We start from the raw sequence: 55,345 nt of genomic DNA on the forward strand, positions 1-55,345 counted from the left end.
ACGTCTACTTCGAGCCGATGAACGAGCCGCACGGCTACTCATCGGCGGACTGGCGCAACGTCGCGGCGAACTGGCTCGGCTATCACACCTCGGCGGTGCCCGGCCGGGTGCTCATCGGCGGCACCGGCTTCAGCCAGGACCTGCGGGACATCTGCAACGACAGCCGCTTCAACTCGACGCTGCTGTCCTTCCACCACTACGCCTTCTTCTACAGCGCGATGACCTACGACGAATTCCGAAGCCACATTCAGGCGCGTCTGGGCAACTGCGCCTCCCGCGCGGTCGCGACCGAGTTCGGCGCGCCGATGGCCACCGGCCTCAACTACGGCGACCCGAACAGCACCGACAACTTCGTGCGCTACCTCCGCGCCATGGCCCAGGTCATGCGGGACAACCGGATGGGCGGCACCTACTGGCCCGCCCTCGGCGGCAAGATAACCGCAGGCCTCGGCTACGACCACTACTCGATGTACGCTCTGGGCGGCAGCGGCACCACCCTCAACCTGTCCATCCGCAACGGCTACGGTGCCAACCGGGTCCGGTATGCCTGGGGCGACACCGTCGGCGACTCCACCCCTCCGCCGACGTACAGGATCAACGCGCGCCACAGCGGCAAGGCCATGGACGTCCAGCAACCGAACACCGACAACGGTGCGCGCGTCGGCCAGTACACGTACGGCGGCAACGCGTGGCAGCAGTGGCGGTTCGAGGACGTCGGCGGCGGCTACTGGCGCATCTTCAGCCGCCACAGCGGAAAGTGCCTCGACGTGACGAGCGCCTCAACCGCCGACGGCGCAGAACTCATCCAGTACACCTGCGGCGCCGGCACCAACCAGCAGTTCCAGATGGTCGCCAACGGCGACTACTTCCAGCTCCGGGCACGACACAGCAGTAAATGCGTGGACGTACCATCCGCATCGACCGCGGACGGCGTGATCCTCAAGCAGTATCCGTGCAACGCCGGCACCAACCAGCAGTGGTCGCGCACGGCCGTCTAACGGTCGTCTCGACGTGACCGCGGATCCGCGGTATGAACTTGCTCCGTTTTGACGGACACCTTTGGTGTGGTGGTCAGGCCGTGTACGCGGCCTCGTGGACGGCGGGACTACGGTGGCCGAGGGGGACCTGCCGGGCACGCCATAGCGGGCGGAGTGCTGTACGCATCGCCTTCACCACCCCAGGACAGTCCTATCCATGAACACCTGTCCACTCGTCTTTTCGGCCGTCGACGAGCATCGGGCGGCGGCAGGGCGGCGTGGCCGGTGCGGGAAACGATCATTGCCTCTTCGGGAAGTGATCTTCTCGACCCTTCTCGCTCCCCTGGCCAGCCCTACTCGTGAACACCCCACCAGGTCAGAGGCCACTTCCGAGAGATCGGGAGTGGCCTTCTGCGTTCTTGGGTGACTACCTCACGGAGTGGCTGCGGCCTCCCAGCCGTCGTACTCACCGTGGTGGCGAGCGGCCAGGTCGTTGAACAGGTTGCCCGTCTCCCGCACGAAGTCGGGTGAGATCACCGCGTTCGCCTCACAGGTCACCGGCCAGCTGTCCGGATATTCCGGGGAAGGCTTCCCGACCTCGGGGCGCAGGCCGTGGCCGGCGGCGTTGGCCTCCTTGGCGATGCTCTGAGCGGCATCGAGGGTCGTGGCGTACAGGTGAAAGATCACATGACGAGGCTGCTCAAGATCAGCTCCTGCCTTGATGAGCTGATGCATGACCATCAGGTCCTTGTACTTGACCCCAAGCTCTGGTGACCGCTCTTCCAGATCGACGTGCTCATGCTTCTTTCTCCGAAACGGCCACATGCGACATCCTTCGTAATCTTGTTCGGATCGGCGATCATAGTCAGTCCGGGAAAAGCTGGTCCATTGTTTCGGCGCCTTCCAGGAGCATCGGGCGGACCGCTCCTCCGGGAGAGGCCAAGCGCCTTGGCATCTCGCCAGGGTCCATCGTGCTGACGATTCAGCGGGCATATCTCGCCGACGGGCGGCCGGTCGAGGTCGCCGACATCGTGGCCCCGGCGGAGACCTCGCAACTCGGCGGAGTCAGCGAAAAGTCAGCGGACGTCTTCGGAGCCGGTGAGCCACCGCGCTGTGATGAGGAGGGCGGCCGGCTCCCGAGTCAGGGGCCAAAGTTGTCGAGGATGACGACGGGCGCGTCCTCCACATCCAGCCACTCGCTCTCCAGGCCCATGCCGGTGACCGCTTCAACGAAGGCGAAGGCCGCACTGTACTTACCGCGGTAGTCCTCTGGGCCGAGGCCGTCGAGCATGGCGCGGAAGCCGGCCAGGATGCTCGGATCACCTTCCTTGAAGACGTGCTCGGTGAAGATGAAGTCGCGCATCCGCGCTCTGATCTCGCCGTCGGCCGCGTAGAGGATCGTGTATCCGCCATTGAAGTGCCAGGTCACCATCCACACGCGTGACCGCTTAGCGAGTTCGGTGAGGGTGTGGTCGTACGGGGCAATGCCGTAGGTGAATTCCAGGAAGCCCGAGGCTCCTTCGCCCTTGAAGACGAAGAGCACGGGCAGATCCTCGTCAATGGCCTCCTCTGTGGGATATGCCATGGTGCGCTGCTCAGGATCACGGTCTCTGTTCAGCCGCCTGAGGAGATCGTTCACCGTGACCTCTTTGTCGAGGGGTTGCACGACGATCCAGCAGAGGCCGCTCTCCAGCCACTGCTGCCACTCGAAGAGACTACGGTAATGATCGATCACATGATCATTGTGATGGAGGCTGAACCGCACGGCAGGCCCGATGATGGAATCGGGCCTTCTGCATCTCCGGTTAACTCCACCAGTCTTGTTCGGGCAGCTTGAGCCACATGTCGGCCTGGCCGTTGATCGATCGGGCGTCAGCCGGCCGGAGGCCCGCTCCGGCGAAGCAGTAGGCCTCGGCCTGGTGGTGGTAGAGGTAGGTGGCGAGGATCTCCTCTGCGGATTCTTCGGAGTAGACGCCGCCCCCGCCGGGGTGCGTGTCCCATTCCTCGATGGCGCCGTCGCGGGCGACGGCCCCCTGGTTGCCGCTCTTGGGATTGGCGAACAACCCGTAGCAGACGGTGCCCACCGACAGGCGTTCCATGACGCCGGGGTTGGACGCGGCGTATCCACACGGCTGAAAGACGACGCATCCGCCGGGCACGTCGGTGACACCGATGACGGACAAACTGGCGTCGACATCCGCCCAGGGATTCTCCATGACCTCCTCAACGTCGGCGTCATCAACCGGTACGGCCTCCAGGTGCCGTACCGCCTCGGCAGCGGTGATGCCAGCCACGCAGGCGAGGCTGTGGCCGTCGTCGTCGAAGCGCCCCAACGCGGCGATCAGGCGTCTGGCCTCTGCCACGGCGGTGGCCTCGGTGGCGGACAGGCCGGCCTCCCCATCGGGAAGAGTGAACAGATCGGGGGTGGGAGTGGCCAGGCTGAGCCGTCCGGGAGACCAGCCGTTCATCATCGGCTGCCACGGGTTCGCTCCGGCGGCGATCAGTGCGCGGGCGTTGTCGGGGCGGTTGTTGAAGAGGGCTTCCCAGAGCGCGGTACGACCTTCGTGCTCCGCGTCGACGTCATCGACACGCTGGGCCAGTTCCGTGACCACCTCGGGTGAACCGCGCTCGGCCGCCGCATGAAGTGGCCGTCCGTGGAAGGACACTCCTGAGTTCGGGTCGGCTCCCGCGTCGAGCCGGGCACGGATCAGGCTGAGGTTCGTCCAGCCGTCCCAGCCGACGCCGGACCATCCGGATCCATCGTTGACGACCATGGCCGCTCCTTAAGGGGATGTACGGGATGTATGACCGCCGATCATGGCGTACGAGGCCGACAGATTCAGGTCGCGGCCGCAGCCGGTCCAGGAAAGGGCCACATCCTCTGGCGGTCGTGGTCATGTCGGCTGGCGAGAGGCTGGGCGGAGTCAGCGAAAAGTCAGCGGACCCGCTGACACGGGAGCGCAGCCGGGATCAACGGACGTCACCGCCGTGGCACCTGACGGCACTGGATAGCATCCGTTGATCGGAAGCGATGCGCCCCACCGAGGTTCGCATCGAAGGGGGCAGGGGTTCGAATCCCCTCATCTCCACCAGGAGCCGTTCTTGAGTTGGCTCAGGAGCGGTTGACGAGATCCCGTCCGATCGCTTGATCGGGCGGGATTTCATCGTTTCCGAGGCTCTGTGGCTGCTGGGCGGGCTGATTTCGGCTTGTGCGGTGGCCCTGGCGGAGGGCGCTGGTGGCGGTGGACCGCTGTGAGCGCGTGCGGGACCGGCCGGTGGGCGTGCGAAACCCAACGGTCGTCGTGGTGTCGTGCGGTTGGTGGCGGGGTGGATCACTCGCGGGGTGGTGGTCTGCTGTCTGCCCTGGGAGGGGCGGGGTCGTGCTCGGCGGTGCCGTGCTTGAAACGGCTGGATTGAAGTTGGCGGGATCCCGTCTGATCATCGAGATCAGGCGGGATCGTGTCGTTTCAGGTTTCCGGATCGGGTTCGCCCTGGTTGGGACCTGTGGAGCTGGTGCTTGGAGAGGCCTGGGCGGTGACCTGCTCCGGCCCATGAGTGGCGTGCGGTCGACGGGCCCCGCTGGAGTTTCGCGGTTCTCAGCGGGCGCGTCGGGCTCGCCGGGGGGCTGGTGGGTGTGGCGCCACCGGTCGAGGAAGTGGTCGTCGGCGACGGTGACGAGCAGAGTGATCAGGATGGTCTGGGCGACGCGGCCGTGGGTGAGCCGGTTCTTCGGATCACCAAGGGCGAGGTCGTGGCCTTCGAAACGGGTATCCGCCTGGCGAACCGCTCGCCTTGAAGGCGTGAGTCCACCCGACGGTTCCAGGAAACGATCGGTCTTCCTGCGGGAAGCGATCTTCGAGTGCGCCCATTACGCCAGGTCATCCACTCTCGTGAACACTCCTGCAGGCCCTGGATGAGTGCTCATTCGCCTGGCGCGTGTTGCCGGAGGAAGTCTCGCGCCGCGGCTTGTGCCTGACTCGCTTTCGGGCTGAGCCAGAAGCCCAGGTGATCCTCGTGTTCCATCCAGTACCGTTTCGCGCCGGGTATCCTCTCGGCCGCGAACTTCCCGTGGTCGAACGGCACATCGCCGTCCTGTGCGCCGTGGATCAGCAGTGTCGGAGCCGAGATCCGCTCCAGAGGAAGCTCTCCGCGTCTGGCCTGCACCGCGTCGTTGTCCGTGCCCGCCCAGCGCTTCTGGTAGGGGAACGTCGTATCGAACATCGCTTTGAAGAGCTCTCGCACGTGCGGCGTGTTCATGATGTGCGAGACGCGCTCCGCCCGCTGCCTGTCGGTGTAGGTGCTGGTCTCGCTCAACGTCCCCGCGACGACGGTCTCGAACGAGACCTCCGCCGTCAGCCGGGCCAGCTTCTGGCCCACCGTGTCCAGGAACGCTCTCCGTAGTGGCGAGCCCGTCCCGGCAGGCCGCGGTTTGCTCACTCCGCCGATGGAGACCAGTGCCCAGATCCGATCCGGATGGCGCGCGGCGAAGGTGTAGCCCACCGGGCTTCCCGCCGAGACCGCGAGGACTCCGACCCGGTCGATGCCGAGTTCGTCCAGCAGCGCCGCGAGCAGGTCCGCCTGCTCCTCGTGGGTCCGGCCGCGCTCCAGCGGCGTTCCGAGGTAGCCGGGCCGTGAGGGGCTGAGAACGCGGAACCCGTCCTTCTGCGACCAACCGGCGAACAGCCGTCCCTGGTCGGCTCCACCGAGCCCGGCGTGAACAGACAGCAGCACAGGACCTTCGGTGCCGTACAGGTCGTACTCGATCGGGCCGAGCCGTGTCATGGCGGTCCGCAGATCGATCCGGACGTCACGGAGGATCGCCCGGCGTGGATCGGTGTCGATGCCGCCGTCCCAGAGGACGAGCCCGGCGACTCCCAGGGCCGGCACTCCGATCAGAACGGCGAGCATCACTCTGACGATCCTGACGACTCTTCGTTTCCCCATGGCTTCACATCCTTCGGGTATCCGGGCGGGGTTGACGGCGGTGTCCCGCGGAGAGCCGAGACGCCATCTTGTAGGTGCTTCGCAAGCGTGCGCCCGCCCGTCGAGATGTCGCTGCTGCGGTGATCCCAGGTAGGCGCCTGGGATGTACGTGCGTCCGGCAATCGGTGCCGGCACCGAAGTCACGCCGCTGTTTTTCGCAGCGGTGCCGTGATTTCCTCGCCGAGGGTGTCCGGGGCACCGACACGGTGGCCCGGCATCGGCTCCTTCGCCGTCGGTAACGGTCCTGTGTGGTCGATCGACCGACGGCGGTCGAGGGGCGCCGGTGCCGCGGTACCCGATGCCGGGGTGTGGTGGCGGCCCGAGACGGAGCTGCCCGCCGTATCTCCGGATCAGGTGAGTCGCCGAGCTCTTTCAACGGGTCTCGGGCCGGGCGAGGACGGCGATGCCGATCACCAGTGCGAAAGCCGACAGGGCGGTCAGAGTACGGATGGTGTGGAAGAGCTCCCACTTCTGCAGGATCTCTGGGTGACCGGCCGGGGCGGAGGTGGCGGCCCATCGCCTGATGTGGGCGTGCAGCGGGACGTTGCCGAAGACCGTCACCAGCAGCGAAGCCACCGTCAGGGCGCCGGCCCCGAGCGCCAGGCGCCGTGGCAGGCCGCGGCAGACGACGGCCAGGCCGAACGAGGTGAGGATCGCCAGCGCCATCGCACTCTGCATGATCGGCTCGTTGACCTCCATCATCGCGGTGTGGAAGGTCAGGCGCACGTCCAGCGGGACGGCCCCGAAGGTGGGGACCACGTTGGCCGCGCCGTACCCGAAGGCTCCGGCGAGCAGCCCGGTGGCCAGCAGCGCGGCCCCGTGGACGTACCTGGCTGGGGTTCTCATGGCCGTAATTGTCGCTCGCCCGCCGATTTCGGTCGTCCCACCGCGGGAGACTTCCACCCGTACGGCATCAGGAGGAGAAACCGTCCCTCTACGGCACCGGGAGCAGGCTCGCGCCATGGCGCCACGCGGATGAGGAAGGTTCCATCTGGCCCATGAAGTGCGGGGGGTTCGATCCGAGCGGGCGCGCCGAGGTGTCCGGCACCGTCGCCGGAATGGTCCTGGCGGTCGTGCTCAGTGCCGGAGCCGCGACGGTACCCGGCGTCGGGCCGCTGAGCTACGTGGTGGTCGTGATCGGCTGCCTCGCCGGACACGGCGGGGGCGGTCTCCCGTGCTGGTCGAAGGGGTCGGCGAACCCCGCGGCGATCGACCGATTCCGATACCGGATCTCAGCGGTCTCGGTGAAGTCAGCTCCGCGTACGGGTTCCGGAAAACGATCATCTCCGTTCCGGGAAGCGATCTTCAAGCGCCCGCTCCGTTCCAGGCCGGACCTACTCGTGAACATCCCGCCAGGTCAGAGGCCGTTTCCGAGCAATCGGGAACGGCCTTCCGCATTGCCGGGTGACCAACTGAGCGACCAGCCCCGCTACTGGGAGTCGCGTCCTGAGATCGCCATCACGACGGCGGTCAGGATGCAGGCCAGCCCGACAGCGGAATTAGCGATCAAGAAGGGGATGGTGTCGTTGTCGGCGCCGCTGACGACCGCTCCGCATCCGCCGAGAACGAGAATCGCCCACCCGAGGGTCAGCGGAAACATATAAGGGCGAGGCTGAGGTTCCACTGATCATCCTTCGTGAGGCGGACCAAGCTGGACGATAATCGCATGCCGTGATCAGACCAGGAAGATCCGATCCATGGCTTCGGCTCCTTCCAGGAGCATCGGGCGAAACTGCTTGCGGTAGACGGTCTCGGTGACCGAGGTGTTGCGGTGACCGACCAGGCGAGAGATGTTCTCCAACGGGATACCGGAGTCGGACAGCAGCGAGACGAAGCTGTGCCGCTGCTCGCGGGGCGTCCACTCCCTCTCGTTCAGGCCAGCCTTCTTGAGCACCGCCCGGAACGAGCGCCGGACGTTGTGCGCGTCGAGTTCCGTACCGACCTTGGACGCGAACACGAGGTTGTTGTCCTGCCCCCCATCACCTGTCGCTCTCTTCGCCACGTCCTGCCGTTCGCGATGGAGCTTGAGCGCGTCCGCGCAACGTCGTGGCATGGCCGGCGTGCGCCGGGACTTGCGGGTCTTGGCGCCGCCGCCCTCTCGGACCGGGCGCCAGGACCTGGCCGCCGAGCATGGCGTAGCCGAGGGCGTCATCCGTGGGGCGATCCGCCGGCTCGTCCAGGAAGGGCATGTCATCTCCCGCCCCGGTGCGGGCACCTTCGTGAGGGAGCGCCAACCGGTACGGAGGATTCCCCGCTCCTGGTACCGAGAGTGGAAGGCCGGCTCACCGTTCGCCGCGAGCATGCTTGAGCAGGCGAGGGCCGGAAGCCGGGAGTACGAGTCCGCCACGGTGCGCGCGTCGCCGGAAGTGCGTGCCCGGCTCGCTCTCGACGAGCCTGAAGATGACCGCGATGACGTCATGCACACCCGGTACGTCTTCCAGGCCGACGGTCAGGTCTGGATGCTTTCGGATTCCTACGAGCCGCTGCGGTTGACCAGAGGCACGATCGTGGCGATGCCGGAGGATGGGCCGCCGGCCGGCCATGGAGTGGCGCATCGGATGGCCGAGATCGGGATGATCGTCGATGACTGGGTTGAAAATGTCGGTGCACGCGCCGCTCTTCCGGGAGAGGCCAAGCGCCTCGGCATCTCGCCAGGATCCATCGTGCTGACGATCCAGCGGACCTGTCTCACCGATGGACGGCCGGTCGAGGCCGCCGACATCGTGGTCCCGGCGGAGACCTCGCGACTTGGGTACTCCGGCCCGGTAGGCGAACGCACCAGCGGATGACCTGTCACGAGAGATGCCCCATCACCTTGCCCTGGCGCGGGAGCTTCGTGGCCCACTGGGAGAGCCGGCCGACGGAAAGTTGGGCGGCGGTCCCGAGTGGGACCGGGGCCTTGTGAGCGCCGCCCTCTTCCTGCGCCATGAACGCAGTGACTAATCTGACGGCAATCAATGATCGACATGATGCCGCGGCGGACGCCGGGATACGAGGTAGATATGGCGGTGGGCCGCACCTTCCAGGGTGGACCCAGGCTTTTAGCGGTCGCTATGGGCGTGCTGTTGACCGTTGGTTCACCGAACCTGTCGGTGAGAGGCGCGACATCCGAGATCGATCTCTCAACGAGTCGACTGTCCGGTAGTGCGGTGAAGCCCTCGCTCCTGGCTGACATCCCTCCCTTCGGCACCCTGATCGGTGATCCCCTCAAAGGGCACACGAGCACCGTAACGGCGGTGGCTGTAGGCAAGCGTAGTAATGGCACCCCAGTCGTTGTCTCCGGCGGTTACGACAAAACCGTGCGTATCTGGAACCTGGATACCGGGAAGCCAATTGGAAAGCCTTTGAAAGGGCATTCCAAATTAATTTGGAGTGTGGCGACAGGAAAGCGCAGTGATGGTACGCCGGTCATCGTCTCTGGTGGAGATGACCATACCGTACGGGTCTGGAACCTGGATACCGGGAAACCTATCGGTAAACCTATCGTATCCAAACGCAACATCATGTGGGCGGTGGCGACGGGGAAGCTTGGCGACGGCACCCCTGTCATCGCCGCTACCGCAGGGGGAATATCATCAGTTGTCGGTCTGTGGAATTTGAATACGGGCAAACCCATAAAGAGATCCTTCGCCGAAAGTTTAACCACTACCACAGAGTTGGCGACAGGAAAGCGCAGCAATGGTACGCCTGTCGTCGTCACGGGCAATACCAGCGGTGAGGCGCGCATCTGGAGCCTGAACACGGGGAAGCCTCTCAGTAAACCTCTCACCCGATGCCGAGCCGAATGTTTTGTTCAAGGTCTGGCGATCGGCAAGCGCAGTGACGGTACTCCAGTTGTCGTTTTCGCCGACTCTCCGGGCTGGCCTTTCGAAGAAGGTGATCTCGATGGCAGAATCCAGGTCTGGAACCTGAACACGGGAAAACCTATCGGTGATTCGATCAAGGCTCAATCCAGCGGTTTTGCGGACATGGCGGTGGGACAGCGCGGCGACGGTTCCTCCGTCATCGTCTACGGTGATGACTACGGCAACGTCTCGGTGTGGGATCTGGACACCGGAGACGCGGTCGGAGAACCGTTCAACGGCCATTCCGGCGGTGCCCTCGGTGTAGCGATCGGCAAGCGTAGCGATGGGACTCCCGTCATCGTCTCCGGAGGTAGGGACAAGGCGATACGGGTGTGGAGTCTGGGTTCTTAAGAAATTCCGCGAGGGTAGGCAGGCTCGATCTGGCGTCGATCTACCAGCCGATGGCGGCGATCGTCCGGGAGCGGATCAAGAGCAGCGGGCCACAGCCCCGCGACCGGATACCGTCCGAGTCGGAGACGATCCGGGACCATGGTGTCGCTCGTGACATCGCCCGCCAGGCAGTGGCCATCCTGTGAGACGAGAAATAGGTGATCAGGCTGCCACAGCGCGGAAGCTTCGTGGTCGGCAAGAAGAACCGGCCCGCAGAGGACTGAGCGAGAACCCGGGGGATTGCCAGCCGAAGGGTACCCCGGCGCTGACCGCCCGGCTGATCATCGCCTGCAGCAGTTGCGGCTTGGTGGCGAACTTCACCTCGTGGGGGATCTTCGCTGCGGCGCGCCGCTGGGCATCGGCGATCCAGGAGGTGCGGGGAAGGTAGAGCTCCCGGTCCAGCAGAGCATGTCCGCGGGGTATGGCCTAGCCGAGGAACACCCCGATCTGACAGTTGGTGATCTTCCCGGCGGTGCCGGTGTATTGCCGCTGCACCCCGGCTGAGTATGTTCTCTTCTTCTCGAAACCGGTGTCGTCACCGACCAGGATCCCGCCGGGGCGATCCCGCCCAGTCCAAGCAACTCCACATCACCAGCTCCCGAGCTGTCCGGCTGGGGATGAAAAAGGCTCATCGATCACTGGAATCCCGAGTTCACGCTGGCCAAGGTACGTCACACCGCATCGCGCCCGGCCCCATCGTCCCGTGACGACCGGGTTCTGTTCCTGTCGGTGGCGGTTGACAGCATGACGACATGACTATGCAGCCCCTCGATATCTCTTGGCTCCGCGGCGAATACGCCGGGGAGTGCTACAGCTTCATCTACATCCGTGCCGCGCCTGAGCAGGTGGTCACCCGCCTCGGCGGTCGATGGGAGGACTTCACGCCGGGTCCCTTCCCCGACGACCCGGATTACTACTCACGCTCTGAGAAGCCTCTCGGCGTCACCTCCATCGGCGATTGGACGTTCGTTTTCGACTCTGACTGGCTCGGCACCCGCGAAGACGTGATCACTGAACTCTCCGAGGGCACCCGCCTCGTCTCCCAGACCGCACTCGCCATCGAGGACACGGACTACTTCTACTGGTGTGAGGACGGCGAGATCCGATTCGCCTGGGGCGGCGATGACGGATATCTGACGGAGATCCCGGACGAACTCGTGGACACGATGGCGGAGATCGACAGGCTCTACCCATCGGGTCCCCGGCTCTACCGAGGGCCGGCTTTCCTGCTCGTCGAGCACCTGACCGGGATCAGGGCGACGGAGCAACTACTGAAGGGCTCTACGTTGATGTGGGGCGCCGTCCCAGAACCGGCCAAATCGTAACGTTGGCCGACAGCGAGCCTTTTCCTCCTGAAGTCGCAGCTCAGAGACAACTTCGGGGGCCGCCGTGGCACCAAGCATCTGGCTGCCGCCGAGGTCGCGAAAGGACTGAACATCACGTTCGAAGAGATCGAAGGGATTCTGGCGAGGGCAGGACTGCCTCCGGTGCGATGATGCCCTGCTCTCCGAGACGCCCCGGTCTGGCAGCAAGCCCATCCGCCCTTGCCCGGTCTGCTGCGAGACGAAGCCATGCCGCGTCTCGCCGGAGTCGTGGGCCGTCCAATCGGTGATCCCGCTCAGATGAAGCCGCATCCCCGATCAGTGCTCCGAGCCTGTGAGATGGTCGACGTCCCACCAGGGAAGGCCGTGTTGATCGGAGATTCCGACTTCGACATGCAGGCCGCGGTTAACGCCGGAACTCGCAGCATCGCCTACGCCAACGAGCGTGGCAAAGAGGTGAGTCTCGCCGAGGCCGGGGCCGATGCGGCGGTTCGGAGCATGCACGAGCTCGCCGTTGTCTTTGCAGCGGTGGCGTAGGGAGTAGCTATGGATGTCGCGGATCTTCAGCACGCTCTGGACGAGGTGTTCGACCATGCGTTGATCTATCACGCGTACACCGACTACATGCGCGACTACGAGATGATCATTTATGTGTCGGCCGACCCGCGGTCGGGGATCGCACCTGTCCATCTCCGTTATCTCTTTCGGTACTGCGTGGAGGCGCACGCGCGCACGGCGATCCTTCCTGAGCAGTGGAGGGAGTCTCTCGACGATCGTCTTCTGGCTGATCCGAGGACGCATGATCTGGAGGGGTATCTGTGGGGTAATAGATGCCAGTGGCTCTACCCGGGCGCGGAGATCATCCCTGATTCCGCACGCGCGAAGGAGTGGGCCGAAGCCCTCGGCATCGACTTCCACGAGGTCCGGTTCGGGACCAATGACGGCCACAACACCACGCTGGTGTTCTCCGATCTACAGGTGACCGAGCTCTCGGCCGGTTATACGCCTTTCGTGGTGGAGGACGACACGAGCGCCACCTAGCACGCGAAGCTCAAGCCGGTAGGCGACGTGGCAGGGACGACCGATAGTGAGCGCTTACAGCGCCTGTTCAGTCCCAGGAGATGACCGACGTGTCAAGCATGTCCCGGGACGGCACAGTGGGTCGCACCTTGGTGCGGCCCGTGCGAGCCGGTGGTGTGACCCCGGACGGACGCGCGGACGGATGCGGATTGTCCGACCGTGGGCGGATGCCGCATGATCCGGTGAGGCGATACCGTCCCATCATGGAATGGGCTGGCCGGCGGCGCGGTGGAAGGGACGTCATCGACGCGGCGGTGGCGGTCGCCGTGGCGCTGCTCATCAGATACGCCATCGTCGATCCGCCGGGGCCGTCGTCACCGTGGTCCGCCTGGTCGGCCTGGCCGGTGGCGGCGGTCCTGAGCTTTCCGATCGCCGTCCGGCGGCGCCGGCCGCGGGCCATGCTCGCTGTCGCGTGCGCCGCGGGCACGGGGGTGACCGTGGCCGGCGCCGTCGCGGCGGGCGCGATCTGGCTGACTTTCGTGCCGACCGTGCTCGTCCTGTACCTGGTGGCCGCCACCGCCTCGATCGCCTGGTCGGTGGCGGGCCTGGCGGTCTGCCTGTCCGCCGCGGTGACCGCCATCCTGATCTTCTACGCGCAGGTGTTCCCCGGTCTGGCGCTCGCGGCGGCGCCCAGCGAGATGCCGGCGGCCTGGCCGATCGAGATCGGTACGATCGGTGTGCTCCTGACCGTCGCGTGGGCCGTCGGAACGGTCGTGCGCTGGAAGCGGGAGACGACCGCCCGCCTCGTCCGCCACCTCGCCGACGCCGCGGTGATCGACGAGCGCAGGCGCATCGCCCGGGAACTGCACGACGTCATCGGCCACAGCATGAGCCTGATCGCCGTCAAGGCCACCGTCGCCAACCATGTCGCCGACGCCCGCCCGCAGGAGGTCCGCGCCGCGCTGGCCGTCATCGAGCAGACCAGCCGCAGCACGCTCGCCGAGATCCACCGGGTGCTCGACCTGCTGCGCTCCGACGGCGATCCCCAGCAGGACCCTGTGCCCGCGCCCGGCATGGCGGACCTGCCCGAGCTGGCCGCCCACGCCCGCTCGGCCGGAGTCGAGGTGGAGCTGAGCGTCCGTGAGGAGGCCGCCTTGCCCGCCGCGGTCGCGGTGTCGGTGTACCGGATCGTGCAGCAGGCTCTGACCAACGTCGTCACCCACGCGGGGCCGACCCGCTGCGTGGCCACCGTGGACGTCGACGGGCGGGAGGCCGTGATCGAGGTCGTCGACGACGGCCCCCGCCACGGCCGGCCGCCGCGCGCGGGCCACGGCGGACACGGCCTGATCGGCATGCGGGAACGGACCAAGATGTACGGGGGCACGTTCGATGCGGGGCCCCGGCCCGAAGGAGGCTTTCGCGTGTCGGCTCGACTGCCCTACGACCCGGACGGCACCGCGGCATGAGCATCGACGACATGAACACCGACGACACGAGCACCGACGACACGAGCATCGGCGCCGCACCGCACGACTCGTCCCCGCCCGTCCGGGTCCTGCTCGCCGAGGACCAGGTCCTGATCCGCGACAGCTTCAAGGTTCTCATCGACGCCACACCGGGGCTGGCCGCCGTGGGCGAGGCGGGCACCGGCGCCGAAGCCGTGCGCCTGGCCCGCCGGCACCGGCCCGACGTCGTCCTGATGGACGTGCGCATGCCGGACATGGACGGCATCGAGGCGACCCGGCGTATCTGCGCCGACCCCGCCTGTGCCGGCGTGCGCGTACTGATCCTCACCACGTTCGACCTGGACGAATACGTGCACGCGTCGCTGCGGGCGGGTGCGAGCGGCTTCCTGCTCAAGAGCGCCACGGCGGCCGAGCTGCTGGCCGCCATCCGGGTCGTCGCCTCCGGTGAGGCGCTGCTCGCGCCCACCGTCACCCGCCGGCTCATCACCGAGTTCCTGCGGGGCCCTCATCCCGTCCAGGTCGTGCGGGGCCTCGATGACGTCACCCCGCGCGAGCGCGAGGTGCTCACCCTCATCGGCAGGGGAATGTCCAACGCCGAGATCGCCGAGCACCTGCACCTCACCATTGGCACGGTCAAGACCCACATCGGCCGCCTCCTGGCCAAACTGCAGGCCCGGGACCGGGCCCAGCTCGTCATCGCCGCCTACGAAGGCGGGCTCATCACCAACCCGGACGGCCGCCGGTGACCGGTCCGCCCTTCTCCGGACGAGGGCACGCCTTCGCACGTTCATCGGCTCTGTCGCTGATCTCGGGATGGCCGGCTCCGGGTCCGGAGCGGGATCCGCTTTCGGAGCGGATCAACGCCGGCTCGCCCGCAGCCCTGCCGCTTGATCGACTTCACTCGCGTGTTCTGTCCTTCGGCCTGGCCGGAGTTCCAGGGAAGTGACATGCCGGCTCACCGGCCTATCACCGGTCCGGATCGTCACCCTCTCGGGCCGAAGGCCGACATGAGGACATGCACGCCGATGAGGACGGCGATCCAGATCATGGCGCGCCTGGTCGGCGGGGGGCCGCCGCGCAGCAGCGAGATGCCCAGGGGGATGAAGGCGAGGCAGAGGCCGCCCACGGCGATGAAGGACTGCGGTTCGGTGCCTTTGAGCGTCCCGAGCGCGAGCGCCGACATCAGGCCGAGCGCGATCGAACGGCCCAGCCCCAGGGCGCCGGAGCGGTAGGCGCCAATGGCCAGCACGACCCAGCCGAAGAAGGCCGGCCCGGACATGGACCTGAACGGATGCCAGACCGTGTCCCGCCATGCCAGGTAGTAGCCGTCGATGCCGCTGAGCATGGTCTGCAGGCCGAGGCTGTCGGTCAGGTGAAAGGCCAGGTGATCGGTGCCGAACTGGAAGGTCCGGGTGAACAGGCCGACGATCACCAGGCAGCCGCCCCAGATTCCCCACAGCGGGTTGGTGGTGGCGATCCTCTGTGCCAGCGTCATGACCGCCGGCCACAGCAGCACGAACCCGCTGGCGAAACAGGCGTAGGCGGCGGTGATGAGGGCGGGATGCTGGGTGTAGGCGGTGAGCTGATAAGGGACGAAGTAGTAGAACGGGGAGCGCAGGAGGGTCCCGGCCATGATCAGGGTGGGGCCGCCGATCAGCGAGATGGCGCTCACCCATCGGCCGGGAAACGCGGGTTGGCGGTCCAGGTTGGCGGCGGCGTTGGCGGCCCGCCGGTCCGCGCCGGTCCGCCGCCATCGCGTGGTGCGCCCGCGAAGATCAATGCTCATGGATTGCTGCCCGCCTCGTCCGTGTCGGTGCGCCCGGACCGGTACGCCGGGGCACACCAGAATGGTGAGGGGCGACGCGGGGGGCGCGCGTCCGGCTCGGGTCGCATCTTGGCGGGCAGGCACGAGCAGGTGGTACGACCTCGGACGGACGCGCATGTCTGACCGTGGGCAGATGCCGAGTGATCCGTTGAGGCGATAACTTCGCGTCACGGAGTGGCGGCGGATCGGTGGAAACCATCTCCGGCCGGGCCGCCGCTCGCCGTGCGGGTGATGTCCTCGGCGGCGACGCCGAACGTCTCATCGGATGACGGAGTGCCGCACTTGAAGTAGTGGAGGGCGTTGGACCGCAGGCCGTCGGGCTGGTTGATCTCGATCTGGATCGCGTGGTCACGCGAGTCCGGCACCCATTCCCACGTGACGGTCTCCAGCACGGCCCGGTGGACGTCGCCGCGTTTGGCGGGCACGGCGAGCGTCTTCCACTCCTGGGCGCCGACGAGGCGGTACTCGATCGTCTGCGCGCTCGCGGGCAGCCCCTCGAAGTAGCCGTGGACGTCGAAGGTGACCGGGCACTTCGACGCGGTGGTGCGCTCGAAGGCGATGTCCAGCTTGCTCACCAGGTTCGTCGCGGCGGACGAGGCGGCCTGTGGCCGAGGCGGGGGACACGTGCGGGTCGCGGCTCACCGCGTCAGCCGGTGCGGTCGAGCCGGACGCCGTCGTCGTACGCCTCGCGGGCGTCGAGCAACTCGTCCCAGTGCTCCTGCGTCCAAGCGCAGGCGATCGCCATCGGTCCGAGCACGCTGTGGCCGAGTGGAGTCAGCTCGTACTCGACACGCGGGGTGGCGCCGGCGTGGACGGTGCGCTTGACCAGCCCGTCCCGTTCGAGGGAACGCAGTGACCGGGTGAGGACCTTGGGAGCGACGCGGCTCAGCGGCACACGCAGTTCGGAGAACCGGCGCGGCCCGTGTTCGAGGCAGCGGATGATGAGCGCCGCCCACTTGTCGCCGAACCGGATCGGATTGAGCGAGGACGGGCACAGCTCGTCGAACATGTCGGCGGGCAGGGGGTCCCTCATGGCCTCACGATAGCCGGTATCCCAGAGGTAACCGCAGTCCTCGATAGCGTCCGTGAAGCGGCCGGGCGGATGGGATCCGGCCCCGGTGAGAGGTGGTTCGCCATGAACATCGTGGTCTTCGACGCGGGTGGCGGCGCCGGTGGGCGGGTCGTCGCCGAGGCGCGCCGGCGTGGGCACCGGGTCACCGCTGTGGTGCGTGACCCCGCGGGCCACAGTGATCCGGCCGACGCGCGGATGGTGGCGGGCGACTTCGACCATGCCGGCACGCGCACCGGCCGGTACCGGATCGCCGATCATGCGGACCCGGCCGGCAGGATCACGTACGCGGACTTCGCGATGGCGCTGCTCGACGAGATCGGGGCCCCTCGCCGCCACCGCGCCGCCGTCAGCATCCGGGAGGCATGATGTCCGAGATCCACGACAGCCCGAATCCCTGGATCGCCGAGCACATCCGTCGTTTCCGGGAGACCGGCGGCCGACCCCGGCCGGGCGTGAACGATCTGCTGCTGACGACCCGAGGCCGGAAAACCGGCGAACTGCGCCGCACCGCGCTGGTCTACGGACTCGACGGCGACCGCTACGTCCTGGTGGCCTCCAACCGTGGCGCGGACCGTCATCCAGCCTGGTATCTCAACCTGATCGCCGATCCGTGTGTCACCGTGCAGGTCGGTACGGAGACCTTCGCCGCGCGAGCGCGTCCCGCCGCGGCTGCGGAGCGTCCGCCCCTATGGCACCTGATGGTGTCGGCGAGGCCGGAGTACGCGGCCTACCAGGAGCAGACCACCCGTGAGATCCCCGTGGTTCTCCTGGAACGCCTGTAACGACCGCGGGGGTACTCCATGGTGCGCTGCCCGGGATCGCGATCCCCGTTCGGTCGCCGCGGGAGGTCGTCCATCGTGGTCTCTTCGTTGAGGGGGCGCGGCACGGTCCAGGGGAGGCCGTGCTCCAGCCACCGATGCCGTTCGAAGAAACTTCGGCAGCGGTCGATCGCATGATCATTGTGGCGAAGGTCAAGCCGCGTGATGAAGGCCCGGTTTCAGATCACGGAGCCGGGCCCTCCGTTACGCCGCCGGTCAGGTTCACCGGTCCTGGTCGGGCAGCCTGAGCCACATGTCGGGCGGTCCGACGATCGCCCGGGCGTCGAGCAGCCGCAAGCCCGCGCCGGCGCAGCAGTGGGCCACGGGCTGGTGGCGGTAGAGGTAGGCGGCGAGGACCTTCTCGGCCGGTTCGTCGCCGTACACGCCACCGCCGGGGTGGGTGTCTCCCTCCTCGAGGACGCCGTCGCGAACGACGCTTCCGTGGACACCGCCCTTGGGGTTGTTGTACATCCCGTAGCAGACGGTGCCCGCCGACAGGCGCTCGGTGATGCCGGAACCATACGGGGCGTATCCCCACGGCTGGCTGACGACGCATCCGCCGGGCACATCCGTGACGCCGACGACGGTCAAACCGTCGACCAGGCGCGCCGGGAGGTTCTCGATGATCGATGCGACGTCGTCGTCATCGGCCGGTACGGCCTCCAGTCGCCGTACCGCCTCGGCGGCGCCGATGCCGGCCACGCAGGCCAGGCCCAGCGCGTAGTAGTCGATGTCTCCAAGGACGGTGATCAACCGCCTGGCCTCCGTCACGGCCGCGATCTCACCGGCGGACAGGCCGGGCTGCCCGGACGGGACGGTGAACAGATCAGGGGTGGGACCGGCCAGGCTGAGCCGTCCGGGCGACCAGCCGTTCATCATCGGCCGCCACGGGTCCGCCCCGGCGGCGACCAGGACGCGGGCGTTGTCCGGGCGGTTGCCGAAGACGGCCGTCCAGAGCGCCGTACGGCCGGGATACTCCGTGTCATCGTCGCCGATGGCGTCGACATCGCCGACGAGCCGGGCCAGCTCCGCGACCTCCTCCGGCGAGCCGGTCTCGGCCGCGTCGTGCAACATCGCCTCGTCGGCGTATTCGTCCGAGGCCGGATCCGCGCCCGTATCGGACCGGGTGCGGATGGGGGTGGAGTCCGTCCGGCCGTCCCGGCCGGTGTCGGACGATCCGGATCCGTCGGCGGCCATGGCACTCCTTGAGAGGACTTACGGGATGCCGATCATGGCGTACAAGGCCGACAGTTTCGGCCGATGTCCGGGAGAGCGTGACAAGCGGTTGGGGCCGGAACCGTGCCAAGCCGGGAGCGAGCAGCATGACGCGTTGGCCCCCGCCCCCATGCTCGGCGCCGGCCGGCGCGTCGGCCGGTTCCCCGTCAGATCAGGAGCAGGGTCTTACCCAGGGCACCGCGCGACTCGATCAGGGCGTGCGCGTCCGCGGCGCGTTCCAGCGGGAAGGTCTGCCCGATGATCGGCCGGATCCGGCCCGCCACCGCTTCCGACATCACCCGCTCGGCCCATCGCCCCATCCGTGGCCCGAAGCCGAAGAGCTGCTCGATCCCGATCACCTCGATCTCGCGCCGTCGTGCCCGCGCGGGGTCGATCACCGTGACCTGGCCGCTGGAGGCACCGTGGACGGAGAAGCGGCCGCCGTCCGCCGTCACCTCGAACGCGGCCCGGCCGATCTCCCCGCCGACCCCGTCGAACACCACGTCGGGGCCCGTGCCGCCGGTCGCCTCGCGTACCTGGTCCGTCCAGTCCGGATCGGAGTAGTCGACCGCGACCTCCGCGCCCAGATCGCGAGCCAGCTCCAGCTTCCGCGCGCCGCGTGCGGCTCCGATGACCCGGGCGCCGGCCGCCCGCGCCAGTTGCACCAGCAGGCTGCCGACACCGCCGCCCGCCGCCTCGACCAGCACCCACTCCCCAGGACGAATCCGGGCCCCCTCGACCAGGCCCAACGCGGTGCTGCCGTCGGTGTGCAGGGCGACGGCCTCGGGCAGCCCCAGCCCTTCCGGCACCGGGACCAGGTCCTCCACGGCGGCCACCGCACGCTCGGCGAAGCCGCCGCCCTCCCCGGTGCCGGCGATGACACGCCGTCCGGACCAGCCCGGATCCACGTCCTCCCCGAGCGAACCCACCCGGCCCGCCACCGTACCGCCCGGCACGTACGGCAGCTCGGGCCTGCTGTGCCACCTGTCGACGCCACGCCGGATCTGCGTCTCGACGAACGTGATGCCCGCGACGGATACGTCGACCACCACCTGGCCGGGTCCGGCGACCGGCTCCGGTGCCTCGCCCGGAACCAGCACCTCGGGATCTCCGAAACTCGTGACCTTCACTACTCGCACGTCAGTCGCTCTCTCGCACTTGGCTGTCCGACACCGGCGCGGAGCAGTCTCCAACCTCAACCACGATCGAGGTCAAGCGGTCGTGAGTCACGTCCCCCGAACTCGCCGCAGCCGCCTGTTGCGTCGGCCTGGCCTCGACCTGGCGTCGGCCGGGCGCAGGCCCGCTCCGGCGCGGCAGTAGGCCACGGTCGTCATCCTTCGCGCCAGCCTCCGTCTCGCGGAAACCACGGCCCAGGACGGGCTGATCCGCCGGTTTCACCGGACAGCACATGGTCGACCGCCGCCACGAGCAGTCGCGCTCTGTCGGTACCGGTGGGCCCCACTCGCATCCTGCCGGCCTCCCCGGCCCGGTGGTCCCGATCAATGCGACTCACAACCGCGTCCCCGAATTCCTCCGGTGTCCGCAAGCCGCCCAGGACCTCCTCACAGACATCCTCATCGAGAAAGTCGTCCCTGGCGATGACGGGTAGTCCCGCGAGGGCGGCCTCCCACACCGTGATTCCCTGCGTCTCCGTAACGGAGGCGGTGGCGAAGACATCGACTCGACGGTAGAGGTCCGACAGTGTTCGACGCTCCACGGGGCCGGCCACGAGAAGGTTCGCTCCCAAGCGCACTCGCGCCGTACGCAGTCGAAGCCACGTTCTGGGGTCTTCGCACGGGCCCACAAGGATGAGGGTCGCTTGTGGCCGGCGCTCTACGACGTGCCCGAACGCCTCCACAAGGAAATCGATTCCCTTCTCCCGGCTCAGACGGCCGACATAGACGATGCGGCTTCCCTCCGAAGTGGCTTCGATGGACTCGACCAGCTCCTCCGGTGGTGTTTCTCCCCTCAACTCTGATTCTTCGACGCCGGTGGGCAACACGAAAACAGGCCGCTCGGCTTCCAGGCCCTTCAGGTAGGAAGCGGTTCTGGCGGACGGGGCGACCACCAGGTCAGCGGCATCGGCCACGTACGCGAGGATTTCCCGGATGACACCGGACCTGCCGGCGCCGGCTGCCTTCCTCGTCAAGTCGCGGCACAACCGAACACCTCCTCCTCTCAGGACGACGTATGCGGGAAGTATGAACAGCCACGCCAGTCGATATTTGTTGAGGTAGGACTCGAAATCCGTATGCCAGGAGAGCGCGACAGGCAATTCCAGCCGACGCGATGCGCGCAGAGAGGCCACCCCGATAGAGCCGATGGTCTGAACGGAGATGAAATCCGGTCCGAAAACACGAATGATTCGGGTGATGCTTCTCGCGGAGGCCAGGGAGAGTGGATATCCGTCCAACGGCGTCCTGAACGACGACACGCACCACCTCTGCGTGCCTGTTTCGTCCACCTCGTACCCTGAGCGCCGCCCCGGAAAGACCACTCCCACATCATGGCCTGCGGAAACGAGGCCGTGAATCAGGGAGTCGACGGAGACCGCCACCCCGTCCATCCTCGGCGAAAACGAATCCGTAACGATGAGGACGCGCATTCCAGGCTCCAGTTAATGCGAAGCATCCGTATGTCGCCCCGTCCAGGACGATGGTCGTCGAGTCTACAATGCGTAAAGGCCGGATCATGTATTTTCCCCATGCGTATTCGAAACTCTTGGGGCACGAAAGGCGGTATCGGTCCACAGTGAACGGTCTCGCCGACAGGCCGCCCGGCAAGGGTGCGACGCGTCCACGGACGGCCTCTCAAGTACTCCTCACGCGGGTTACAAGAATGTGTCCTTGTGGAGAACGTTGGCTTGACGGACACCGGCGTTGTTCGAGGGGAAACCGAAAGCCTGCCGCGGTCGGGCCGCCCCGTTGCCCGCGATCAGGAGCCGGATCACCATCCCCTGTGGCTCGCGGCCGGGCGGGGACCGGCGTCGGCCCGGGCCAGGTGTTTCACATTGTTTTCCTGAAGAGGAGTGGTCACACCTACGCGTTGCATTCACGCCATGCGTTCCCGCGACTCCACAATGCGAACGGTGAAGCACCGGTGGTCACCACCGCCTGGAGCATCCTTGCGAACGGGTCGGTAAAAGGCCCTTGGGTTCCTGGCCGAAAACCCGGCATATGGCTCAGGCGGGGACGGGCTCCTGGTCAGGATCGTCAAAGGGGGGATAGTTTTCGCCGGCCATTCGATCAGCCGCGTCAATGTAGTCGGCAAGAGCGGCGCGGGATTGAGCGAGCCTGCCCATCTGATCGTCCAGGCGCTGCAGCCGTGACCGCATCGCGGCCAGCAACTCGGGACACCCGAGCAGCTCCGGGACCTCTCCGACCGCACAGGGCAGCAGGTACGCGATGTCCTCGGAGGACAAACCGGCACCAAGCAGGTGCCGAATCTGTTTCACCCGCAGCACGGCGGTCTCGTCGTACTCGCGGTAACCGTTCGCGCCGCGGTCTGCCTTCAGCAGGCCCTGGGCCTCGTAGTAGCGCAACTGATGGGCGTTGACGCCCGCCCGACGACTCAATTCCCCGATATGCATCGAAACCTCACTTGACCTTCACACCGGTATCAACGTTGACGATGCTGCCATGAACCGCAAAACCGATACACCCGTGACAGTCATCGGACTCGGGCTGATGGGCCAGGCGCTCGCCGGCGCGTTTTTGAAAGCCGGGCATCCCACAACCGTGTGGAACCGCACAACCTCCAAGGCCGACCAACTGGTGGCCAAGGGTGCACGACTGGCGCCAACGGTTGGCGACGCGATCAAGGCGGGTTCCCTGACGATCGTCTGCGTCACCGATTACCAGGCCGTGCACGAGCTGCTCGGCACGAGCGATATCGAGCTGGACGGCACGATGGTGGTCAACCTGACCTCGGGCGACTCGGCCCAGGCCCGGGAAGCCGCCCAATGGGCCGGGCAGCGCGGCGCCCGTTACCTGGACGGCGCCATCATGGCCATCCCGTCGGCGATCGGGACCGCCGAGGCGGTGATTCTGCACAGCGGGCCGCAGCCTGACTCCGAGGCGCACAAGTCAACGCTCGATGCGCTCGGCACCGTCACCTACCTCGGCGCGGACCACGGGCTGGCGTCCCTGTACGACGTGGCCGGCCTGGCCATGATGTGGAGCGTCCTGAACGCCTGGCTCCAGGGCACCGCCCTGGTCAGGACGGCCGGTGTCGACGCCGCGACGTATGCGCCGTTCGCGCGGCAGATCGCTGCCGGTGTGGCCGAATGGCTGCCCGGGTACGCCGAGCAGATCGACAGCGGCTCCTTCCCGGCCGAGGTGTCGGCCCTGGAGACCGACGCGCGGGCGATGGCACACCTGATCGAGGAGAGCGAGGCGGTGGGTGTCAACGCCGAACTGCCGAAGCTGATCAAGGCGATGGCCGACCGCTCGATCGCCGCCGGACACGGTGGGGAGCAGTATTCCGTGCTGATCGAGGAGTTCGGCAAACCCCGCAACGACTGACCGATCCCGACACCGGGATCTCGGCGGCCTCGGCGAAGTCGACATCGACGCGGGCAGCGGGAAGGCGCGGCTGTCCTGTCGTCGGGTCGCCAAGCTGTTCGAGGCCGCCACCGGCGGCTGGACACCGCACCGACTCCGACACTCGGCGCGGTTCAGCCCCGGTGATTCGATGGTTGTCAGAGGGTGAGGTGGCGGGGGTGGGTGATCTCCTGGGCCGTGGTGGCCGCCACTTCCATACGGGCCAGGGGGTCGGCGTCGGCGAGGGTGTCGAATGACAGCCGGGTGAGGTCTTCGATGCGCCGGATCGGGACCTGGTAGGTCTTGTAGGCGCCGTAGGAGAACTCGGCGGGGGCGGTTTCCAGGCCGTCGATGAGGTGGTCTTGGCTGAGCAGGTAGCCGGTGGCCGACAGCTCACCGTTCTGTTTGGTCATCGCCACGACTTTCCAGTATTGGCGGGGCAGCTGGACGCCGCGGTAGGGGTCGTCGTCGGAGGCCAGGACCGGGCCGGTGAAGACGGTGGCTTTCAGGTCGAGGGTGTCGGCGTTGTCCAGGATGTAGTCCTCCAGCCCGGCCCAGGTGGTCTGGTTCTGGTTGAAGTCCTTGTGCTGCGGGGTGCAGTTGGTGAAGTGGAAGGTGTCGTCGTTGCCGAACTTGGCCACCATGTGGCTGGCCCCCCACGCCGGGTCCAGGCGGCGGACCAGGTGGCCGCGGTCCAGGGGGTTGTCGCGGTAGACCTCTTCTCCGGCCTGCTCACTCTTAGAGAGGCGGGGGTCGAAGATCCAGCGGTCGGGGTCGCGGCGGATACGCAGGCTGGTCGCGCCGTCGATGTTGACCGCGGTGAAGAAGGCCAGCCGCCGCTGCCGGTTCATCACCACGCTGAAGTGGTGATAGTCCAGCACGTGCGCCTGCCCGTCGCCGGCGTGCCGGTTGAGCGCCGCCAGCGCGAGGAGATCGGGGGGCAGGGCGGGCAGCGGCACCCGATGCCCGCCCGGCAGGAAGTCCGGGTCATAGCCGCGGCGGCCAGCGTAGTCCGGATCGATCTGGATCGCCTCCGGCGCCGCTGCGGCCGGGCCGGTGGCGTCGACCGGTTCGCCGCGCAGCCGGATGTCGAAGGGGACGGTCAGCGTCAGCGTCAGCGGCACCTGCCCGGTGGTCGGCCGCGCCACCGGCTCGACCGGCTTCAGCTGTTCGGCGGGCTCGACGGGTCGGGTGAGCGACCGGTCGGCCGGAGCGGTCAGAGTCGCTGAGGTGGGCGGGAGGCTGATGCGTTCGGTGAACAACCGGTCGACCAGGGCCTGCTGGGCCGGTGGGAACGGCCGGCCGCGCAGGAAGGCCAGCAGCCGGCTGACCCGCACCCCTTCGTTGATGATGCCGCCGGACGCGTCGTGGTCGGGGGCGGGGACGCCGGCGTGGTGCAAAGCCACGATCTCCCACTGGTCGTTGAAGACCGGGGAGCCGGAGGACCCGGGCTCGGTGTCGGTTTGGTAGTGCAGGAACAACTCCAGGACATCGACGATCCGGTTCTCCCGCAGCGCGACCTGTTTCTTCTCTCCGCCCGGATGCTGGACGATCGTGACGAAGTCACCGACGATGGCCTTGCCCTCGGTGGCCACCAACCGGTTGAACCCGAACCGGGCCAGCTCGCCTATGCCGGCCTTCACCGCCACCAGCGCGAAGTCCAGCTCTTGGTCGGCGACGAAGAACCGGTCCGGATCCAGGGAGAAGCCCTGCAGTGGGAGTGGCCGTCCGTCGATGCCGTCCTGGTAGTCGAACTCCACGCCGCTGCGGCCGGCCGTAGTGGCGTTGGTGAGCACGTGGTGGTTGGTGAGCAGCAGGTCCGGGGAGACCAGCGATCCGGTGCCGTAGCCGGCCAGCCGCCCGCGCGCGTCACGGACGACCACCCGCCCGACCGCCCGCGCCGCCGCGGCCCCGCCTTCCAGGTAGCCGACAGGCAGCAGGTCGTTGGTTTGGATGATCCGCTCCAGCACCGCCGCCGCCGCTGTCACGGCCGCCGGTTGCGCTGTGGTGATCGCTGTGGGATCGATCGGGCGGATGTCTCGGTAGTGGCGGCTGAGCCGATCGATGCGGGCGGCCACCCGCACCGGCTCATCGGCGCGGGCGATGCCGCCCGGCTCGGCGAGCACGGCGATCTTCCACTGGCGCTGCTCACTCCTGTCGGCCACCCGCGTGGCCACATCCTCCTGCAACCCGGCGGGCGATACTTCGACCGAATCCATGCCCTGCCCCCATCCCGCCGCCCCGGCCGGCCCCGTCGCTTTCCTGGTGGGGGCGTTATTCCCCGACCGGTATCAGGTAATTCTCCCGGAAATGGGCCGGTTTCCTGCTGGCCGCCGCCCGTGCTGGCCGCCGCCCGTGCCGGCCGCTGCCCGTGCTGGCCGCCCCCTCGGATGCCGTCACCCAAACGAGCGCAGAGTGTCTTATTGGTGACAATGGGTATCTATGCTGGGTTCACGATGGGCTCGGGGGGTGCCCGATGGGCGGACTGGGCAGATATCCGATCGCGGCTGTCTTGCTGGCGCTGGCGGTCGCATGCGGGGAGAACACGCAGGTTCACATAACGCCCGACGATCCCCTTGTGCCGAAGAACGGTGGGGCCGACATCCCGCCGGCGGCGCTCGCCGTACTCAAAGAGTGCGACCAGGGGTTGCGGGCCGGTGATAACGAGGCATTGGCCAGGTCGATGGACAACGTCGCCAGGCAGGCCGACCCGGAGACCGCCGCGATCGGCAAAGGGTGCGCCGGCATCGCGAACATCAACGCCGGGCAGGTGTCCAAAGGTCTCGCGTACATACGCGCGGCGCAGGAGACGGACCCCACCCCGCCGTCGGTCGAGTGGACCAGCTTGATGATAAAGGCGCAGGTGGTCGGTTACACCGTCGAGGACAACGCAGCCGAGGTGCAGCGCGCCCTCTACATGCTCGCCCAGGTCGATCAGGGGGAGGCGGACAAGTCCGCCGAGATGTGTGAGGCCCTCAAGCGGGCGGGTTCGCGGTTGACCTGTAAGCCTTCTCAGCGGCCGGAGCCCTCTCGGGGTGGCTCACCGGAGGTCACCACCGCCCCACCGCCGAGTTCGCCCTCAGGTGAGCCGACTCCCGGCACCTCCTCCCCTGAGAAGCCCCCTGAGAAGCCCTCCGAGAAGCCCTCTGAGAAGCTCCCGGAACCGGAGCCGTCGCCCCCCGAACGATCATCTCCGGTGGAGCCACGCCCGGAGCCGCCACCGCCTGTGCCGGAACAGAGTTAAGAGGATCCAGGGAGCAGCGACGGTGAGCAGCCAGCCCGAAGCTCCGGAGCGGAACGACACCGAGGCGGGTTACACCGGCATGGGGGAGGCGTTCGAGAAGTTCGTCGTGCCGACCCTCATCACCGCGGTGCTGGTCTACTTCGGGGCGGTGCGCACCAACACCACCTACCGCGTGTTCGGCGTGGATCCGAGCGTCCTCGGTCTGTCGCCCCAGGACTACGTGTTCCGCAGCGTCGACACGGTGTTCGAGCCAGTGGTGTGGCTGCTGCTCGCGGTCGTGGCGTTGATGCCGTTGCACCACTTGCTCGTCTCGGTGCTGTCCGGCCGCCCCGCGGTGGCCCGCTGGGTCGCGTTGGGGACGGCGCTCGCCGGTGCGTTTCTGTGCGTGGCCGGAGTCCTGGGGGGAACCGACCTGGTGAGATACTCGCGCCTGCTCCCCGTCATTCCGATGAGCATAGGGCTCGGTGTGCTACTGCTCGGATACGCGAGCCATCTCAATGGCTTGACCGTTCATTGGCGGTTCTGGCCCCAGGCCGAGTCGCCGCTGCTCCGGCTGGTCAGACGAATGGCCTTCGTCGGTCTGCTCTTCGTCCTGTCGCTCTGGTCGTCCGCCACGTACATACATACGTATGGGCGGGACATGGCGATCGACCTGGTCGCGGATCCCAGGCGGCTACCGGGTGTGGTGGTCTACGCGCCGGAGCGGCTGCACATCGAGGGACCCGGCATCGTGGAGTCCCGGCTTCCGCAGTCAGCGGACAAAATCTCGCGGTACCGCTACCGGTACGACGGCCTGCGACTGCTCATTCATGCCAACAACCAGTACTTCCTCCTGCCGGCCTGCTGGACGGCGAACGGCCAGGCCCGGGCGATCGCGCTTCCTGACGACAGGTCCGTCCGGGTAGAGTTCTTCAAGATCACCGACCGGCACGCCAAGTGTGGATGACGCGGGTGGCGGCGCGAGGGGCGCACGGTGCCGGGTTGGCGATGCGTTGCGGCTCCCCGGTCGCCAACCACCTCACCATGGACAGCGCACCCGTGGCCGCCGGGATGCCGGCCGTTCGGCCGCGGGGTGGGCGGCTCGCTGCCGGGCGTCGGTCAGGTCGACCGCGGTGGGCCGGCTGGGCGCGCGCTGGTGGAGGCGGTCGAAGCGGGGGCGGGTGACCGATGGGGAGGTGCCTGCCGCCGGGCATTGGAAGACGCACGCCCTCCGCCTGGCGCCACTCTTCATGATCGATTGTAGGGTGAGGCGTTCGCTCCCATCCTCTCCGAACCCCCAGGAAGCGTCCCGTGTCACGTCGGCACCGTTCAGCCCTGCCCGCCCTGCTCGTCACCGGTCTGTACGGCGCCGCGCTGACGGTCGCCGTCGTCGTCGCCCTGATCTCCGGCGACCTCGGCCCGTTGTGGTGGCTGACGCTGTTCGCGACCGTGACCGAAGGCGTCGCGGCGACAGGGCAGAACCTGCTCCTCCTGGTCCTGGCCGGGCTGTCCTGGGCATGGGGGATCTGGCAGATCCTGCGCGGGCCGCCGGCGGGGCCGCCGCCCCAGCAGGACCGGAACACCCTGCGGTTGCGCGTGGCGCTCTACGTCGCGACGGCTACGATCTGGCTGCTCCACGTCACCACGTCGTCGACCTGGGCATATGCGACGGTGATCGACTCTGCGGTGATGTGGGTGATCGTGCTGCTGTTCATGCGGGTGCTGGGCGGCGACCGGCAGTACACGCGGGGCGCGGGGGTGCTGGGGTACGGCGGTTTCACCGTCATCGGCGTACTCGACCTCGTCGGCTGGTCCGTCCCGGATGAGGTGGAGTCGATTTGCGGCCTGGCCGGCCTGGTTTGGACGGTACTGGTCCTGCGAGCCCAGGGGGGCGACGACCGCTGGGGGACGGCGACCGTCGCGTACGGTATCGCCGCCCTGGCGTCGCCGATCTTTCTGGTACTGGCGGCATTGCCGTTCCCGGACGAGGGAAGCGCCGTCGAGGCTCTCGGTGTGGTCTCGAGCGTCCTGATGATGATCTGGCTGGCCCGCTCCGCCCACGACCTTGCCGCCCCGCGCCACCAACCGGCCGCCCAGACCACGTTGGGGGCATGAGCCGACGAGCGGTCATGTTGCCGGCTGGGCCGCTGCCCGCCGTCGCCGTCACAGTGAGATGGGGCCGAGGTCGGCGGCGGTCCGGGCCAGCGCGCGGATGGTCGGGCTGTCGGCGGTGGATCGCCATGTCAGGGCCCATTGGAGGGCGGGGGCGTCATGGAGGGGCAGGAAGACGACGCCGGGGGGCCTGTTGTAGCGGGCGGCGATTTCGCCCAGTGGGTGGACGCAGCGTCCGGAGGCGACCAGGGAGAGGATCTCGTGGAAGGTCCGCGCGATAGGCCCGCGTGGGACGCGGCGGCCGAGTGGCGTGCGCATGGGGACCATGGACGCGACCCAGTACTCGGGGGCTTCGGCGCCGAGGTCGACGACATGGTTGTCGGCGAGGTCCTCCAGGGACGCGGTGCCGCGACCGGCGAGCGGATGGTCCGCTGACACGGCCAGCACGCGACCTCCGGTGAACACGGTGGGGCCGACCGTGAGGTCTGGTTCGGCGACGGGCAGCCACGGGACGTTCACGTCATGCTCTCCGGTGCGCAGGGCGGTGAACGGGTCGCTGCCGCTGATAGTGTCTGGCGCGGGCCGCGGCCACCGCCGACGCCGCGGCGACGGCCACGAGCACGGGTTCGGGCAGCGTCGACTCGACGCCCACCGAACCGGACGCCGAGGCCATGGAGAGAAGGAAGACCGCCGCGCCGAGCGCCCACGGCGTGCTCCGCTCGATGATCCCGGCGTCGCCGTACGTCATGGTCAGAGGCTATAGGGCGACCCGGGCAACGCCCCCTACGAAAGTCGCGGGTGCCGGGTGACTTTCGCCGGGGACGGTACGGCCGTGTCGTGCCGCATGGTCGGGGACATGAGGAAGACAGCAATCGCGAGCGTGCTCGCGTTCTCCGCGCTCACCGGTATCGGTACGGCGGACGCCGCGGCGTCCGCCCCCGCGCCCGCCCTGCCCGCGCCGACGGGTGGCCACGCCGTCGGACGGTCGGTCATGCACCTGATCGACTCCAGCCGTCCCGACCCGTGGGTGGCCGACAGGAAGGCGCGCGAGCTGATGGTCTCGGTCTGGTATCCGGCGCGGAAGGCCGCGGGCCGACCGGCCCCGTACGTCACGCCTCAGGAGTCGGAGCTGATCATCAAGAGCGTGCCGCAGCTGAAGGACGTGCCGCCGGACACGCTCGCCAGGACGAAGACGTACGCCCGCGTCGACGCGCCCCCGCTGAGGCGGAAGGAAGGATGGCCGCTGGTGGTCTTGTCGCCCGGCATGACGTTGCCCCGCGCGACGATGACCTCGCTGGCCGAGGAATTCGCGAGCAGGGGATACCTGGTGACGGGCATCGAACACACCTACGAGTCCGTGGACACCACGTTCCCCGACGGCAGGACCGTCACGTTCGAGGCGGGCAAGGGCGGCCAGACCCCGGAGTTGGGGGCGAAGGTCGCCCGGGTCAGGGCCGCCGACACGACGTTCGTGCTGGACCGGCTTGAGAGGAGCGCGCACTGGAACCGGCTGATCGACGAGACCAGGATCGCGATGGTGGGGCATTCGGTCGGCGGTCAGAGCGCCGCGCATCTCCTGCCCGTGAGCCGGCGGATCAAGGCCGCGGTCAATCTGGACGGCTCCTACAACCCGCCGACGCCGGCGAAGCCCGTCGAGAAGCCGTTCATGATGATCGGCAACCCCAGGCAGGAGCCGGACAGCGGTGAGAGGAAGGGGTCCTGGGACCTGTTCTGGCCGCATGTGACCGGTGACCGGAAGCGCTGGCTCACCGTGACAGGCGCCGAACACATGAGCTTCATCGACTACGCGGTGCTCCAGCCTCAGCTCGGGATGCCGGGGTACCCGATCGACGGCGAGCGCTCCATAAAGATCACCCGCGCGTACGTCACCGCTTTCCTCGACCTGCATCTGAAGGGCAGGCATCAGCCGTTGCTGGACGGGCCGTCCAGCGGTTACCCCGAAGTGAGGTTCTGGTAGACGGCGGGCCGGGTTCGCCACGGCCTCCGTGATGGACATCCTTCGGGGGGCGAACCCGTGACCTCGGATGTCCGTCGAACCGATCGAGCCCGGCCCGGCGGAGGACATCCAACCTATCCCGTGCGGTCACGGTCTCCACGTGGTGGAGATGTGCGATCCGGATGTCCCGACGTGCGTTCGAGCCACGGTCGTCTCGTCCTGGCGACATCCGGGTCGATGGGTAGGTCCGATCACCAAGTCAAGAGACATCGGATGTGAAGCCTTGTTTCGGTGATATTTCCTTGTCTACCCCCCTTGTTGATCGGAGGAATTTGTGTGATCAAGTTCCCGCGCCCCAGACTGGGCATCGCACTGTTAGGTGTGGTCGCGATGCTCGCCGGTATGAACACGCCCATCTCGGCGCAGGCCCTGGCTCTGCCCGCGACCGACGATCTGACCCTGTGGTACAACTCGCCGGCCACCGACTGGGAGACACAGGCGCTGCCGATCGGTAACGGCCCCCTGGGCGCCAAACTCTTCGGCGGGGTGGCCTCCGAGCAGATCCAGTTCAACGAGAAGACGCTGTGGACCGGCGGTCCCGGCGCCTCCGGCGGCTACAACCACGGCAACTGGACCTCGCCCCGCCCGGGGGCCATCGACAACATGCAGGCGCAGATCGACCAGAGCGGCAGGATCGCGCCGCAGACCGTCGCCAACGCGCTCGGCCAGGGCAAGACCAACTTCGGCTCCTACCAGACCTTCGGCGACCTGTTCCTCGACTTCGCCAACCCGCCGTCGAGCACCACGGGGTACCGGCGCGAGCTGAGCCTGCGCGAGGCCGTGGCCAGGGTCGGCTACACGGCGGGCGGCGTCGAGTACACCCGCGAGTACTTCGCCAGCAACCCCGGCAACGTGATCGTGGCCCGGATCTCGGCCAACCAGACCGGCCGGGTGTCGTTCACGCTGCGGCACACCTCACCGCGTACCGACAAGACCGTGACCGCCTCGAACGGCCGGCTCGCCATCCGCGGCCAGCTCGCCAACAACGGCCTGCGGTTCGAGGCCCAGGTGCAGGTGGTCAACCAGGGCGGCACCCGGACGGACTCCGGAGACCGTGTCACCGTCTCCGGGGCCAACAGCGTGATGCTGGTGCTGTCGGCGGGCACCAACTACTCCGACGGCTACCCGGCCTACCGGGGCACCGACCCGCAGGCCGGGGTCACCTCGCGGGTGACCACGGCGGCGGCCAAGAGCTACGACGAGCTGAAGGCCGCGCACCTGGCCGACTACAAGAACCTGTTCGACCGGGTGAAGCTGAACATCGGCCAGACGAACCCGACCGTCCCGACGAACACGTTGCGCGGCAACTACACGGGCGGTTCCTCGGCCCAGGACCGGGCGCTGGAGGCGATGTTCTTCGCCTACGGCCGCTACCTGCTGATCTCCTCCTCGCGGGAGAACGACATCCTCCCGGCCAACCTCCAGGGCGTGTGGAACAACGTCACCAACCCACCCTGGGACGCCGACTACCACGTCAACATCAACCTCCAGATGAACTACTGGCCTGCCGAGCACCAACCTGCGCGAGACGACCAGGCCGTACGACAGGTACGTCGCGAGCATGGTCGCTCCAGGCCGGGTGACGGCCACCAACATGTACGGAGCCCGCGGTTGGGTGGTCAACAACGAGACCAACCCCTACGGCTTCACCGGCGTGCACAGCTACCCGCAGTCGTTCTGGTTCCCCGAGGCCGCCGCCTGGACGACCCAGCACATGTACGACAGCTACCGATTCAGCGGCGACGTGAACTACCTGCGCAACACCGCCTACCCGGCGATCAAGGGCGCGGCCGAGTTCTGGCTGGACTTCCTGCACACCGACCCGCGTGACGGCAAGCTCGTGGTCTCGCCCAGCTACTCGCCGGAGAACGGCGACTTCTCGGCGGGCGCCTCGATGTCCCAGCAGATCGTGCGCGAGGTGTTCACCAACGCGCTGGCCGCCGCCCGCACGCTGGGCGTGGACACCGCCTTCCAGAACGAGGTGAGCACCGCCCTGTCCCGGCTCGACCCGGGGCTGCGCATCGGACGCTGGGGCCAGCTTCAGGAGTGGAAGACCGACTGGGACTCCCAGACCGACACCCACCGGCACGTCTCCCACCTGTTCGCCCTGCACCCGGGCAACCAGATCCTCCCCGGCACCGCCGAGGCGGCGGCGGCCCGCGTCTCCCTGAACGCGCGCGGCGACGGCGGCACCGGCTGGTCCAAGGCCTGGAAGATCAATTTCTGGGCCCGGCTGCTCGACGGCACCCGCGCGCACAAGATGCTCAGCGAGCAGCTCAAGTCCTCCACGCTGGACAACCTGTGGGACACCCACCCGCCGTTCCAGATCGACGGCAACTTCGGCGCGACCTCCGGGGTCGCGGAGATGCTCGTGCAGAGCCAGCACGACACCGTGCACGTGCTGCCCGCGCTGCCGGCCGTGTGGCCGACCGGCTCGGTGACCGGTCTGCGCGCTCGGGGCGACGTCACCGTGGACACCACGTGGAAGTCCGGCGCGGCCGAGACGATCACCCTGCGCACCGGCAGGACGGCCCCGATCAAGGTCAGGACCGCCGCCGCCACCGGCACCTACCAGGTCAAGGACGAAACGGGCGCCACGGTCACCGCCACGCGCACCGGTGACACGCTGAGCTGGAACGCCACCGCAGGAAAGACGTACACGGTCACCTTCCAGTCGGGCGGCACCGGTGGCCAGACGGTGGAGGGTGAGGCGTTCACCTCGCAGTCGGGTGTGCAGCGGGCCGATCATCCGGGCGCCAGCGGTGGCGCTTCGGTGGGCTACATCGAGAACGGTGACTGGGCGGCGTACTCCGGGGTGAACACTGCCGGGTTGCGGACCTTCACCGCGCGGGTTTCCTCCGCCGGGTCAGGTGGGACGATCCAGATTCGGTCGGGGTCGGCCACCGGGACGTTGCTGGGGTCGGTGGCGGTGTCGCCGACGGGTGGCTGGGACACCTATGCGACGGTGTCCACGACGTTGAGCGGGTCGGCGTCGGGGCCGTTGTATCTGGTCTTCGTGGGTGGTGGCGGCAACCTGTTCGACGTCGACACCTTCACCGTCGCGACATGAGATGACACTGGTCCATCCCCGGGCCGGTGACCGCCCGGGGATGGCGCCGCCGGGCCGGCCAGGAGCTGCCGACACGATGAGCCGAGGCGACGCCGGCATCCGATCTCCTGCCGCGGCGACGGGTCGGATCGAGGTCCGTCCGGCCGTTCCGGCCGATCGCTCGCGGTGTGCGGCTCGGCGAGGACATCCTGGGGCCTGTCAGATCAAGAGCGGGGTCCTACCCGGGGCGCCGCGCGACCGGGGCGTGTTCCAACGGGAAGGTCCGCCCGGCGATCGGCACCGGCTGATCCCGGGAGACGACCTCTCCCGTTCCGGGAAGCGATCTTCAAGCGCCCGCCCCGTCTCAGGTCAGACCTACTCGTGAACACCCCGCGAGGGGCCGTTCTCGAGTAGGCCTCTGCCGGGGCGGGAGGTCGGCGACCACCCGTTCAGAGCCGGGAACGCGCGCGTTTCACGGGATCACGTGTAGAGGAAGTAATAGCGGTACCGGCTCTCCCACTTGCATGAATAGTCGTCCCACCAGCCCTGGTTGATGCCGTGGGTTCCGATCCGCTCGCACTCCGAGTGGTCCCTGAAGACGCCGGCCAGACTCTCAGCCTGCGCCGAAGTGGCGCCGATCGTCAGCGACGCTCCGAGGATCACGACGGCCGAGACGAGAACAGCGCGTACCTTTCGCATTCGTCCTCCTGTGACTGTGGAGATCATGACGGTGGACATTATCACTCACCGCGCGCCAGGAAAATTGTCATGTCCGAATCAGTCATGGGAAGGGACCGAAACTCCCGCCGACGTTGTCGTCTGAGGATGAACGTTTCACGGATGTTTACCGTCGGTAAATCCGGTTACCGCTTCCTGGGTCGTCTGTTCCCCGAGGTTCAGGCCGCTGTCCAATTCCAGACGCGGCGGCCTTCGAAGACCTCGTAGATGCGTATCCGACTTCCTGTGCATGCCATGGATGATCTGTGCTGCCTTCGTACCACATGATCTATAAAGTACGATTTATGCCACTTTTCCTGCTCGATAGAAGCGATATGAAGAAAACTTTGACCATCGTCACTTACGTGTCATATCGTCGCCCCGCCCATATCGATGTAAGCCGCGACACTCGAGCAGGACGTTGTTCTCGCAGGCGCTACGGTCGGCGTGTTGATCGCGGCTGCCCCGGCACAGGAGGAGACACGGACGGTCACCGGGGAAGCGGCGATCATCCGACCCGACCGGAGTCGCACCATGCAAGCTCGAATCCGCACGGCCATGATTGTCGGCATGGCGATGACCGTGCTGGCCGCCGTCGGTGTGTCAGCGACGTTCGCGCCACCGGCTCACGCCACGCAGGTGATCACTGATATCGCTTACGCGCCCGCACAACCGGCCGGTAGCAGGGGGCACCTACTGGACCTCCACCTGCCGTCCACCGGCATCACGCCCCGGCCTCTGCTGATCTGGCACACCGGCTCGGCCTGGACGAGCGACGACGGCAAGGCCGGCGCGGACGCGATCGCGAGCATCTTCAACCCCCTGGGCTTCGCGGTGGCCGGCGTCAGCGTCCGGTCCAGCGCCCAGGCGATCTTCCCGGCCCAGGTGCACGACATCAAGGCGGCCATCCGCTGGCTGCGCGCGAACGCCGCCACGTACCAGCTCGACCCCAATCGCTTCGCGATCATGGGCGACTCCTCGGGCGGCTGGCTGACGGAGATGGCCACCCTGTCCGGCGGAGTGGCGGCGATGGAGGGCACCGTCGGCACGACCGGCGTCTCCAGCGCCGTGCAGGTAGGACTCGCCTTCTACAGCCCGACCGACTTCCTGCAGATGAACGCGCAGAACCTGCCGACCGGCGGGCTCGACCACAACTCTCCCGCCTCCCCGGAATCCCTCCTGGTCGGCTGCCCGATCCAGACCTGCCCGGCCACGGTGGCCCAGGCCAATCCGATGACCTACGTCGACGCCAACGACCCGCCGCTGATGTTCCTGCACGGCCAGGCCGACTTCCTGGTACCGCACGGGCAGAGCGTCCTGCTCTACAACAGGATCAAGGCTCAGTGCGGCGACGCCACGTTCGTCTCGGTGCCCGCCGCGGACCACATGATGCCCCAGATCATGGACCCCGCCCAGTACGGCCTGCAGACCGTCCGCACCACCACCGACTGCGCCGAGACCGTCGGCACCGGCACGTTGAACCCCACCTGGGCCAACTTCGCGACCTTCCTGCGCAGCGGGCTCAAGATGGGCAACGCCTGCGAGGTCACCTACGCCACCGGTACCTGGAACGGCGCCTTCAACGGCAGTGCGACCATCAAGAACACCGGCACGACCCCCATCGACGGCTGGACCCTGACGTGGGCCTGGTCGGGCAACCAGCAGATCACGACAGCCTGGAACGCCACGGTGACCCAGGTCGGCAATCAGGTGACCGCCCGCGACGCCGGCCATAACTCCTACATCGGCCCCGGCTCCAGTCAGAGCCTCGGCTTCTCGGCGACCGCCACCGGGACGAACGGTATTCCGGCCCAGTTCAAGCTCAACAACATCGTCTGCACGAGAGTGCCCGCCTGAGACGACGTGCCGGGCCTGAGCCGAATGGCGACGGCCCGGCACCGTTCTCTCGTCGTCCGGATCCTCAAAATTGCATTCGGAGAACTGTGATGTGGAGCGGAAAGGCGCATTTCCAGAACTCGACACGTTCCGTTTAATTCTGATCACGGAATGTCGCCGACCGGGCCGCTCGCCTTCATATTGCTTTATCCGACGGTCCGCCCCTATTCTTGCCCCGGACGGCCCGTCGGCCCATTTTCCGTTGTTTTCATTGACCGGCCGGGGTCGCTTGATATCCCGGGGCCCGAAATAAATCGGATGAGCCGTCTTCCGCTGTCCGAAGGCCGTCGTCCGGGATCGTCGATGAGTTAAGGGGACGTGTGCGTACATCCAACATGTTCGTCAGGAGTCTCGGCGTCTATGTGCCTGACAGTGTGAGCGTCGAGCAGGCGGTTCGTGAGGGCTGGTACCCGGCCGAGGAGGCAGAGAAATTCCGGCAGATCGGCGCGGCGGTGGCCGGCGACATGCCCGCGCCCGAGATGGCGCGGCTCGCGGTCCTGGACGCGTACGACCGCTGGGGTGAGTCCTCCCCGCGTGATCTCGACCTTCTGCTCTACCCGTCGGTCTGGCACCAGGGCCCGAACGGCTGGCAGCCCCAGCACTACCTGCAGAAGCACCTCCTCGGCGGAAACGTGCCGGCGTTCGAGATCCGGAGCGGCTGCGTAGGGATGATCAGCTCGCTCGACCTGGCGGCGAGCTATCTGCAGGCCGACGCGGGCCGGGAGACGGCCATGGTCGTCTCCTCGGACAACCACGGCACCCCGCTGGTGGACCGCTGGCGGATGACCCCCGGGGCGCTGATCGGCGACGCCGCGGCCGCGCTCGTCCTCGGCAAGGAGTACGGCATGGCCGAGCTCCTGTCGGTGAACGCGACGGTGATCCCGGAGGCCGACGCGGTCAACGACGGCGCCTACCCCCTGTTCCCGCCGGACGCCACCGTCGGCAGGGGGCTGAGCTTCGGAGACCGGCACGAGGAGTTCCGCCAGCGGCTGCTCAAGGCCCAGGGAACCGGGATTCACCTGACGATCCAGAAAACGATGATGCAGCAGGTCGAACAGACCCTGGACGAGGCCGGGATCGGACTCGCCGACATCACGCGGGTGGCGTTGCCGCACGGCCGCCGCGAGGACCTGGAGGGGCAGATGTCCTGGCTGGGCATCGACGAGGATCAGACGACCTGGGACTACGGGAGGCGCGTGGGCCACTGCGGCGCGGTGGACCAGTTCATCGCCTTCGAGAATCTGGTCAAGACCGGCGGGCTCGTTGCCGGCGATCACCTGCTCATGGTCGGGTTCGGCTCGGGAACGTCCGTCGCCGCGGCGGCGTTCAGGATCCTCTCCACCTCTCCCGTCACGAGAGAGGCACGCGCATGACCGAGCTCACGCACACGCGCATGACCGAGCTCACGCGAAGGCTGGTCGACTTCATCCAGGAGAACCTCGTCCAGGACAGTGACGACATCAAGGTCGACGAGACGACCCCGCTCCTCGTGTCGGGTCTCCTGGACTCCCTGCGGACGGCGCGGCTGCTGAACTTCCTCCGGAGGGACATCGGCGTCCCGATCCCCGCCGCGAAGCTCGACCCCGAGAACTTCCGGGACGTCGTGACCATCGTGGCGATGGTCAGAGAACTCGAATCCGCTTAGCCGGGGCAAGGGCAGAGTCATGCAGTTGGCGGACACGTACATCAGCGGAGTGGGAGCCTTCCTCCCCCGGACCGTCGTCAGCGTCGAGAAAGCCGTCGCCAAAGGCTGGTACCCGGCCGAAGAGGCCGAGCTGCACAACCTGGCCGGGGCGGCGGTGGCCGGTGACCTACCGGCTCCGGAGATGGCCCTGCACGCGGCGCGGAGCGCGCTCAAGCGCAGCGGGCGGGCGCAGGCCGATTTGGATCTCCTCCTGTACGCCTCGACGTGGCACCAGGGGCCGGACGGCTGGCCCCCGCACTCCTACCTGCAGCGTCATCTCGTCGGCGGGGACGTCCTGGCCACCGAGATCCGGCAGGGCTGCAACGGGATGTTCATCGGCCTGGAACTCGCGGCCGGCTACCTGGACGCCGCTCCCGGCCGGCAGGCCGCCTTGCTGGTCTCCGCCGACAATTACGGCACCCCGTTGATGGACCGGTGGCGGATGGGCCCCGGCTACATCGGCGGGGACGCCGCCGGCGCGCTCGTGCTCACCAAGGGGACGGGTTTCGCGCGCCTGACGTCGGTCTGCACGACGACGGTGACCGAGGCCGAGGAACTGCACCGGGGCAGCGAACCCCTGTTCCCCCCGGGTGTCACGGTCGGGCGCCGGATGAGCTTCGCGGCCAGGAACGAGCAGTTCCGGCAGCAGGTCATGCCCAAGGGCGAGGCCACCGCGGCGCTGTTCAAGATCCAGCGGGCGATGGTGGAGGTCGTCGAGCGCGCGCTGGCCGAGAGCGGGATCGAGGCCGGGGCACTCGCCCGGGTGGCGTTCATGAACTACTCCGAAGAGATCGTCGAACAGCGGTGCATGGCCATGCTCGACCTGCCCATGTCCCGCTCGACCTGGGACTACGGCCGCACCATCGGCCACTGCGGGGCCAGCGACCAGGTCCTTTCCCTCGACCACCTGCTCATGACCGGGCAGCTGGGCCCCGGCGACCACATGCTGATGCTCGGCACCGGGCCGGGAGTGACCGTCTCCAGCGCCGTGATCAAGATCATCGACAATCCTCAGTGGGTCTGAACCGAAGGGAAACGAACGCAGATGGTCGACAGTCCGCGCGGAGTCCGGGTGGAACCAGTGGCGGTGATCGGGATCGGGTGCCGCCTTCCCGGTGACACCCGCTCACCGGACGAGTTCTGGGACCTGCTGTCCGCAGGCCGGAACACGACCCGGCCGCTGCCCGCCGAACGCTGGCGCCGGTACGAGAACCGGAGCCCCGAACACGCCGCCGCGCTGCGCGACGCCGTGCGTCACGGCAGCTTCCTGAGCGACATCGAGGGCTTCGACGCGGAGTTCTTCGGCCTGTCGCCCCGCGAGGCCGAGCTGATGGACCCGCAGCAGCGGATCCTGATGGAGACCGCGTGGGAGGCCCTGGAGAACGCCGGCCTGCCGCCGCACGAGCTGGCCGGCACCGACGCCGGGGTGTTCGTCGGGGTCTGCACCGGCGACTACGGAGGCCGCCTCCTGGAGGACCTGCCCGAGATCGAGGCGTGGACCGGGATCGGCGCCGCGACCTGCGCCGTCGCCAATCGCATCTCCTACTCCCTGGACCTGCGCGGACCCAGCATGGCGATCGACACCGCCTGCTCGGCGTCGCTGGTCGCGCTGCACCTGGCCGCGCAGAGCCTGCGGCTCGGCGAGAACGACGTCGCCCTCGCCGGCGGCGTCAACCTGCTGGTCACCCCGGGCCAGACCCTCACGCTCGGCACGGCCGGAGCCCTGGCTCCCGACGGGCGGTCCAAGTCGTTCGACGCGTCGGCCGACGGCTACGGACGCGGCGAGGGCTGCGGCGTGGTCGTGCTCAAGCGGCTGTCCGACGCGCAGCGCGACGGTGACCGGATCCTCGCGCTCGTCATCGGCAGCGCCGTGAACCAGGACGGGCACACCAACGGCATCATGGCGCCGTGCGGGGAGGCTCAGGAACACGTGATGATCCGGGCCTGCCGTCAGGCGGGCGTCGCGCCGTCCACCCTCGACTACATCGAAGCGCACGGCACCGGGACCCGGCTCGGTGACCCCCTCGAGGTGGGAGCGCTCTCATCCGTGTACGGCGCGGGGCGGCCCCCCGGCGACCCGTGCCTCATCGGCTCGGTCAAGTCCAACATCGGTCACCTCGAAGGCGCCGCGGGCATCACCGGCGTCATCAAGGCGGTGCTCGCCCTCGACCGCGGTGAGATCCCCCCGAGCGTGCTGACCACCCTGAACCCGGCCATCCCGTGGGAGACCTCGGGCCTGCACGTGGTGACCGAACGATCGGCCTGGCCGGAGCGCGACCACCCCCGCCGGGCGGGCGTCTCCAGCTTCGGGTACGGCGGAACGGTCGCGCACATCGTGCTCGAGCAGGCTCCTCCGGCCCAAGAGGCCCAAGAGGCCCAAGAGGCCCAGGAGGTGCCCCGGGGCCAGGGGGCGGGGGAGCGGCTGTTCCCGCTGTCGGCCGCGTCGGAGCAGGCTCTGCGGCAGTACGCGGGCAAGCTCGCCGATCACCTCGGGAAGGGGGTCGACCTGGCGTCGGCGGGGCACACCCTGGCACTCCGGCGCACCCATCTGGCCCGTCGCGCCGTCGTGGTCGGGGCGGACAGGGAAGAGCTGGCGGCCAACCTGCGCAGGCTCGCGGAGGACGTGCCGGCCGAGGCCGTCCTCACCGGTGACGTGCTGCCCGAGCTCGGTCCCGGGCCGGTCTGGGTCTTCTCCGGGCAGGGCTGCCAGTGGCGCGGGATGGGGCGGGAGCTGCTCGCCGTGCCGGAGTTCGCGTCCCTGGTCGACGAGGTGGAGCCGATCTTCGTCGAGGAGATCGGCTTCTCTCCCCGGCAGGTCCTGGCCGACGGCGATCTCGACACCATCGACCGCGTGCAAACCATGATCTTCGTGATGCAGCTGGGCCTCGCCAGGCTCTGGAACGCGTACGGGGTCGCTCCGAAGGCCGTCATCGGCCACTCCGTGGGCGAGATCGCGGCGGCGGTGACGGCCGGCGCGATGAGCGTCGCCGACGGCGCCCGTCTGATCTGCCGCCGCTCCCGGCTGCTGCGCCAGGCCGAGGGCAAGGGTGCCATGGTGATGGTCGACCTGTCCTTCGAGGAGGCGGAGCAGAGGCTGGCCGGCCGTACCGACCTGGTGGCCGCGATCTCGTCGGCACCCGGCTCCACCGTGCTGTCCGGCGACGTCGCCGCGGTCGAGGCGGTGGTGAACGAGTGGCCGGTCGAGGGCATCGTGGTGCGGCGGGTGGCGTCGGATGTCGCCTTCCACAGCCCGCACATGGATCCTCTGGCCGTCGAACTGGCCGCCGCCACGGCCGATCTCTCGTTCGGGGCGCCTCGCATCCCCATGTACACGACCGCGCTGGCGGACCCCCGGTCGACACCCGTCCTGGACGGCGCGTACTGGGCGGCGAACCTTCGGGACCCCGTGCGGCTGACCGCGGCGACGACGGCCGCGGCGCAGGACGGCTACCGCGTGTTCCTGGAGATCTCCCCCCACCCCGTGGTCGCGCACTCGGTGAGCGAGACGCTCTCGGAGAACGGGTTCGAGGACGTGTTCGTCGGCACGTCACTGCGCCGGAACCAGCCGGAGCCGCTGACCTTCCTCATCGCGCTGGGCACGGCGCACTGTCACGGCGTCGATGTGGACTGGAGCCGGCTGCAGCCGTCCGGCGGCCTGGCCGATCTGCCGCCGTACGCCTGGCAGCACCGCCGCCACTGGCGCGAGGCGTACGCCGGGGACGACAACCGAGGGCACGACGTGCACTCCCACACCCTGCTCGGAGCCGGGACCAGCCTCGCGGGCAGCCGGACCCGGATGTGGCGGACCAGCGTGGAGGACGCCAACCGGCCCTACCCGGGCAGCCACACCCTCAACGGGGTCGAGATCGTGCCCGCCGCCGTGCTGGTCAACACGTTCCTGCACGCGGCCGAGGACGAGGACGTCACGCTCACCGACGTGGAGATGATGCATCCGCTGATGACCGCGGAGCGCAGGCAGGTCCAGGTCGTGCACGAGCCTCCGGCGGTACGGCTCGCGGCCCGTACACCGGCCGGCCCCGACGAGCCCGAACCCGCCTGGCTGGTGCACGTCACCGCGGACGTGGCCGCTCCGGGCCAGGTGAAACCCGACGTGCTGCCGGACGCCGGCGCTCTCACCCGGATCGACCCCGGGTTCGTGCACAAGCGGCTGGCCACCGTCGGCGTACCCTCGACGGGCTTCGACTGGACGATCGAGACGCTGCTGAGCGGAGACGGCGTGCTGCGGGCCACGGTCCGCACCGAGGAACCGGGAGGCTGGGCGCCGGCGCTGGACGCGGTGATGTCCGTGGCGCCCTGCGTGTTCCCCGGCGATCCGGTGCTGCGCATGGTCGTGCACATCGACGAGGTGGTGCTGACCGGCACGCCACCCTCGACGGTGATCATCGACGCGGCCGTGGACCCGGCCGCCGACGACACCGTCCGGGCGCTCCTGGCCGACGTGGACGGCCGGGTGGTGGGACACCTCACGGGACTCCGCTATCCGGTGATCGACGCGCCCGCCCTGGCCGAGGAGGATCTCGGGGGGTCCGCGGAGTCGTTCGCCGGCGTGGCGCCCGAGGACCTGCGCGAGCGGGTCCTGCCCGAGATCCGCGCGGAGATCGCGGCCGTGATGAGGCTGGCCCCTGAGGACCTGGCGCCCCGGCGTCCCCTTGTCGAGCAGGGGCTGGACTCGGTGATGACCGTCATGGTCCGGCGGCGCCTGGAGAAGCGCTTCGGCCGCCGTCTCCCCGCGACCCTGCTGTGGCAGCAGCCCACCATCTCCGCGATCGCGGACCACCTGGCGAAGCTTCTCGCGGCTCCGAGACCGGACGCGGCGGCGGAGACCGTCCCCGAGACCATCCTCGCGATCGGGGGCTGAGGCCGCCGGCCGGGCGGCCCGAGGGGGCGATCCCCTCGGGCCGCCCGGCTGTGGCGTTCGGCTGTCGCGCCCGGGTGGTGACGGGTGTCCGATGAGGCCATCGCGAAGACGTGGTGCGCATGGCCCCGCGCTGTGGCCGGCTTCTGCCGCCGGGCGCGTCCGGAGGAGGCCGCGAACATGGCCGCCAGGATCAGGCGGTCACCGGTCCTGCGCCGGTCGCGTCAGGTAGTCGGCGAGAGCGCCGCGGCTGTGCTGGAGGTTGTCGATGCGCTCGTCCATGGTCGCCAGTTCCCCGTGCAGGATGTCCCACAGGTCCGCGCACCAGTCGAATTCCGGGCGCTCGCCCCGCGCGCACGGCAGCACGGAACGGATCACCTCGGTGGACAGGCCCGCCTTCAGCAGAGCACGCACCTGCCGCACGACGACCACGGAGTCTTCGCCGTAGTGGCGATAGCCGTTCGGGCCGCGTCCGACGTCAAGCAGCCCCTGCGCCTCGTAGTAGCGCAGCAACCTCGGGGGCACTCCGGTACGCCGGGACAACTCCCCGATCAGCATGTGATCTCCCGCACTTGAAGTTGACCTTTCCATTGGTGTGAAGCCTTAACGTCGCTTCATGAACGGACATTCCACCCCAGGTTGTCCGCTCGGTCATCGATGATTCCATTCGATTTCGTCCTGCCGGAGTGACGCATGTCCACTTTTGTTGTTCAACGTAACGGCCGCGCGGTGAGTGCCGAGGAGTTGGCGCCACTCGCCTTCTCGGGCTATGCCCACTTCACCGCCATGCAGGTGCGCGGAGGCCGGACACGGGGTCTCGACCTCCACCTGGAGCGGTTGCGGTCCGCCTCCATGGAGCTGTTCGATCGGGCATTGCCCGACGATCGGGTCCGGGCCTGTCTGCGGGCGGCACTGCGGGCAGGGCCGGACGACCTCTCGCTGACGGCCACCGTGTACTCCCCGGCGGGCGAGTTCACCGTGGCAGGGCCTGACGTGGAGCCCGAGCTGCTGGTACGCACCGGACCGGCCGCGTCCGGCCCGCAAGGACCGCTCGCGCTGGCGGTGGTCGAGTACGAACGGGTCCTTCCCGCCGTGAAGCACGTCGGAGAGGTGGCCAAGACGTACTTCCTCCGTCAGGCCGTCGGCCAGGGCTTCGATGACGCCGCCTTCGTCGACCGCCGGGCTCGGCTCAGCGAGGGATCGATCTGGAACCTGGCCTTCTGGGACGGCGCCGCGGTGGTGTGGCCCGAGGCCGAGATGCTGGGCGGCACCACGATGGCCGTCGTCCGCCGTCAGCTGGATCGCCTCGGTGTGCCCCAGCGCGTCCAGGAGGTCACGCTCGCCGACCTGCCGGCGCTGGCCGGGGCCGTGGTCATGAACTCGTGGACGCCGGGTGTGGCAGTACGTCGAATCGGCTCCGTGTCCTTGCCGGAAGCGCCGTCCTTCGTGTCGGTGCTGCACCGGGCCTATCAGGCCGAACCGCTCACCGCGCCGTGAGCGCGCCGGTCCTGCCGCGCCCACGGACCGCACCGCGAGAGCGGTCGCCCCCGGGAGCGTCCGCCATCGTCGCCGCCCTCGTTCGCCACCGGCGGCTTTTCGGAGATGGTCGAGGCGGACATCGCCGGCGAATCAGGTCATCCGGTGATGCGGGCGCTGTCGGCGAGCGCCGATTTCCGGGGTCGTCATGCCCGCCCCGACCGGTTTCCCTGCCCCTGGAGTTGAACCGAGGAAGTGCCGGCCCGAAGGCGAAAAGAGAAGAAGCTGAATATTACTCAACGTCTTGACGCCCCCAATGGCGCTCCTTAGCATTTTCCCACCGATATCGGAAAATGGCCGATCGATGACGAATCCCAATATGACACTCGAGCCGGGAGTTTAGTCGAGTGCCATATCGGCACGCGTCACGACGGCAACGCGGTGGGTGCGAAGGAGCGGGCTTGAACGAGCCATTCGGCCGTGGCGGGCACTGCCGGCGCGGCGGTCGACTCGCCAGGCCCATCACCCTCGCCCGGGCCGCACCCCGGTGACTCCCGGGAAGGCGCGCCAGGTTCTGCGCGGCCCCCGCCCGAGGCAGACCGCGATGACCGGTGGTGGCCGGAGGTGAACGACCTGAAGGTCTGCTTCTCGGGTTCCCGGTCGGGCCGGTGGCCCATAACGGTCGGTCAGAAGAATGTGCTGGAGTGGATCAGTCCGGACCTGCCGGGGCCGTCCGACATCCTGTCGACGATGGTGCGCGTGCCCCGGGGAAGCACCATGGACGAGGTCGGTGCGGCTCTGGGCGCGCTGATCGGTCGCCAGGAGGCGCTGCGGACCCTCCTGCGGGACGGTGAGCAGTTCGTGCACGCGTCGGGAACGCTCGTCGCCGAGGTGGTCGAGGCCACGGGCACCGACCAGGAGTGGTTCCCGCCTGCCCGGGGTTTCGATCCCGCCGTCGACTTTCCGATAAGGGCGAGCGTGGTGACCCGGTCGGGTTCTCCGTTCCTGGTCGTCCTGCACGTGTCGCACGTGGCGGCGGACCTGCTGGCGATGACGATTCTGCGCGCCGAACTCGCCGCCCTGCTGGCGGGCCGATCGCTTCCTCCCGCCACGTACCATCCCGCCGATCGTGCCACCTACGAACTCACCCCGGCCGGGCAGCGCAGGCTGGAGAGTTCGGTCAGGTACTGGGCCCGCCAGGTGGCAGAAAAGCCGTTGTGCGCGCTCGGCCTGCCCTTCCGTTTTCCCGGCGCCCGCGGCCATCATCACGTCCTGCTGGGCTCCCGGCCCGCCGCGGAGGCGGTGGCCCACGTCGTGGCGAACACGGGCGCGCGGCCGTCGGCGGTCGTGATGGCCGCGTTCGCGGCGCTCCTGACGAACTGGACCGGGGCCCCGGGATGCCAGCTGAACTGCCTGTGCAACAACCGTTTCTCCCCGGAGCTGCGCGACTACGTCGGCACGATGGCCCAGGAGACGACCATCCCGTTCACCGCGTCGCCTTCGTTCCTGCGGTCGGTCTCCCAGACGAACGCCGCGGCCCTGGCGGCCTACAAGTACGGCCGCTACGACCCGGCTCGGCTGGCCGAGGCGCAGGGCGAAGCGGAACGGGCCCGCGGCATGCGCTGTCACCGGGACGTGGTCGTCAACAACACGACCGGCCACTCGCGTGCGATCCTGCCGGAGGCCGGCGTGGAACCCGGCATGGGCGACCGCGTGTTCGACGCCCCCGCGGAGTTCGACATCTACCGGCTGGACGGCAAGCTCGGCTGCGGGCTCAGCCTCGATGCCCGCCTGGCCACCGCCGACGAGACCGCCGGCATTCTCGGCGGAGTGGAGCGGCTCATCGTCGCCGCCGCTGACGGCGACGTCGATCCGGCCGGCTTCGGCGTTCCCCCGGTGGAACGAGGGCCGGGCTGGGTACGTGCCCGCTCGTCCTGGGTCGACCTCGCCGGCGTCCAGGCCGTGGCGGACCTCGCCCTTGGCCTCGGCGTCGCGCGGATCGAGGTCGTCGGCGACGAGCTCATCGCCAGGGTCGGGCGCGACACCGACGTCTCCGCGGTGGCCAAGGCGGTGGTCGACGCGGTCCTGCGCGAAGAACGCCACGGCTTGGTCGCCCCCGGCGACTACGTGCGGGCCGTCGACTGTGGCGACGGTGTGGAGGTATGCGGCAGGTAGCGTGCAAACCCTCGTACGGATGAGGCATCGCCCTTACCGTCGCGAGGTATGCAGACAGTGGACGTGCTGGTCGTGGGTGCGGGCCTGGCCGGCCTGCGTACGGCCCGCCTGCTCGCGCGACGGGAACTGAACGTGATGGTGGTCGACCGTCGCAGGTCGCTGTCGGCGGGCATCCGCACGACAGGGATCTTCGTGCGCCGCACCCTCGACGACTTCGACGTGCCGGAGCACCTGCTCGGGCCGGGCATCCGGGACGTGCTGCTGTACCCGCCGTCGCGGCGGGCACCCATCCGGCTCACCAGCGACCGGGACGAGTACCGCGTGGCCGACATGGCGGCCGTCTACGAGCACGCGCACCGCGCGGCGGAATCAGCCGGGGCACGGGTCCTCCTGGGCGTACGGTATGTCGACGCGTCGATGGGTTTTGTGCGGTTCGCAGGTGCGGAACCGGTGACGGCCCGGTTCATCGTCGGCGCGGACGGCGCCCGCTCCCGAGTGGCCCGTGATCTCGGCCTCGATGTCAACCGGCGCTTCCTCGTCGGTGCCGAGATCGTCCACCCGATCGCGTCGGGCACGACCACCCCGGCGTTCCACTGCGTGCTGGACCCCCGGATCGCTCCGGGGTACCTGGGATGGGTCGTCGACGACGGCCGGCACGCGCACGTCGGCGTCGCGGGATATCCGAACGCGATGCGCACCGGCATCCGCCACCTGCTGGACGACTTCGCCGCGGACGCGCCCGGCGTTACACCGCCGGCCGGGCCGGTCGAGCGCCGAGGTGGTCCGATCCCGGTCGGCGGTGTGCTGCGACGGCTGGCGTGCCCCGCCGGACTGCTCGTCGGAGACGCGGCGGGCGCGGTGTCGCCGCTGACGGCCGGCGGGCTCGACCCTTGCCTGCGCATGTCCGAACTGGCCGCGGCGGTCACCGCCGGGTACCTGCGTACCGGCGACCGGCGCATGCTGAGCCGGTACGACGGGGACGCGTTGCGGACCCGGTTCCGAGGCCGGCTGCTGCTGCGCCGCGTGTTCGTCGGCATCCGATCCCCCGCCGCGGCGGAGGCGGCGGTGACCGTGCTGCGCGGTCGTGCCGGTCGTGCCATGGCGGCGCGGATCCTGTTCGGAGACGGCTCGTTTCCCGAGGTCGACCCACGGCTCGCGGACCTGGGGATCGACCACCCTTACCGGTGACGCCGGCCGGCGACGGCGCACCACGACGGCATCCTGCTCGGCGCGCCGTCGGCCACGCGGATGGCCGAACCGCCGTGCACGCCGACTCATCCGGGCAGCAGGCCGATCGCCGCCTTGGCCTGGCACACCTTCGCGCCGGCCAGCCCGCGGGCACGGCCGGCGCCGGCCCGCAGAACCGCCTGGACGTGCCGCGGGTCTTCGGCCAGTCGCAGGTAGCGGTCCCGGATGGGTGTGAGGGCGGCCACCACCGCGTCGGCGACCGTTTCCTTCAGTTCGCCGTACCGGTCGAACCGCCCGGCCAGCCGCTGCGGCTCGTCGCCGGTGCAGGCGGCCAGGATGGAGAGCAGGTTCGATATCCCCGGTTTGCGGTCCGGATCGTAGCTCACCACGCTGTCGGTGTCGGTGACCGCACGCATCACCTTGCGCCGCAGGACGTCCGGCTCGTCGAGCAGTCGCAGCACCCCCGCGGTCGAGGGGGCGGACTTGCTCATCTTGTCGGCAGGTGACGCCAGGTCCATGATGCGAGCGGCGACCGGCGGGTTGACCGCCCGGGGGATGGTGAAGGTGGGGCTGTATCGGGTGTTGAACCGCTGGGCGATGTCGCGGGCCAGCTCCACGTGCTGGCTCTGGTCCTCGCCGACCGGTACCTCGTCGGTGTCGTACAGCAGGATGTCGGCGGCCATCAGGATCGGGTAGGTCAGCAGCGATACCCGGACCCGGTTTTGACGGCCGGACTTCTCCTTGAACTGGATCATTCGCTGGGCCTCGCCGTACCCGGTGGTGCACTCCAGCAGGTAGTGCAGTTCGGTGTGCTCGGGTACGTGCGACTGGACCAGGAACAGGCACGCGTCGGGGTCGGCGCCCGCCGCCAGCAGGATGGTGGCGAATTCCAGTGTCCGCCGCCGCACCTCGGCCGGATCATGCTCCAGGGTCAGGGAGTGCAGGTCGGAGATGAACACCACCGTGTCCGTGGTGGCCTGCTCGGCGATTATCGGTGCGATCGCGCCGATGTAGTTGCCCAGATGCAGGTCGCCGGACGGGGTGAAGCCGGTGAGTCGTCGTGGCATCGGTTTGGCTCCCTCGGGATCGGGAGGCCGCCCTGGCCGGGCCACCGAGGTGCGAACACACGAAACGGCCGCCCGAACCGGGCGGCCGCGTTGTCGGTTACGCGGATGAACGGTGCCGCCCGTCAGGGGCGCCACCAACCAAGGAGCAAGAAGATCATCCGCACACTGTGACCCTATCATCCGACGGGCAAAGGACCGCAGGTGAGCCGGCGGTGATCCTTCGGCCCCGCCACTGGGAGTCGCGTCCTGAGATCGCCGTTACGGTCGGCTGTCGCGGTCATTTCGCGGGCCGGCGTGCCTGTCTCACCTCGCGGTCGATCGCCCAGGCGTCCGCCACCGGGCCCACGTGCCCGAGCTTGTCGGGGTTGATCACCGAGCGGATCGTCTGGATCCGCCCGTCGAGCACGTCGAGCGCCAGGATGTGGAGCACCTTGCCGTCCCGGTCGCGGAAGATCGCGCCGGGCTGGCCGTTGACCTCCTGCGGCTCGAACGTCACGTCGACCCGGACCATCTGGGGGAAGAGGACGGCAAGCAGCCGGGCGACGTTCTCGGCGCCGATGACGGCCCTGGCCAGCTGCGGGGCCTTGCCGCCACCGTCACCGACCATCGACACGTCGGCGGCGAGCAGTTCCCGCAGGCCGGCGACGTCGCCTTCGCGGAGGGCGTCGAAGAACCGCGACGCCAGTTCCTCCCGCTCCTTGCGGGCCGCTTCGAAGCGCGGCCTCCCGGTCTCCATGTGCCGCCGCGCCCGCACCAGCAGCTGCCGGCACGCAGCCTCCGACCGCCCCACCGCCGCGGCGACCTCGTCGAAGCCGAATCCGAACACCCCCCGCAGTACGAAGACAGCCCGTTCTAGCGGGCTGAGCCGCTCCAGCAGCAGCAGCGCCGCCATCGACACCGAGTCGGCCAGCTCCGCCGACCGTGCCGGATCCTCATAGGGGTCGGCGAGCAGCGGCTCGGGGAACCACGGGCCCACGTACTTCTCCCGCCGCACCCGCGCGGAGCGCAGCACATCGATCGAGATCCGCGTCACCGCGGCCGACAAGAAAGCCTTGGCCGACGTGGGCCGGGCCGCCAAGCCGTCATAGCGCAGCCATGTCTCCTGCACCGCGTCCTCGGCCTCACCCACACTGCCCAAAATCCGATAGGCGATCGAGAACAGCAGCGGCCGCAGCTCCTCGAACTCCTCGACCTCGCTCACGCCGAACCCCTTCCCCTCGAATCCCTCTCACCCGGTCGTACTCGCCGGCGCGGGAATCTTCTGGTGATCATCCGGGCTCCCGGCACGCCAGGGCAACGCCCCCGAGCCCGGGGCCCGCAGCCGGACCCCGGGCCAGTCGCCGATGCCGTTCAGTGGAACTGCCCGGGCACGTAGTCGCCGGCCGGCTGCCGGGTGATGATGTTCAGCCGGTTCGCCGCGTTCATGAAGGAGACCAGGATCACCAGGGCGGCGAGCTGCTCCTCGTCGTAGTGCCGGGCCGCGTACGCCCACACCTCGTCGTCGACCCCACCGGCCGCGTCCGCGACCCGGGTCCCCTCCTCCGCCAGCCTCAGCGCGGCACGCTCGGCCTCGGTGAAGACCGTGGCCTCCCGCCACGCCGCGACCAGGTTCAGCCGCGCCGAGGTCTCGCCGGCGGCGGCGGCCTCCTTGGTGTGCATGTCGATGCAGACGGCGCAGCCGTTGATCTGACTTACGCGAAGCGCCACCAGCTCCTGCGTGGCGGCCGGCAGCGACGAGTCCTTGAGCGCCTTGCCCGCCGACATGAAGTGCTTGAGGATCTTGCCGGCGGTCGGGTTGGTGAAGTAGTCCAGTCGCGCGTCCATGGTGTGCTCCTTGGTGGTCGTTGATGGCTACCCCCTGAGACGGGGTAGCCCGACCCCCTGTGACATAGACGAATGTGACCTGCGTCTCCCGGCCGCCGAGCCCGGCCGGTTCGGCGTCGATCCGCTGGGCGCGCTCGCGCAGCCTCGCAGCCTCGTCGTCTCGTCGCGAGCTCAGGTCACCCTCCGCTGGGCCTGGGGAGGCGATCGGTGGCCACCCGACCTCGACGGCGGCGGCCTTGGCGTCGAGCTCGCCGCGTCCGGCCCGGCCGCCGCATCGTGATCACCTGCGGTGGGCGGCCGGTCCCGGCGATCTCTGGGGAGCGCGGAAGACCTTGTTCTTTCAGTGGACGGGTCGCTGTGGCCACAACGGGCCACTCACTCTCCGGGCGCATGCCGGTGGCCGCCTCGATGAAGGCGAACGCCGCGCTGCGAGGGGGCGTACCACGGTCCAGGAGAGTCCGTGCTCCAGTCACCGATGCCGCTCGAAGAGACTGCGGTGGTGGTCGATCACATGATCATTGTGGTGGAAGCCGGAGACGGATCACTCACGGTTCCCCGGTGTGGTCGTGAGCGGTCTGACGGTTGCGCCGGATCGCCCGCGCCGCGGGCAGCAGTGCCACGAGGAGGAACAGCGCGAGCAGCGTGCCGGAGATCGGGCGGGAAAGGAAGCCGGCCGGATTCCCGTCGAAGAGCAGTAGCGAGCGGCGGAGCGAGGTCTCGAGCAGCGATCCCAGCACGAACGCCAGCACGAGCGGGCCGGGATCGAAGCCGAGCTTCTTCATCAGGTAGCCGATGACGCCGAAGAAGATCACCAGGCCGATGTCGAAGACGCTGTTGTTCACCGTGTAGGCACCGATGAGCGTGATGAGCGTGGTGATCGGCGCGAGGATCGCCGGGCGTACCCGCAGGATGCGCACGAACAGTCCGACGAGCGGAATGCTCATGATCAACAGAAGGACGTTCCCGATGTACATCGAGTTGACGACACCCCAGAACAGCTCCGGATTCTCGGTGACGAGCTGGGGCCCGGGAGTGATGCCCTGGATCAGCAGGGCGCCGAAGATGACCGCCATGGTGGCGTTGGCGGGGATGCCCAGAGACAGCAGTGGGATGAACGACGACGTGGCGGCGGCGTTGTTCGCGGTCTCGGGTGCGGCCACGCCCTCGACCGCGCCGCGGCCGAAGCGTTCGGGGTGGCGGGAACGCCGCTTCTCCAGGGCGTAGGCGGCGAGCGAGGCCAGCACCGCCCCGCCGCCGGGCAGGATGCCGAGGACGAAGCCGAGCACGCCTCCTCGGCCGATCGCGCCGGCGGACTGGCGTAGGTCGGCGCGGTTCGGCCACACGTTGGCGACGGTGGCCGGTGCCTGGACGGCGCGGTGGCGCTCTTCGAGGTTGTAGAGGATCTCTCCGAGGCCGAAGAGTCCCATCGCGATGGGCACGAAGTTCAGCCCGTCGGCGAGTGACAGGCTGTCGAACGTGAACCGCTCGGCGCTGATGAAGTCGTCCCGCCCGACGGTCGCCAGCAACAGGCCCACGGCGGCGGCGATGAGGGCCTTGAGCATCCCGCCGTTGGAGACGGTGGCCACGAGCAGGATGCCGAGCAGGGCCAGCACCGTGTACTCCGGCGGGCCGAAGTCCAGCGCGAACCCGGCGACGACCGGCGCGACCAGGCTCAGCGCGACGACGGAGACCGTTCCCCCGACGAACGAGCCGATCGCGGCGATTCCCAGCGCCGTGCCCGCCCTGCCCTGGCGGGCGAGCGCGTGGCCGTCGAAGACGGTGACGACCGAGGACGCCTCGCCGGGCAGGCGAAGCAACACGGAGGTGATGGTGCCGCCGTACTGCGCGCCGTAGAAGATGCCGGCCAGCATGATGATCGCGGTGACGGGCTCCAGGCCCAGGGTGATCGGGAGCAGGATGGCGATGGTCGCGGCCGGTCCCAGGCCGGGCAGGACACCGATCAGCATGCCGATGACCACGCCGACGAGGCAGTACAGCAGGTTCGCCGGTTCGAGGACGACGGCGAAGCCGTCGAGCACCGGGGACACGTCCAACGGGTTCTCCTGCGATCAGAACAGATGGGGGATGGTGACCTGGAGCGCGCCGACGAACAGCAGATAGAACACGATCGTGATGGCGAGGCTCATGACGATGGAGGTCCGCCAGCCTTCCCGTCCGAGGAAGCGCAGCCAGAAGAAGGCCAGCAGCGCCGTCGGGATCTCGAAGCCGATGACGCCGATGACCGCGACGAAGAGGACCATGCTGCCGACGGCCGCGAGAACGAGGAGCGCGGTGCGGGTGAACCGTTCCGCGTCGGTGGTTCGCCGGCCGCGGACGGCCAGGACGACGCCGAGAACGACAAGCGTCGCGCTCACGATGGCGGGCCAGGTGCCGGGCCCGGGGCTGGAGGGACTCCCCACCCCCAGGCTCAGCGAGCCCGCGAGCGCCGCACCACCGAGGCACATGACGACGACGGCCGTGACGAGGTTGGTCAGCGGGCCGGCCGCCGGTGGCCTCATCTCGTCGGGCGATTCGCCGGTGGCCGTCCGGTCCTCGGTGGGCATGCTCATGACTTACCGCTCAGATCGATCTTGTACTGTTCGACGAGCCCGCGATACGTCTGCAGGGACCCGGTCCACTGCCGCAGCAGGGTGGCCCCGTCGACCTCGTTCGGGGTGAGCAGCCGCTGGGCGTTGAAGTCCTTGTACGCCTGCGCCGCGAAGGCCTTCTGGAACGCCGCCCGAAGACGGTCGACGACGTCCTTGGGCGTGCCCTTGGGGGCCACGACGGCGCGCGACTGCTGCACCGGAACGTTGTAGCCGGCCTCGACCGCCGTCGGGGTGTCCGGCATGTACGAGGGTCGCTTCTCCGCGAAGGTGACGAGAGGGACGACCTTGCCGGCCTTGATCTGCGGCTGGGCCTCACCGAGCTGCACCGAGGCGACGTCGACCTGGCCGCCCATGACGGCGGTCAGCGCGGGCGCGCCACCGTTGAAGGGCACCGCGGTGGCGCTGACCTCGGTCTGGGAGAACAGCAGCGCCTGACTGAGCTGACTGCCCGTGCCGACGCCGGTCGTGGCGTACTTGATCTCCCGCTTGGCGTCGACGATGTCCTTGACCGTCTTGAATCCCGTTTTGGGGCTGGCGACGAGGACGTAGTCGTCCTGGGACAGGCCGGTGACGACCTCGTAGTTCTTGATGTCGACGACCTCGCCGGACGCGACGGCCAGCGGGGTGATGTAGGCCAGGGAGCCCACGAAAAGCATGATCGTGTAGCCGTCCGGTTTCGCGCCGGCCAGCTCCTTGGCGGCGACGGCACCGTTGGCGCCGGGCTTGTTCAGCACGGTGATCGGCTGCTTGAGGTCGGCACCCGCCGGGTCGGCGGCCGCGCGGGCGATGAGGTCGGTGCTACCGCCGGCGTCCTGTCCGACGAGCAGGCTGATCGCTCGCTGCGGATAGGAGGCAGCGGCCTCGGATCCCTGATCCCCAAGGTTGCCGCCGCAGCCGGCCAGCAAGATGACGGCGGCGAACGTGGCGGCCGTCGCCACGCGGCGCGGCACCCGAAGCCTGCTTTGCATGAGAGTCTCCTCAAACGCGGGGGGGGTGTATGTGAGACGGGTCACAGTCCGCGATTTCGCGCAGCATATGACCGCCTTTCATGCCTGTCCAACTCTCTTAGTGCATGGAGTGATACCTTTTGTGCATGGCGTACACTTTGGAGCAGCTCCGCGGTCTGGTCGCGGTCGCCGAGGAGTTGCACTTCGGCCGGGCGGCCATGCGACTTCGGATGACCCAGCCGCCCTTGAGCCGGCAGATCCAGAAGCTCGAGGCGTCCGTCGGCGTGCAACTGCTCGAACGGGACAATCGGCGGGTGGCGCTCACCCCGGCGGGTGAGGCCTTCCTCGGTGAGGCGCGGCGCATTCTGGCGATCGCCGAGGCGGCGCCCGACCTGGCGCAACGGGTCCAGTCGGGCTCCCGCGGGCTGATCCGCCTCGGATTCACCTCCGCGTCCACCTTCGGGATGCTCGGCGGTCTGCTCAATCGGTTGGAACGCGAGCTTCCGGAAGTCCGTATCGAACTCTCGGAGATGGTGACCCGCGAACAGGTCGCGGCCCTCGCCGGCGGAGATCTCGATCTGGGTCTCGCTCGCCCGCCGTTCGACCCCGAGCTGTTCGATTCCCGGTTGCTGCACCGGGAGGCGCTGTTGCTGGCGGTTCCCGCGGGACACGCGCTGACCGGACTCGACCGGCCCGTGGTGGCCAGCGACCTCGCCACCGAGTCGTTGATCTTCCACTCGCAGCAGAGGGCTCGATACTTCTACGACCTGGTCGTCAGCATGGTGCCGCTGACGCAGGAGCGGGTGATCCACAGTGTGAGCCAGGTGCTCACCATGCTCTGGCTGGTGTCCGCCGGCCGTGGCGTCGCCTTCGTCCCCGCCTCCACCGCCCTGCTGCACATCCCGAACGTGGCGTACGTGCCACTCGCCACGCATGTCCCCGAACCCGTGGAGCTCCATCTGCTGTGGTCGCGGCACTCGCACAATCCGGCGCTCAGCCGGGTGCTGGCCG

General features: G+C 68.5%; 52 protein-coding genes and 3 pseudogenes (1 of these 55 cut by a window edge). 29 read left to right on the forward strand and 26 right to left on the reverse strand.

All coding sequences use genetic code 11. The features are described from left to right. On the forward strand, positions 1–998 hold a 998-nt coding region (locus tag ACSDR0_RS28840), incomplete at its 5' end, for an RICIN domain-containing protein (RefSeq protein WP_435292041.1). A gap of 411 nt (positions 999–1,409) precedes the next feature. Here ACSDR0_RS28840 and ACSDR0_RS28845 read toward each other — a convergent pair. Further along, entirely contained in the window at positions 1,410–1,802 is a 393-nt protein-coding gene (locus ACSDR0_RS28845) for a ribonuclease E inhibitor RraB (RefSeq protein WP_435292042.1), read from the reverse strand. Here ACSDR0_RS28845 and ACSDR0_RS28850 point away from each other — a divergent pair. After that, positions 1,748–2,008 (forward strand): annotated as a pseudogene (locus ACSDR0_RS28850) (UTRA domain-containing protein); the annotation flags it as partial. The gene ACSDR0_RS28845 and the pseudogene ACSDR0_RS28850 sit on opposite strands and share 55 nt — an antisense overlap. Before the next feature lie 110 nt (positions 2,009–2,118). Here ACSDR0_RS28850 and ACSDR0_RS28855 read toward each other — a convergent pair. Together ACSDR0_RS28855 and ACSDR0_RS28860 are read right to left on the reverse strand one after the other, a co-directional pair. Then, entirely contained in the window at positions 2,119–2,712 is a 594-nt protein-coding gene (locus ACSDR0_RS28855; protein WP_435292043.1) for a hypothetical protein, read from the reverse strand. Between the two features lie 70 nt (positions 2,713–2,782). Continuing rightward, the gene (locus tag ACSDR0_RS28860) at positions 2,783–3,751 is read right to left on the reverse strand and encodes an ankyrin repeat domain-containing protein (protein ID WP_435292044.1); all 969 of its coding nucleotides are present in this window, start codon (positions 3,749–3,751) and stop codon (positions 2,783–2,785) included. An 860-nt stretch (positions 3,752–4,611) separates the two neighbouring features. Between ACSDR0_RS28860 and ACSDR0_RS28865 the strand changes: the two genes are divergently transcribed. Beyond that, complete coding sequence (locus tag ACSDR0_RS28865) at positions 4,612–4,773, forward strand: hypothetical protein (RefSeq protein ID WP_435292045.1); 162 nt, start codon at positions 4,612–4,614, stop codon at positions 4,771–4,773. 125 nt (positions 4,774–4,898) lie between these two features. On the opposite strand, the gene ACSDR0_RS28870 is transcribed toward ACSDR0_RS28865, so the two are convergent. From ACSDR0_RS28870 to ACSDR0_RS28885, 4 genes are all read right to left on the reverse strand, one after another. Next, a complete protein-coding gene (locus tag ACSDR0_RS28870; RefSeq protein ID WP_435292046.1) occupies positions 4,899–5,921 on the reverse strand; it encodes an alpha/beta fold hydrolase in 1,023 nt (340 codons plus the stop codon). A 411-nt stretch (positions 5,922–6,332) separates the two neighbouring features. Beyond that, positions 6,333–6,806 (reverse strand): DUF1772 domain-containing protein, encoded by a 474-nt coding sequence (locus ACSDR0_RS28875; protein ID WP_435292047.1) that lies wholly within the window; start codon positions 6,804–6,806, stop codon positions 6,333–6,335. Between the two features lie 583 nt (positions 6,807–7,389). Beyond that, a complete protein-coding gene (locus tag ACSDR0_RS28880; protein WP_435292048.1) occupies positions 7,390–7,560 on the reverse strand; it encodes a hypothetical protein in 171 nt (56 codons plus the stop codon). A gap of 75 nt (positions 7,561–7,635) precedes the next feature. Further along, the gene (locus tag ACSDR0_RS28885; protein WP_435292049.1) at positions 7,636–8,112 is read right to left on the reverse strand and encodes a site-specific integrase; all 477 of its coding nucleotides are present in this window, start codon (positions 8,110–8,112) and stop codon (positions 7,636–7,638) included. Here ACSDR0_RS28885 and ACSDR0_RS28890 point away from each other — a divergent pair. Then, positions 8,012–8,749 (forward strand): GntR family transcriptional regulator, encoded by a 738-nt coding sequence (locus ACSDR0_RS28890; RefSeq protein ID WP_435292050.1) that lies wholly within the window; start codon positions 8,012–8,014, stop codon positions 8,747–8,749. The genes ACSDR0_RS28885 and ACSDR0_RS28890 overlap by 101 nt on opposite strands. 168 nt (positions 8,750–8,917) lie before the next feature. Continuing rightward, positions 8,918–10,156, forward strand: coding sequence for a WD40 repeat domain-containing protein (locus tag ACSDR0_RS28895; RefSeq protein ID WP_435292051.1), 1,239 nt, complete (start codon positions 8,918–8,920; stop codon positions 10,154–10,156). Positions 10,157–10,438: 282 nt separating this feature from the next. Here the strand turns inward: ACSDR0_RS28895 and ACSDR0_RS28900 are convergent. Further along, positions 10,439–10,753, reverse strand: a pseudogene (locus ACSDR0_RS28900) (transposase); the annotation flags it as partial. A gap of 194 nt (positions 10,754–10,947) precedes the next feature. Between ACSDR0_RS28900 and ACSDR0_RS28905 the strand changes: the two are divergent. The 5 genes from ACSDR0_RS28905 to ACSDR0_RS28925 all read left to right on the forward strand — a co-directional run bounded on the left by ACSDR0_RS28905 (position 10,948) and on the right by ACSDR0_RS28925 (position 14,749). Continuing rightward, entirely contained in the window at positions 10,948–11,520 is a 573-nt protein-coding gene (locus ACSDR0_RS28905) for a DUF6461 domain-containing protein (protein ID WP_435292052.1), read from the forward strand. A 246-nt stretch (positions 11,521–11,766) separates the two neighbouring features. Further along, positions 11,767–12,054 carry an HAD family hydrolase gene (locus ACSDR0_RS28910; protein WP_435292127.1) on the forward strand — a complete coding sequence of 96 codons (288 nt, stop codon included), beginning with the start codon at positions 11,767–11,769 and terminating at the stop codon, positions 12,052–12,054. A 9-nt stretch (positions 12,055–12,063) separates the two neighbouring features. After that, a complete protein-coding gene (locus ACSDR0_RS28915) occupies positions 12,064–12,558 on the forward strand; it encodes a YxiG-like protein (protein WP_435292053.1) in 495 nt (164 codons plus the stop codon). A 242-nt stretch (positions 12,559–12,800) separates the two neighbouring features. Next, positions 12,801–14,003, forward strand: coding sequence for a sensor histidine kinase (locus tag ACSDR0_RS28920; RefSeq protein ID WP_435292054.1), 1,203 nt, complete (start codon positions 12,801–12,803; stop codon positions 14,001–14,003). After that, the gene (locus ACSDR0_RS28925; protein WP_435292055.1) at positions 14,000–14,749 is read left to right on the forward strand and encodes a response regulator; all 750 of its coding nucleotides are present in this window, start codon (positions 14,000–14,002) and stop codon (positions 14,747–14,749) included. The genes ACSDR0_RS28920 and ACSDR0_RS28925 overlap by 4 nt, the downstream gene beginning before the upstream one ends. 236 nt (positions 14,750–14,985) lie before the next feature. Here ACSDR0_RS28925 and ACSDR0_RS28930 read toward each other — a convergent pair whose 3' ends face one another. From ACSDR0_RS28930 to ACSDR0_RS28940, 3 genes are all read right to left on the reverse strand, one after another. Then, entirely contained in the window at positions 14,986–15,789 is an 804-nt protein-coding gene (locus ACSDR0_RS28930; protein WP_435292056.1) for a hypothetical protein, read from the reverse strand. Between the two features lie 206 nt (positions 15,790–15,995). Next, positions 15,996–16,403 (reverse strand): hypothetical protein, encoded by a 408-nt coding sequence (locus tag ACSDR0_RS28935; RefSeq protein WP_435292057.1) that lies wholly within the window; start codon positions 16,401–16,403, stop codon positions 15,996–15,998. Between the two features lie 71 nt (positions 16,404–16,474). Continuing rightward, positions 16,475–16,861, reverse strand: coding sequence for a winged helix-turn-helix transcriptional regulator (locus tag ACSDR0_RS28940; protein ID WP_435292058.1), 387 nt, complete (start codon positions 16,859–16,861; stop codon positions 16,475–16,477). A gap of 102 nt (positions 16,862–16,963) precedes the next feature. Here ACSDR0_RS28940 and ACSDR0_RS28945 point away from each other — a divergent pair, with 102 nt between their 5' ends. Both ACSDR0_RS28945 and ACSDR0_RS28950 read left to right on the forward strand, forming a co-directional pair. Next, positions 16,964–17,266, forward strand: a complete 303-nt coding sequence (locus ACSDR0_RS28945; RefSeq protein WP_435292059.1) for a hypothetical protein — start codon at positions 16,964–16,966, stop codon at positions 17,264–17,266. After that, the gene (locus ACSDR0_RS28950) at positions 17,266–17,682 is read left to right on the forward strand and encodes a nitroreductase family deazaflavin-dependent oxidoreductase (RefSeq protein ID WP_435292060.1); all 417 of its coding nucleotides are present in this window, start codon (positions 17,266–17,268) and stop codon (positions 17,680–17,682) included. The genes ACSDR0_RS28945 and ACSDR0_RS28950 overlap by 1 nt, the downstream gene beginning before the upstream one ends. Positions 17,683–17,940: 258 nt before the next feature. On the opposite strand, the gene ACSDR0_RS28955 is transcribed toward ACSDR0_RS28950, so the two are convergent. The 4 genes from ACSDR0_RS28955 to ACSDR0_RS28970 all read right to left on the reverse strand — a co-directional run bounded on the left by ACSDR0_RS28955 (position 17,941) and on the right by ACSDR0_RS28970 (position 22,522). Next, positions 17,941–18,915: an ankyrin repeat domain-containing protein gene (locus ACSDR0_RS28955; RefSeq protein ID WP_435292061.1), complete on the reverse strand. Its 975-nt coding sequence runs from the start codon at positions 18,913–18,915 to the stop codon at positions 17,941–17,943. 185 nt (positions 18,916–19,100) lie between these two features. Continuing rightward, positions 19,101–20,072, reverse strand: coding sequence for a zinc-binding dehydrogenase (locus tag ACSDR0_RS28960; RefSeq protein WP_435292062.1), 972 nt, complete (start codon positions 20,070–20,072; stop codon positions 19,101–19,103). A gap of 191 nt (positions 20,073–20,263) precedes the next feature. Continuing rightward, entirely contained in the window at positions 20,264–21,538 is a 1,275-nt protein-coding gene (locus ACSDR0_RS28965; RefSeq protein ID WP_435292063.1) for a glycosyltransferase, read from the reverse strand. 576 nt (positions 21,539–22,114) lie between these two features. Then, a complete protein-coding gene (locus ACSDR0_RS28970; RefSeq protein WP_435292064.1) occupies positions 22,115–22,522 on the reverse strand; it encodes a MerR family transcriptional regulator in 408 nt (135 codons plus the stop codon). 49 nt (positions 22,523–22,571) lie between these two features. Between ACSDR0_RS28970 and ACSDR0_RS28975 the strand changes: the two genes are divergently transcribed. Further along, positions 22,572–23,456 (forward strand): NAD(P)-dependent oxidoreductase, encoded by an 885-nt coding sequence (locus tag ACSDR0_RS28975; RefSeq protein ID WP_435292065.1) that lies wholly within the window; start codon positions 22,572–22,574, stop codon positions 23,454–23,456. 176 nt (positions 23,457–23,632) lie between these two features. Here ACSDR0_RS28975 and ACSDR0_RS28980 read toward each other — a convergent pair whose 3' ends face one another. Next, a complete protein-coding gene (locus ACSDR0_RS28980; RefSeq protein WP_435292066.1) occupies positions 23,633–25,693 on the reverse strand; it encodes a DNA/RNA non-specific endonuclease in 2,061 nt (686 codons plus the stop codon). A 257-nt stretch (positions 25,694–25,950) separates the two neighbouring features. On the opposite strand from ACSDR0_RS28980, the gene ACSDR0_RS28985 reads away from it, so the two are divergent. The 3 genes from ACSDR0_RS28985 (at position 25,951) to ACSDR0_RS28995 (ending at position 28,812) form a co-directional block, all read left to right on the forward strand. After that, on the forward strand, positions 25,951–26,718 hold the full coding sequence (locus ACSDR0_RS28985; RefSeq protein WP_435292067.1) for a hypothetical protein: 768 nt from the start codon (positions 25,951–25,953) through the stop codon (positions 26,716–26,718). Between the two features lie 22 nt (positions 26,719–26,740). Further along, complete coding sequence (locus ACSDR0_RS28990) at positions 26,741–27,664, forward strand: hypothetical protein (protein WP_435292068.1); 924 nt, start codon at positions 26,741–26,743, stop codon at positions 27,662–27,664. A 344-nt stretch (positions 27,665–28,008) separates the two neighbouring features. Continuing rightward, positions 28,009–28,812 carry a hypothetical protein gene (locus ACSDR0_RS28995; RefSeq protein ID WP_435292069.1) on the forward strand — a complete coding sequence of 268 codons (804 nt, stop codon included), beginning with the start codon at positions 28,009–28,011 and terminating at the stop codon, positions 28,810–28,812. Positions 28,813–28,860: 48 nt separating this feature from the next. On the opposite strand, the gene ACSDR0_RS29000 is transcribed toward ACSDR0_RS28995, so the two are convergent. Continuing rightward, on the reverse strand, positions 28,861–29,376 hold the full coding sequence (locus ACSDR0_RS29000; RefSeq protein WP_435292128.1) for a LysR substrate-binding domain-containing protein: 516 nt from the start codon (positions 29,374–29,376) through the stop codon (positions 28,861–28,863). Beyond that, the gene (locus tag ACSDR0_RS29005; protein ID WP_435292070.1) at positions 29,330–29,557 is read right to left on the reverse strand and encodes a hypothetical protein; all 228 of its coding nucleotides are present in this window, start codon (positions 29,555–29,557) and stop codon (positions 29,330–29,332) included. The genes ACSDR0_RS29000 and ACSDR0_RS29005 overlap by 47 nt, the downstream gene beginning before the upstream one ends. Positions 29,558–29,665: 108 nt before the next feature. Between ACSDR0_RS29005 and ACSDR0_RS29010 the strand changes: the two genes are divergently transcribed. From ACSDR0_RS29010 to ACSDR0_RS29020, 3 genes and pseudogenes are all read left to right on the forward strand, one after another. Next, on the forward strand, positions 29,666–30,787 hold the full coding sequence (locus ACSDR0_RS29010; protein WP_435292071.1) for an alpha/beta hydrolase family protein: 1,122 nt from the start codon (positions 29,666–29,668) through the stop codon (positions 30,785–30,787). Between the two features lie 381 nt (positions 30,788–31,168). After that, positions 31,169–33,137 (forward strand): annotated as a pseudogene (locus tag ACSDR0_RS29015) (glycoside hydrolase family 95 protein); the annotation flags it as partial. A gap of 54 nt (positions 33,138–33,191) precedes the next feature. Then, positions 33,192–33,896, forward strand: coding sequence for a carbohydrate-binding protein (locus ACSDR0_RS29020; protein ID WP_435292129.1), 705 nt, complete (start codon positions 33,192–33,194; stop codon positions 33,894–33,896). Positions 33,897–34,355: 459 nt separating this feature from the next. On the opposite strand, the gene ACSDR0_RS29025 is transcribed toward ACSDR0_RS29020, so the two are convergent. Further along, complete coding sequence (locus ACSDR0_RS29025; protein WP_435292072.1) at positions 34,356–34,574, reverse strand: hypothetical protein; 219 nt, start codon at positions 34,572–34,574, stop codon at positions 34,356–34,358. A gap of 552 nt (positions 34,575–35,126) precedes the next feature. On the opposite strand from ACSDR0_RS29025, the gene ACSDR0_RS29030 reads away from it, so the two are divergent. The 5 genes from ACSDR0_RS29030 to ACSDR0_RS29050 all read left to right on the forward strand — a co-directional run bounded on the left by ACSDR0_RS29030 (position 35,127) and on the right by ACSDR0_RS29050 (position 43,051). After that, positions 35,127–36,449, forward strand: a complete 1,323-nt coding sequence (locus ACSDR0_RS29030) for a cellulose binding domain-containing protein (protein WP_435292073.1) — start codon at positions 35,127–35,129, stop codon at positions 36,447–36,449. A gap of 359 nt (positions 36,450–36,808) precedes the next feature. Beyond that, the gene (locus ACSDR0_RS29035) at positions 36,809–37,861 is read left to right on the forward strand and encodes a ketoacyl-ACP synthase III family protein (protein ID WP_435292074.1); all 1,053 of its coding nucleotides are present in this window, start codon (positions 36,809–36,811) and stop codon (positions 37,859–37,861) included. Beyond that, on the forward strand, positions 37,858–38,133 hold the full coding sequence (locus tag ACSDR0_RS29040; RefSeq protein ID WP_435292075.1) for an acyl carrier protein: 276 nt from the start codon (positions 37,858–37,860) through the stop codon (positions 38,131–38,133). Before ACSDR0_RS29035 ends, ACSDR0_RS29040 begins: the two co-directional genes overlap by 4 nt. Positions 38,134–38,152: 19 nt before the next feature. Then, on the forward strand, positions 38,153–39,196 hold the full coding sequence (locus ACSDR0_RS29045) for a ketoacyl-ACP synthase III family protein (RefSeq protein WP_435292076.1): 1,044 nt from the start codon (positions 38,153–38,155) through the stop codon (positions 39,194–39,196). Between the two features lie 48 nt (positions 39,197–39,244). Continuing rightward, the gene (locus tag ACSDR0_RS29050) at positions 39,245–43,051 is read left to right on the forward strand and encodes a type I polyketide synthase (protein WP_435292077.1); all 3,807 of its coding nucleotides are present in this window, start codon (positions 39,245–39,247) and stop codon (positions 43,049–43,051) included. Positions 43,052–43,249: 198 nt separating this feature from the next. Here ACSDR0_RS29050 and ACSDR0_RS29055 read toward each other — a convergent pair whose 3' ends face one another. Continuing rightward, on the reverse strand, positions 43,250–43,606 hold the full coding sequence (locus tag ACSDR0_RS29055) for a MerR family transcriptional regulator (protein ID WP_435292078.1): 357 nt from the start codon (positions 43,604–43,606) through the stop codon (positions 43,250–43,252). Between the two features lie 135 nt (positions 43,607–43,741). On the opposite strand from ACSDR0_RS29055, the gene ACSDR0_RS29060 reads away from it, so the two are divergent. The 3 genes from ACSDR0_RS29060 to ACSDR0_RS29070 all read left to right on the forward strand — a co-directional run bounded on the left by ACSDR0_RS29060 (position 43,742) and on the right by ACSDR0_RS29070 (position 47,887). Then, positions 43,742–44,545 carry an aminotransferase class IV family protein gene (locus ACSDR0_RS29060; RefSeq protein WP_435292079.1) on the forward strand — a complete coding sequence of 268 codons (804 nt, stop codon included), beginning with the start codon at positions 43,742–43,744 and terminating at the stop codon, positions 44,543–44,545. Between the two features lie 603 nt (positions 44,546–45,148). After that, positions 45,149–46,699: a condensation domain-containing protein gene (locus ACSDR0_RS29065; RefSeq protein ID WP_435292080.1), complete on the forward strand. Its 1,551-nt coding sequence runs from the start codon at positions 45,149–45,151 to the stop codon at positions 46,697–46,699. Positions 46,700–46,747: 48 nt separating this feature from the next. Then, positions 46,748–47,887: an NAD(P)/FAD-dependent oxidoreductase gene (locus ACSDR0_RS29070; RefSeq protein WP_435292081.1), complete on the forward strand. Its 1,140-nt coding sequence runs from the start codon at positions 46,748–46,750 to the stop codon at positions 47,885–47,887. A gap of 86 nt (positions 47,888–47,973) precedes the next feature. Here ACSDR0_RS29070 and trpS read toward each other — a convergent pair whose 3' ends face one another. The 3 genes from trpS to ACSDR0_RS29085 all read right to left on the reverse strand — a co-directional run bounded on the left by trpS (position 47,974) and on the right by ACSDR0_RS29085 (position 50,778). Continuing rightward, positions 47,974–48,954, reverse strand: coding sequence for a tryptophan--tRNA ligase (gene trpS / locus ACSDR0_RS29075; RefSeq protein ID WP_435292082.1), 981 nt, complete (start codon positions 48,952–48,954; stop codon positions 47,974–47,976). Between the two features lie 277 nt (positions 48,955–49,231). After that, entirely contained in the window at positions 49,232–50,155 is a 924-nt protein-coding gene (locus ACSDR0_RS29080; protein ID WP_435292083.1) for an RNA polymerase sigma-70 factor, read from the reverse strand. 149 nt (positions 50,156–50,304) lie between these two features. Further along, a complete protein-coding gene (locus ACSDR0_RS29085) occupies positions 50,305–50,778 on the reverse strand; it encodes a carboxymuconolactone decarboxylase family protein (protein WP_435292084.1) in 474 nt (157 codons plus the stop codon). Positions 50,779–50,788: 10 nt separating this feature from the next. Here ACSDR0_RS29085 and ACSDR0_RS29090 point away from each other — a divergent pair, with 10 nt between their 5' ends. Next, positions 50,789–51,058: a hypothetical protein gene (locus ACSDR0_RS29090; RefSeq protein ID WP_435292085.1), complete on the forward strand. Its 270-nt coding sequence runs from the start codon at positions 50,789–50,791 to the stop codon at positions 51,056–51,058. 265 nt (positions 51,059–51,323) lie between these two features. Here the strand turns inward: ACSDR0_RS29090 and ACSDR0_RS29095 are convergent, their stop codons facing one another. From ACSDR0_RS29095 to ACSDR0_RS29105, 3 genes are read right to left on the reverse strand one after another with little or no spacing between them, the layout of a single operon-like run. Beyond that, positions 51,324–52,832 carry a tripartite tricarboxylate transporter permease gene (locus ACSDR0_RS29095; protein ID WP_435292086.1) on the reverse strand — a complete coding sequence of 503 codons (1,509 nt, stop codon included), beginning with the start codon at positions 52,830–52,832 and terminating at the stop codon, positions 51,324–51,326. A gap of 15 nt (positions 52,833–52,847) precedes the next feature. Further along, positions 52,848–53,342: a tripartite tricarboxylate transporter TctB family protein gene (locus ACSDR0_RS29100; RefSeq protein ID WP_435292087.1), complete on the reverse strand. Its 495-nt coding sequence runs from the start codon at positions 53,340–53,342 to the stop codon at positions 52,848–52,850. A 2-nt stretch (positions 53,343–53,344) separates the two neighbouring features. Beyond that, complete coding sequence (locus tag ACSDR0_RS29105; protein WP_435292088.1) at positions 53,345–54,355, reverse strand: tripartite tricarboxylate transporter substrate binding protein; 1,011 nt, start codon at positions 54,353–54,355, stop codon at positions 53,345–53,347. A 125-nt stretch (positions 54,356–54,480) separates the two neighbouring features. Here ACSDR0_RS29105 and ACSDR0_RS29110 point away from each other — a divergent pair, with 125 nt between their 5' ends. Then, positions 54,481–55,345, forward strand: partial view of a LysR family transcriptional regulator gene (locus ACSDR0_RS29110; RefSeq protein WP_435292089.1) — the 5' portion only. Its footprint extends 35 nt past the window's final position; only the first 865 of its 900 coding nucleotides appear in the window; it begins with the start codon at positions 54,481–54,483; its stop codon lies off the right edge, out of view.

Origin of the sequence: Streptosporangium sp. G11 (genome assembly GCF_051192615.1) — a bacterium.
Lineage (GTDB): Bacteria > Actinomycetota > Actinomycetes > Streptosporangiales > Streptosporangiaceae > Streptosporangium.

Excerpts from the sequence above, each read along its gene's own strand:
- ACSDR0_RS29085 (WP_435292084.1), bottom strand. The coding sequence starts at position 50,778 with ATGGACGCGCGACTGGACTACTTCACCAACCCGACCGCCGGCAAGATC.
- ACSDR0_RS28880 (WP_435292048.1), bottom strand. The coding sequence starts at position 7,560 with ATGTTTCCGCTGACCCTCGGGTGGGCGATTCTCGTTCTCGGCGGATGC.
- ACSDR0_RS29030 (WP_435292073.1), top strand. The coding sequence starts at position 35,127 with ATGCAAGCTCGAATCCGCACGGCCATGATTGTCGGCATGGCGATGACC.
- ACSDR0_RS28845 (WP_435292042.1), bottom strand. The coding sequence starts at position 1,802 with ATGTGGCCGTTTCGGAGAAAGAAGCATGAGCACGTCGATCTGGAAGAG.
- trpS (WP_435292082.1), bottom strand. The coding sequence starts at position 48,954 with ATGCCACGACGACTCACCGGCTTCACCCCGTCCGGCGACCTGCATCTG.
- ACSDR0_RS28910 (WP_435292127.1), top strand. The coding sequence starts at position 11,767 with ATGCCGCGTCTCGCCGGAGTCGTGGGCCGTCCAATCGGTGATCCCGCT.
- ACSDR0_RS28915 (WP_435292053.1), top strand. The coding sequence starts at position 12,064 with ATGGATGTCGCGGATCTTCAGCACGCTCTGGACGAGGTGTTCGACCAT.
- ACSDR0_RS28985 (WP_435292067.1), top strand. The coding sequence starts at position 25,951 with ATGGGCGGACTGGGCAGATATCCGATCGCGGCTGTCTTGCTGGCGCTG.
- ACSDR0_RS29040 (WP_435292075.1), top strand. The coding sequence starts at position 37,858 with ATGACCGAGCTCACGCACACGCGCATGACCGAGCTCACGCGAAGGCTG.
- ACSDR0_RS28980 (WP_435292066.1), bottom strand. The coding sequence starts at position 25,693 with ATGGATTCGGTCGAAGTATCGCCCGCCGGGTTGCAGGAGGATGTGGCC.
- ACSDR0_RS28875 (WP_435292047.1), bottom strand. The coding sequence starts at position 6,806 with ATGAGAACCCCAGCCAGGTACGTCCACGGGGCCGCGCTGCTGGCCACC.
- ACSDR0_RS29005 (WP_435292070.1), bottom strand. The coding sequence starts at position 29,557 with ATGACGTACGGCGACGCCGGGATCATCGAGCGGAGCACGCCGTGGGCG.
- ACSDR0_RS28940 (WP_435292058.1), bottom strand. The coding sequence starts at position 16,861 with ATGAGGGACCCCCTGCCCGCCGACATGTTCGACGAGCTGTGCCCGTCC.
- ACSDR0_RS29025 (WP_435292072.1), bottom strand. The coding sequence starts at position 34,574 with ATGCGAAAGGTACGCGCTGTTCTCGTCTCGGCCGTCGTGATCCTCGGA.
- ACSDR0_RS28870 (WP_435292046.1), bottom strand. The coding sequence starts at position 5,921 with ATGGGGAAACGAAGAGTCGTCAGGATCGTCAGAGTGATGCTCGCCGTT.
- ACSDR0_RS28925 (WP_435292055.1), top strand. The coding sequence starts at position 14,000 with ATGAGCATCGACGACATGAACACCGACGACACGAGCACCGACGACACG.
- ACSDR0_RS28920 (WP_435292054.1), top strand. The coding sequence starts at position 12,801 with ATGGAATGGGCTGGCCGGCGGCGCGGTGGAAGGGACGTCATCGACGCG.
- ACSDR0_RS28965 (WP_435292063.1), bottom strand. The coding sequence starts at position 21,538 with ATGCGCGTCCTCATCGTTACGGATTCGTTTTCGCCGAGGATGGACGGG.
- ACSDR0_RS29055 (WP_435292078.1), bottom strand. The coding sequence starts at position 43,606 with ATGCTGATCGGGGAGTTGTCCCGGCGTACCGGAGTGCCCCCGAGGTTG.
- ACSDR0_RS28975 (WP_435292065.1), top strand. The coding sequence starts at position 22,572 with ATGAACCGCAAAACCGATACACCCGTGACAGTCATCGGACTCGGGCTG.
- ACSDR0_RS28895 (WP_435292051.1), top strand. The coding sequence starts at position 8,918 with ATGATCGACATGATGCCGCGGCGGACGCCGGGATACGAGGTAGATATG.
- ACSDR0_RS29100 (WP_435292087.1), bottom strand. The coding sequence starts at position 53,342 with ATGCCCACCGAGGACCGGACGGCCACCGGCGAATCGCCCGACGAGATG.
- ACSDR0_RS29020 (WP_435292129.1), top strand. The coding sequence starts at position 33,192 with ATGCTCGTGCAGAGCCAGCACGACACCGTGCACGTGCTGCCCGCGCTG.
- ACSDR0_RS28890 (WP_435292050.1), top strand. The coding sequence starts at position 8,012 with ATGGCCGGCGTGCGCCGGGACTTGCGGGTCTTGGCGCCGCCGCCCTCT.
- ACSDR0_RS28885 (WP_435292049.1), bottom strand. The coding sequence starts at position 8,112 with ATGACGCCCTCGGCTACGCCATGCTCGGCGGCCAGGTCCTGGCGCCCG.
- ACSDR0_RS28970 (WP_435292064.1), bottom strand. The coding sequence starts at position 22,522 with ATGCATATCGGGGAATTGAGTCGTCGGGCGGGCGTCAACGCCCATCAG.
- ACSDR0_RS28860 (WP_435292044.1), bottom strand. The coding sequence starts at position 3,751 with ATGGTCGTCAACGATGGATCCGGATGGTCCGGCGTCGGCTGGGACGGC.
- ACSDR0_RS28955 (WP_435292061.1), bottom strand. The coding sequence starts at position 18,915 with ATGGCCGCCGACGGATCCGGATCGTCCGACACCGGCCGGGACGGCCGG.
- ACSDR0_RS28950 (WP_435292060.1), top strand. The coding sequence starts at position 17,266 with ATGTCCGAGATCCACGACAGCCCGAATCCCTGGATCGCCGAGCACATC.
- ACSDR0_RS28930 (WP_435292056.1), bottom strand. The coding sequence starts at position 15,789 with ATGAGCATTGATCTTCGCGGGCGCACCACGCGATGGCGGCGGACCGGC.
- ACSDR0_RS29045 (WP_435292076.1), top strand. The coding sequence starts at position 38,153 with ATGCAGTTGGCGGACACGTACATCAGCGGAGTGGGAGCCTTCCTCCCC.
- ACSDR0_RS29070 (WP_435292081.1), top strand. The coding sequence starts at position 46,748 with ATGCAGACAGTGGACGTGCTGGTCGTGGGTGCGGGCCTGGCCGGCCTG.
- ACSDR0_RS29060 (WP_435292079.1), top strand. The coding sequence starts at position 43,742 with ATGTCCACTTTTGTTGTTCAACGTAACGGCCGCGCGGTGAGTGCCGAG.
- ACSDR0_RS28945 (WP_435292059.1), top strand. The coding sequence starts at position 16,964 with ATGAACATCGTGGTCTTCGACGCGGGTGGCGGCGCCGGTGGGCGGGTC.
- ACSDR0_RS28905 (WP_435292052.1), top strand. The coding sequence starts at position 10,948 with ATGACTATGCAGCCCCTCGATATCTCTTGGCTCCGCGGCGAATACGCC.
- ACSDR0_RS29010 (WP_435292071.1), top strand. The coding sequence starts at position 29,666 with ATGAGGAAGACAGCAATCGCGAGCGTGCTCGCGTTCTCCGCGCTCACC.
- ACSDR0_RS29105 (WP_435292088.1), bottom strand. The coding sequence starts at position 54,355 with ATGCAAAGCAGGCTTCGGGTGCCGCGCCGCGTGGCGACGGCCGCCACG.